General features: G+C 39.3%; 34 protein-coding genes and 2 tRNA genes. 14 read left to right on the top strand and 22 right to left on the bottom strand.

Going from position 1 to position 45432, the window contains the following annotated elements; genetic code table 11:
* The 4 genes from C7972_RS23790 to C7972_RS11255 form a co-directional block, all read left to right on the top strand.
* Positions 1–3145, top strand: a 3145-nt coding sequence (locus C7972_RS23790; protein ID WP_181422859.1) for a T9SS type B sorting domain-containing protein, incomplete at its 5' end; no start/stop codon positions are given.
* 20 nt (positions 3146–3165) lie between these two features.
* A complete protein-coding gene (locus C7972_RS11245; protein ID WP_110356267.1) occupies positions 3166–4116 on the top strand; it encodes a type IX secretion system membrane protein PorP/SprF in 951 nt (316 codons plus the stop codon).
* 98 nt (positions 4117–4214) lie between these two features.
* Positions 4215–4571 (top strand): dihydroneopterin aldolase, encoded by a 357-nt coding sequence (folB, locus tag C7972_RS11250; protein ID WP_110356312.1) that lies wholly within the window; start codon positions 4215–4217, stop codon positions 4569–4571.
* A gap of 51 nt (positions 4572–4622) precedes the next feature.
* Positions 4623–4696 (top strand) — tRNA-Cys (locus tag C7972_RS11255).
* 1345 nt (positions 4697–6041) lie between these two features.
* Here the strand turns inward: C7972_RS11255 and C7972_RS11260 are convergent.
* The 3 genes from C7972_RS11260 to rnr all read right to left on the bottom strand — a co-directional run bounded on the left by C7972_RS11260 (position 6042) and on the right by rnr (position 9736).
* Positions 6042–6704, bottom strand: coding sequence for a LysE family translocator (locus tag C7972_RS11260; RefSeq protein ID WP_110356268.1), 663 nt, complete (start codon positions 6702–6704; stop codon positions 6042–6044).
* A gap of 13 nt (positions 6705–6717) precedes the next feature.
* Entirely contained in the window at positions 6718–7401 is a 684-nt protein-coding gene (locus tag C7972_RS11265) for a head GIN domain-containing protein (RefSeq protein WP_110356313.1), read from the bottom strand.
* A 145-nt stretch (positions 7402–7546) separates the two neighbouring features.
* A complete protein-coding gene (gene rnr, locus C7972_RS11270; protein ID WP_110356269.1) occupies positions 7547–9736 on the bottom strand; it encodes a ribonuclease R in 2190 nt (729 codons plus the stop codon).
* Between the two features lie 655 nt (positions 9737–10391).
* Between rnr and C7972_RS11275 the strand changes: the two genes are divergently transcribed.
* Together C7972_RS11275 and C7972_RS11280 are read left to right on the top strand one after the other, a co-directional pair.
* Positions 10392–10823, top strand: a complete 432-nt coding sequence (locus tag C7972_RS11275; RefSeq protein ID WP_110356270.1) for an RpiB/LacA/LacB family sugar-phosphate isomerase — start codon at positions 10392–10394, stop codon at positions 10821–10823.
* A gap of 153 nt (positions 10824–10976) precedes the next feature.
* Positions 10977–11417, top strand: coding sequence for a GNAT family N-acetyltransferase (locus tag C7972_RS11280; RefSeq protein ID WP_110356271.1), 441 nt, complete (start codon positions 10977–10979; stop codon positions 11415–11417).
* Between the two features lie 99 nt (positions 11418–11516).
* Here the strand turns inward: C7972_RS11280 and C7972_RS11285 are convergent, their stop codons facing one another.
* Positions 11517–11891 (bottom strand): hypothetical protein, encoded by a 375-nt coding sequence (locus C7972_RS11285; protein ID WP_110356272.1) that lies wholly within the window; start codon positions 11889–11891, stop codon positions 11517–11519.
* Between the two features lie 500 nt (positions 11892–12391).
* Between C7972_RS11285 and C7972_RS11290 the strand changes: the two genes are divergently transcribed.
* Positions 12392–13594, top strand: coding sequence for an SH3 domain-containing C40 family peptidase (locus C7972_RS11290; protein ID WP_110356314.1), 1203 nt, complete (start codon positions 12392–12394; stop codon positions 13592–13594).
* A gap of 7 nt (positions 13595–13601) precedes the next feature.
* Here the strand turns inward: C7972_RS11290 and C7972_RS11295 are convergent, their stop codons facing one another.
* The 6 genes from C7972_RS11295 to C7972_RS11320 form a co-directional block, all read right to left on the bottom strand.
* Positions 13602–14633, bottom strand: coding sequence for an SMP-30/gluconolactonase/LRE family protein (locus C7972_RS11295; RefSeq protein WP_110356273.1), 1032 nt, complete (start codon positions 14631–14633; stop codon positions 13602–13604).
* 1 nt (position 14634) lies between these two features.
* The gene (locus C7972_RS11300) at positions 14635–15957 is read right to left on the bottom strand and encodes a GntP family permease (protein WP_110356274.1); all 1323 of its coding nucleotides are present in this window, start codon (positions 15955–15957) and stop codon (positions 14635–14637) included.
* Between the two features lie 40 nt (positions 15958–15997).
* Complete coding sequence (gene dgoD / locus C7972_RS11305; protein ID WP_110356275.1) at positions 15998–17158, bottom strand: galactonate dehydratase; 1161 nt, start codon at positions 17156–17158, stop codon at positions 15998–16000.
* 184 nt (positions 17159–17342) lie between these two features.
* Positions 17343–18404 carry a Gfo/Idh/MocA family protein gene (locus tag C7972_RS11310; RefSeq protein WP_110356276.1) on the bottom strand — a complete coding sequence of 354 codons (1062 nt, stop codon included), beginning with the start codon at positions 18402–18404 and terminating at the stop codon, positions 17343–17345.
* A 29-nt stretch (positions 18405–18433) separates the two neighbouring features.
* Positions 18434–20557: a PQQ-binding-like beta-propeller repeat protein gene (locus tag C7972_RS11315; RefSeq protein WP_110356277.1), complete on the bottom strand. Its 2124-nt coding sequence runs from the start codon at positions 20555–20557 to the stop codon at positions 18434–18436.
* A 365-nt stretch (positions 20558–20922) separates the two neighbouring features.
* Positions 20923–21591, bottom strand: a complete 669-nt coding sequence (locus C7972_RS11320) for an SGNH/GDSL hydrolase family protein (RefSeq protein ID WP_110356278.1) — start codon at positions 21589–21591, stop codon at positions 20923–20925.
* 269 nt (positions 21592–21860) lie between these two features.
* On the opposite strand from C7972_RS11320, the gene C7972_RS11325 reads away from it, so the two are divergent.
* Positions 21861–22967 carry an acyltransferase family protein gene (locus C7972_RS11325; RefSeq protein WP_110356279.1) on the top strand — a complete coding sequence of 369 codons (1107 nt, stop codon included), beginning with the start codon at positions 21861–21863 and terminating at the stop codon, positions 22965–22967.
* Positions 22968–23004: 37 nt separating this feature from the next.
* On the opposite strand, the gene C7972_RS11330 is transcribed toward C7972_RS11325, so the two are convergent.
* The 5 genes from C7972_RS11330 to C7972_RS11350 all read right to left on the bottom strand — a co-directional run bounded on the left by C7972_RS11330 (position 23005) and on the right by C7972_RS11350 (position 30048).
* On the bottom strand, positions 23005–24633 hold the full coding sequence (locus C7972_RS11330) for a S41 family peptidase (protein WP_110356280.1): 1629 nt from the start codon (positions 24631–24633) through the stop codon (positions 23005–23007).
* Between the two features lie 11 nt (positions 24634–24644).
* A complete protein-coding gene (rnpA, locus tag C7972_RS11335) occupies positions 24645–25028 on the bottom strand; it encodes a ribonuclease P protein component (protein WP_110356281.1) in 384 nt (127 codons plus the stop codon).
* Positions 25029–25493: 465 nt separating this feature from the next.
* Positions 25494–27329, bottom strand: coding sequence for a M1 family metallopeptidase (locus tag C7972_RS11340; protein WP_258364829.1), 1836 nt, complete (start codon positions 27327–27329; stop codon positions 25494–25496).
* Positions 27330–27440: 111 nt separating this feature from the next.
* Positions 27441–29072, bottom strand: a complete 1632-nt coding sequence (locus tag C7972_RS11345; RefSeq protein ID WP_110356282.1) for a S8 family peptidase — start codon at positions 29070–29072, stop codon at positions 27441–27443.
* 115 nt (positions 29073–29187) lie between these two features.
* Complete coding sequence (locus tag C7972_RS11350) at positions 29188–30048, bottom strand: MBL fold metallo-hydrolase (protein ID WP_110356283.1); 861 nt, start codon at positions 30046–30048, stop codon at positions 29188–29190.
* Positions 30049–30648: 600 nt separating this feature from the next.
* On the opposite strand from C7972_RS11350, the gene C7972_RS11355 reads away from it, so the two are divergent.
* Both C7972_RS11355 and C7972_RS11360 read left to right on the top strand, forming a co-directional pair.
* A complete protein-coding gene (locus C7972_RS11355) occupies positions 30649–32499 on the top strand; it encodes a sodium:proton antiporter (RefSeq protein ID WP_110356316.1) in 1851 nt (616 codons plus the stop codon).
* 110 nt (positions 32500–32609) lie between these two features.
* Positions 32610–34073 (top strand): sodium:solute symporter, encoded by a 1464-nt coding sequence (locus C7972_RS11360; protein ID WP_110356284.1) that lies wholly within the window; start codon positions 32610–32612, stop codon positions 34071–34073.
* Positions 34074–34353: 280 nt separating this feature from the next.
* Here the strand turns inward: C7972_RS11360 and lepA are convergent, their stop codons facing one another.
* Positions 34354–36150, bottom strand: a complete 1797-nt coding sequence (lepA, locus tag C7972_RS11365) for a translation elongation factor 4 (protein WP_110356285.1) — start codon at positions 36148–36150, stop codon at positions 34354–34356.
* Between the two features lie 387 nt (positions 36151–36537).
* On the opposite strand from lepA, the gene C7972_RS11370 reads away from it, so the two are divergent.
* Positions 36538–38892 (top strand): outer membrane beta-barrel family protein, encoded by a 2355-nt coding sequence (locus tag C7972_RS11370; RefSeq protein WP_258364830.1) that lies wholly within the window; start codon positions 36538–36540, stop codon positions 38890–38892.
* Here the strand turns inward: C7972_RS11370 and C7972_RS11375 are convergent.
* The 3 genes from C7972_RS11375 to C7972_RS11385 all read right to left on the bottom strand — a co-directional run bounded on the left by C7972_RS11375 (position 38889) and on the right by C7972_RS11385 (position 41415).
* Positions 38889–39107 (bottom strand): hypothetical protein, encoded by a 219-nt coding sequence (locus tag C7972_RS11375; protein ID WP_110356287.1) that lies wholly within the window; start codon positions 39105–39107, stop codon positions 38889–38891. The genes C7972_RS11370 and C7972_RS11375 overlap by 4 nt on opposite strands.
* 159 nt (positions 39108–39266) lie before the next feature.
* Positions 39267–40670, bottom strand: a complete 1404-nt coding sequence (locus C7972_RS11380) for a radical SAM protein (RefSeq protein WP_110356288.1) — start codon at positions 40668–40670, stop codon at positions 39267–39269.
* A complete protein-coding gene (locus C7972_RS11385; RefSeq protein WP_110356289.1) occupies positions 40642–41415 on the bottom strand; it encodes a prolipoprotein diacylglyceryl transferase in 774 nt (257 codons plus the stop codon). The genes C7972_RS11380 and C7972_RS11385 overlap by 29 nt, the downstream gene beginning before the upstream one ends.
* A 177-nt stretch (positions 41416–41592) precedes the next feature.
* Here C7972_RS11385 and dusB point away from each other — a divergent pair, with 177 nt between their 5' ends.
* Positions 41593–42588 carry a tRNA dihydrouridine synthase DusB gene (dusB, locus tag C7972_RS11390; RefSeq protein ID WP_110356290.1) on the top strand — a complete coding sequence of 332 codons (996 nt, stop codon included), beginning with the start codon at positions 41593–41595 and terminating at the stop codon, positions 42586–42588.
* Here dusB and C7972_RS11395 read toward each other — a convergent pair.
* Positions 42585–43793: an ABC transporter permease gene (locus tag C7972_RS11395; protein ID WP_110356291.1), complete on the bottom strand. Its 1209-nt coding sequence runs from the start codon at positions 43791–43793 to the stop codon at positions 42585–42587. The genes dusB and C7972_RS11395 overlap by 4 nt on opposite strands.
* A gap of 2 nt (positions 43794–43795) precedes the next feature.
* A complete protein-coding gene (gene rbfA, locus C7972_RS11400) occupies positions 43796–44188 on the bottom strand; it encodes a 30S ribosome-binding factor RbfA (protein WP_110356292.1) in 393 nt (130 codons plus the stop codon).
* A gap of 343 nt (positions 44189–44531) precedes the next feature.
* Between rbfA and mce the strand changes: the two genes are divergently transcribed.
* Together mce and C7972_RS11410 are read left to right on the top strand one after the other, a co-directional pair.
* On the top strand, positions 44532–44945 hold the full coding sequence (gene mce, locus C7972_RS11405) for a methylmalonyl-CoA epimerase (protein ID WP_110356293.1): 414 nt from the start codon (positions 44532–44534) through the stop codon (positions 44943–44945).
* Positions 44946–45123: 178 nt separating this feature from the next.
* Positions 45124–45197 (top strand) — tRNA-Ile (locus C7972_RS11410).
* Positions 45198–45304: 107 nt separating this feature from the next.
* Here C7972_RS11410 and C7972_RS11415 read toward each other — a convergent pair.
* Positions 45305–45432: transposase (locus tag C7972_RS11415; RefSeq protein WP_146216268.1), on the bottom strand; the 128-nt coding region annotated here is incomplete at its 5' end.

Below are 45432 nucleotides of genomic sequence, written 5' to 3' on the forward strand. Positions count from 1 at the left end.
AAGCCTTTTCACTGGCCTGACCGCAGGTACATACGACATTACCGTTACCTCGGATAGGGGTTGCTTTACCTTGCAGACCGTAACCATTGATGAACCTACTCCAGTGGACGTAACCGCTACTGCTACCACTTTTGCCTGTAATGCCAATAATCAGGCATCCCAGGCTGTGATAACCGCTGTAGGAACAGGAGGTACAGCTCCATATACCTATAGTATAAACGGGGTGAACTTCTTTACTTCAAATACATTTAATATAACCGATAACGGGTCTGATAGAACTATTACGGTTACTATTAAGGACGATAACGGATGTACAGATGTAACCACAGTGAACATTAGTGCCTTGAACAAGTTTACGGCTACCCTGACCCAGGATGCTGCAATATCATGCGCAGGACCGGAGGAAGTAACCATAACCGTAAATGACAATGGAAATGGGGCCAATGTTTATAGCTATCAGTTATTACCCGTTGGTAATACCAATGCTACCCAAACAGGAACTCCAACCTATAACAGTGCCACCTTTAATTTGACCGCTGTGGGAAGTTATACCTTTAGGGTTACCGATACCACTACCGGATGTTATGTAGATACCGCCACATACACAATAGCTCCTTACGATCTAATCAAGGTGAGTGCTACAGCAATTACTCCTGTAACCTGTTTTGGAGATAATAATGGTTCCCTGCAGATAAATGTAAGCGGCTATTCAGGTCCTTATGATTATACGGTATATACCAGTACAGGTATTGCTACCGCCATTACGGGATCGGCCAACACCTCGGCGAACCCATTGATAATTAACGGACTAACAGGGGGGAATTATTATGTAAGGGTAACAGAGACCAATGTTCCTATGTGTCATGAAAATTCCAATACTGTAAAAATTATTTCTCCAGATAGGGCACTGACTGCCGTTGTTGATCAAATAGCCAACGTTACCTGTTCCAATGATAAAGGTGAAATAATAGTAGACCCAAGCGGAGGTTATGGTCCGTATGATATTGTACTTACCAATACCACAACCTCACAGGTATACAATGCCACTGCTGTTAATGTGAAGGTATTCAACGACCTTTCTGCCGGGAATTACACCGTACAGATTACCGATGCCAATGGTTGTATCCTAAATGATTTTGAAACCTTGGTACAACCGGCACCTATTACGGCAGATATCACACCACTATCCACAACTTTGGATTGTTACGGAGATAGTGATGGAACATTGACTGCTATAAATATAGCCGGGGGTGAAGGTATATACCAGTACCAATTAAATGTTTATGATGCCACAGGCACTAACATTGAATATACCTCTGGAGGACAATTTAGTCCAATATTCAACAACCTGAAATCCGGTATCTATACCATTACCGTATCCGATAGTTGGGGATGTGATATTGAAACCGTACAGGCCACTATAATAGATCCTACCGAAGTTTATGCCTCTTTAATAAGAACAAGTCCATTAACTTGCTTAAACGACGCAGAATTGTTGTTAACGGCCTATGGAGGAACAGGTCCTTATGAATATAGCTTGGACGGAAATAACTATTTCCCAATGAGCGGCGGAAATACCCATACCTTCACCGTAGCAGCAGGTAGCTACCGTTATTTTGTAAGGGACTCCTTTGGATGTAAATCCATACTTTCAAATGAAATCAAAGAAGATCCTATACTGCCTTTAACCGTTACTATGGATACCTCCGCAGCAGTTATTAACTGTAGCGGTGACAACACCGCTATATTGATTGCAAAGGCAGATGGTGGATTGGGTAATTATCGTTATGAACTGTTCACGGATGCTGCTTTGACCAATAGTATTGCAGGACCACAAACAAGCCGTCAATTTAGTAACCTTACGGTAGGCAGTTATTGGGTTAGGGTTACTAGTGATGACTGTGTTGTGGTATCCAACGAAAATAGAATAACGGAACCGACACCGCTGGTGGTGGACGATTCCTTTATGGATGTCACCTGTAACGGGGCCAATGACGGTAGTATAACCGTTTCCTTAAGTGGTGGTTCTGGTGGATATCAATATGCCATTTCACCCAACTTGGACAAATTTGATACGGTAAATACATTTACCGATCTGGCTCCAGGAAACTATACCGTTATTGCCCAGGATATAAATGGATGTTTTGAGCAATTGAGATATACGATAACAGAACCTGCCATTATAACTGCAGTGCCTACTACCACACCCGAAATATGTATAGGTAGTGAGGATGGAACTATTTCCTTAAGTATTTCCGGAGGAACCGCACCCTATAGTACTAGTATAAACTCTACTACAGATAGCGATTTTGTCATGGACAGAACCATGTTTACCAATTTGGCTGCCGGAACTTATGCCATCTTCGTTAAGGATGCACAGGGATGTATGATCAACATGGCTGTAACCATTGATCCCGGAGTAAACTTAAATGCTACCGCTACACCAATATATGAATGTACGGGTAACACCCCCAACAATTTCATTGATCTGGTACTTGAAGATCCAACGGTTGCCCCGGATGTAATGTATGCATTGGACTCCACCGATCCCAATGACATGGTCTTGGAACCCAATTTTACCAATATTGCACCTGGAAACCATTATATTTCAATAGCACATGCCAATGGTTGTGTACTGACCATAGATTTTGAAATAGAGAACTTTGAACCCTTGGTTCTTACCCTGGAACCCGGGAACATAAACGAAATTACAGCTGTTGCCACTGGTGGACAACAGGAGTACACCTTCTATTTTAATGATAAGGACAATGGTACGGATAATACCCATTACATAACCGAAACAAAAACCCACATCGTAAGGGTAGTGGACCAGAATGGCTGTGAGGCCATCGCAGAAATCTTTATGGAATTCATTGATATTGAAATCCCAAATTTCTTCACCCCTGATGGTGATGGACAAAATGATTTCTGGAGCCCTAAAAATCAAGAAGGCTTCCCAAAAATACTAACCATAATATTTGACCGTTATGGTAGGGAGGTTTACAGAATGGGTCTCAATGACCAAGGATGGGATGGACTATACCATAATACCGAACTTCCAACCGGAGATTACTGGTATGTCATAAAACTCAAAGGAGAAGAGGATGATAGGGAATTTGTTGGACATTTTACATTATATCGATAAAAAACTTAACCATAAATACAATGCGCAGTAAACTATTAACTTTTGTGTTGTTTTTAAGTACCTTGATCACTAGTGCCCAAGAACTTAATTCACCCCAGCTTTCACAATATTTGGCAGACAATCCTTTTGTATTATCCCCAACATATGCGGGTATTGGTGATCATGTAAAAATTAGGTTGAACGGACTTGCCCAATGGGTTGGAATTAAGGATGCACCTAGAACCCAATCCTTGGCTGCCGATATGAGGTTAGGGGAAAAATCGGGAATAGGATTGTTTTTATACAACGATTCCAACGGATACACAAAACAACAAGGTGCACGAATATCCTTTGCCCACCATTTAACTTTAGATCGCTATGAGGACGAATTTTTATCATTTGGTATCTCCTATAATTTCAATCAATTTAGACTGGACGTAGAAGAATTTATAGATGCCGGTTTTGATCCAGGTGTAACCGATGATAGATCAACCTCCAACCATAACTTCGACGTAGGTCTTTTATACAGAAAAAATTCCTTTTATTTCAGTGTAAATGCCTCCAACGTCATCAATAAGGATGTTTATATTTTCGATCCCATCTTTGAACCCAACAAACTTAGAAACTTCTATGCCTATACTGGATACCGATATAAGAAATCCAGAAATAGCAATATGGAAATAGAACCCTCCCTTTTGTACAAAATATTTGAAAGTGACGGTAGATCGGAAGCCGATTTAAATCTAAAATTTAGATGGTATGATTTTGAGGATTACTATTATGCTGGTGTTACCTACCGTTTTTTAAACGATCAAATAGGACGGCCATTATACATTGCTCCTTTGGCCGGTCTTAAAAAAAGTAATTTCTATTTCGGATATTCCTATCAGATCATTCTTAATGAAATATTGGGCTATAGTACCGGTACCCACGTAGTAACCATTGGGGTAGACCTATTTCAGGGTATCAGTAATTGTAGATGTACCTATTAACCAAATGTCTTAGTATAGGCGACTTGAACGCTAAATTATTTGTAAAATCCATTCTTTTAAACTTGGATTGATTTAATTTTGTACAAATTATTGATGTGTTGGGAAAAATAAGGGTACGCAATATTAAAATTTATGCCAATCATGGTTGTCTTAAGGAAGAGACTCTTATTGGAAGCGATTACCTAGTAAATGTGGAAGTGGATGCCGATTTAAAAAAAGCATCACAAACCGATGAATTATCGGAAACGGTTGACTACGTACATATAAATTCTATAGTAAAGGAAGAAATGTCTATTCCTTCCAAACTATTGGAACATGTGGCACAGCGAATTCTAAATAGAATATTTGTAGAAATTTCCATCGCTAAAAAAGTGAAAGTTGCTGTCTCAAAAATAAATCCACCTATTGGTGGTGATGTCCAAGAAGTGACCATAATACTTAAATCCAAAAGATAAAACTTTTAGTTTTTGTAAGATAAAAAAAGTATTACCTTTGCACAGCAAATAGGCATTGTGGCCGAGTGGCTAGGCAGAGCTCTGCAAAAGCTTGTACAGCGGTTCGAATCCGCTCGATGCCTCCAAAACCTTCATCTTAACAGATGAAGGTTTTTTCTTTTACCAATACGCAAATTGATGTTAATAGCTCCCGCTAACTTATAACGTTACAACGAACAGAATTTGGATCATGACCAATTTTTGTGTTTATGAAAAAAAGGGATTAATTTGATCAGTCGTGTTTTTTTTGATAAATAGTTTTTATTAATAGGAGCAATTTAGTAAAACCAATGTTTAAATTATTCTTTCATTTTACTCAAGTGGTTTTTATTGTTTTTTATCGGATTTCGTGAATCTTCGATTTCTTTGCTTGTCCAATGAAACCGACGCAGGAGGTTCATGAATACCTTATTACAAAATAAGCAAGCAATGAATAAAACGAAACCGCAGGTTCACGAATACATAATTAGGAAAATAACCAGCCATGAGCTAAACAAACCTGCCTTCCGGCAGGCAGGAGAAAAGACCTTTCTTCGCTAGGTGGTCTCTAAAATCTCTGGATTTTAAGGACCGATGCCATGGCCTAAATTATTTCCAAGGCTTCAATAATTCTTAACGGCCATGCCATCTCCACGACGGAAGAAGAACGACCAAACCATAGACCTTGAGGGCAATGTCAAAGGTTTTTAATAACGGAAAATGACTTATCCCCACATCAAGGTTGACGCAACGTAAGGACCGGCCTATTTTCAATTTACTTAAGTGGTTATTATTGTTTTTTATAGGTTTTCGTGAATCTTCGATTTCGTATTAAATCAAGTGGTTTCCACATTGGGTTCAGGTAGCCGTCCAAAGAGCATTTCACCATAGTGAAAGCGGCCTGGACGGCGCGGCTGTGGAAATTGCGTAGATTTAAAGAAATTTAAAATTAGCTTGGCCATGGCTACAGCTGGCTCCTCCTAACCAAGGTACACCGTACCTTGGTTATTCGGCCCTGGTCGTTTTTTATTCATCGGCTGGTCTATTGATTTTTAATGGTATTCATGAATGCTACGCATTTGGGCGATGCAAAAAATGAACAGGACACAAACTTGAGATAGTAAACTATATCTTTTTTAATTCACACACAACTTTTAGGATTGATCCTTTTATACCCCAAAACGGGATTATATACCCAAGCTTTCCTTGCAATTTAAGGTAGTATTATCATCTTAAGGATGTCAGTATAAAAATTTGTGGTGAAAGAGACTAAACAGAGTATCAATACTTTGGGTAAGTTAAACCATACCAAGAAATAATAAGCTCACCAATAATTGTCCATATATAATTTTCATAACCATTATTAATGCATTATTTGATCATATACGAATAGGACGGGTTATTGAGAAACATTTATATTACAAGCCCTGGTTCCTCAATACTTTTGTTTAACTACTTTATAAGTTCTATTCCTTTTTCAATATTCAATTGATCTTTAGGGAGAAAACCTTTTATAATCAGAACAATGCCACAAATAACCAGGACAATGCCAATTCCTTTTTTTACTAGAAGAATTCTTCTTTTGGTCAACTTTCTGCGCAATTGTTTGGCCAATAAAATTTTAAAGATATCCGTAACAAAATAGGCCCCTATCATAGCGGAAAAGAAAATTATTATTCTATTGGGATCATTATCCAAGCTAGGCCCAACTACAATTATAATACCCAACCAAAATACCAAAACACCAATATTTATAAAATTTAGCAAGAATCCCTTGATGCACAAACTAAAATAATCTCCCTTGGTAATCCTTATTTCATTTTCCTGTTTAACAGACTCTTTCTTAAATACATTGCTAAGCCCATAAACCAATAGAATGGTCCCTCCAAAAACATAAAGTCCAGGATGATTACTAAGATTTTCCAACAATTGAAAACTACTAAAATAGGCTAAGGAAATAAAAACAACATCGGCAACAATTACACCCACATCAAAACAAAGTGCAGCTCTAAACCCTTTAAGGGCACTAGTTTCAAGAAGTACGAAAAAAACAGGCCCTATCATAAAGCTCAATAATAAGCCCAATGGAATCGCTGCCTGAATATCTTCGATCATAAAACTTTATAACTTACATTCTGGTAATCTTTCCTCCAAAAACCGTTTTCTCTTCCATTTTTGCTGGATTTCCATACACCATAACTTCACCACCGGCCTTTACGGCAGCCTTTACATAATCACTTGCAAATACTTCCGCCCTTGAACCGGCATTTACATTAATAGTACTAAATTTAGTTTTGAAATCCTTACCCTTATAAACACCTCCTGTATTTATTTGAACATCTTGAATGTTGGAAGATCCCGAAGCAGAAATAATACCTCCAGTTACACTTTTTATAAGCATTTGATCTACTTGGGCACTGATAATCAACTCTCCACCTTCCTGAGCCTTCAATTCCAATATGTCTTGCTTAATGGGCTCCTTGGACGAAATCCTGGCGTCTTCGTTCGTATCAATAACAACAAGTTTTTCAGTATAATGGATATCTACAAAGGTTCTATAGCCACTAAATAGTTTAGTTACTTCCATTCTAATCTTAAGAACACCGTCATTGTTTACAATAGCAACATTGTTAGTATTGGCACCAGTTATTACGGCCTTGTTAACATCGGATTTTATAAGGTTCACGGACAATCCATCAAAAGCCTTGACTTCTTTGAACGGCTGTAAATTTTGAGTTACCTTTTCGTTTTGCGACCTTAGTGATTGGGTAGCAACCAATAACAAAAGTACTACTATTAATTTCTGATCCATTATCTTAGAGCTATAGTTTTTTGACCAATTATTATTAACCAAAAAACATTTTTCCGGACTAATTCCGTATAACATATTTATGAAATGGCAACGTTTTATTAACTAATCCAGTTCAGTTAAACAAATTCCGTTCCAAAACAAAAATTTAGACATTTTTTCCAATCAAGGAAAAATCCAAATGGCGCTTTATTAAATCTGTACTTTTAACCATTACAATAACTTCATCTCCCAATTGATAGGTTTTCTTGGTTTTTTCACCAACTATGGCATACTCCTTTTCATCAAAGGTATAATAATCATCCTTTATATCACTAATCCTTACCATTCCTTCGCACTTATTCTCAATGATCTCAACATAAAGTCCCCATTCCGTAACCCCTGAAATTACACCTGCAAATTCTTGATCCTGATGATCTTCCATAAATTTTATCTGCATATATTTTATGGAATCGCGTTCAGCATTTGACGCCAAACTTTCCATATCGGAAGAATGCTTACATTTTATTTCATAGGGTTCCGCCTTCGGGGTCTCCCCCCCATCCAAATAATGCTGTAATAACCGGTGTACCATTACATCCGGATATCTTCTAATAGGCGAGGTAAAATGCGTATAGTAATCAAAGGCTAAACCATAATGGCCAATATTCTCTACCGTATAAATTGCCTTGCTCATACTTCGTATGGCCAAAGTATCCACTAAGTTTTGTTCCTTCTTCCCTTTTACATCTTCCAATAGTTGGTTCAAGGAATTACTAATGGACTTCTTATCCTTAAAATCAAGCTTATGCCCAAAACGCGATATTATACCATTTAAAGCCATTAATTTATCCTCGTTGGGTTCATCATGTACCCTATAAACAAAGGTTTTAACCGGCTTTTGCTTTCCAATAAACTGTGCTACCCTTCTATTGGCCAATAACATAAACTCTTCTATAAGTTTATTGGCATCCTTAGACTCCTTAAAATAAACCCCTTGAGGCTCCATTTTTTCATTGAGATTAAAACGTACTTCAATTTTATCGAAAGAAATTGCGCCTTGTTCCATACGTTTATCCCTCATTATCTTGGCCAGTCGATCCATGGTCAAGGTGGCTTCCACCACCTCATCACTAACGTTATAAGCATCTTCCCTTATGGATATTTCCGAAGGAATTGATCCCTGCCCACTCTCTATAATATGTTGTGCCTCTTCATATGCAAATCGTTCATCGGAATTAATTACGGTTCTACCGAACCATTCATTCTTTATAACGGTGTTTTCATCCAATTCAAAAATGGCCGAAAACGTATATTTTTCTTCATTTGGACGGAGGGAACAGGCATTATTGGATAATACTTCTGGTAACATAGGTACAACCCTGTCTACCAAATACACTGAAGTTGCCCTGTTATAGGCTTCTTCATCCAAGATAGTATCAGGTTGTAAATAATGGGAAACATCTGCAATATGGATTCCAATTTCAAAATTGCCATTTTCCAATTTCTTAAAGGAAAGGGCATCATCAAAATCTTTGGCATCCTTGGGATCAATAGTAAAAGTTAAAGTTTCCCTAAGGTCCCTTCTTTTAGCTATTTCTTCCTCTTTTATACTGGTATCCAATGTATTGGCAAACATATCTACCTCCACAGGAAACTCATAAGGTAAACCATATTGTGCTAAAATGGAATGTATTTCAGTATTGTGTTCCCCTGGTTTACCCAATACTTGGGTAATGGTTCCAAAAGGAGAATCAGCATTATCCGGCCATTCATTTATTTCAACAATTACCTTATCGCCATCCACTGCCGTGGAAAATTTGTTCTTTGGAACAAAAATATCGGTATACATTCTATAATCCGTTGGCCGCACAAAGGCAAAATCCTTTTGCATATCAACAATCCCTACAAAGGAAGTCTTATCCCTGGAAACAATTTTTGTAATTTCCCCCTCTAATTTTTTTCCCTTTCTTCTAGGAAAAATATAGACCTCCACTACATCCCTATGAAAAGCCTTTTTTAATTTATTGAAAGGAACAAAAACATCATCATCCAGACCTTCAACCACAATATATGCATTGCCCCTTCCCGTTATATCAACGGTTCCGGTATGATAGGTCTTTGTGGAAGCCACAGCTTTGTATAAACCTCTGCCCTCCTCCAATATTCTTTTCTTTTCCTTTAATTCTACCAATCTTTTAATAAGGGTGTTCCTATCATTGGCTTCTACAACTCCTATTTTGGCTGCAATTTGTTTATAGTTAAACGATTTTTCCGGCTCTTTTTCAAGAACAGTAAAAATACCTCTTGTTATTTCGTTTTTTCTTTGATTTTTGTTTCTCTTGTTATTCTTTGACATTAACACTTTTATTTTTGGAAAATTACGAATTATAATCCATTGTCCTTAGATTACAATTTTAAGTTACTCTCTTCTTTTATAATTTTTGTTATCAACATTTATATTATATATATATTTTCTTTTTTCTAAAATTTAAAATAAAATGGTGATTATAATGGCTTGTTTATAGTGGATATAAAATTTTACCTTTAAACTTGCTTTAAACCATTAAATAAGTTTATTGACAATTTATAAAGTTAATAAAGGTTACAAATCAAGCGTTTAAATGGGTTATTAATATTTGTTGACAACCCATATGAACATAAAATTATTGAAAAGTTAATGTTACCTGAGTGTTAATTACTTCTTTTAAATATTTAATATCTTTCTATAAGAATCTAAGAAGTAAATTATTCATTTACGATAACATTTTGTAAAGCAAAATTAAGGTGGATAATAAAAATTTAATATTTACTTTTTATAAGTAGTTTGTTAACAATGACTCATTGTTAGTAAACGACTAAATAACAAGGTTTTTCAGTTTTATTAAAATTTATGTTGTTAATAACCTGGTTTCTGTGGTGAAACCATTGGTATTTGTACATTTGTGTGAATATAAGTACTTATTATCCGCAATTTTTATTTTACTTTATTCATTAATAACCATCCTTATACAATGAAAATAGCTATAGGTAATGATCATGCAGGTACAGAATATAAACTTGCCATTATTGGATTATTGAAATCAATGGGTATAGAAGTAATAAACCATGGTACCGATGGATCCGGTAGTGTTGATTATGCAGATTTTGTGCATCCGGTAGCCAATGAAGTGGAGGCGGGTAATGCAGATTTGGGAATTATTATTTGTGGGAGTGGTAATGGGGCCTCTATGACGGCTAATAAACATCAAAAAATTAGGGCAGCCTTATGTTGGACAAATGAAATAGTACAATTGGCCAAGGAACACAATGATGCCAATATATTAAGTCTACCTGCCAGATTTATTTCTTTGCCACAGGCCTTGGAAATGGTGAAAACATTTCTAAATACATCCTTTGAAGGAGGTCGGCACGAAAGAAGGATAGAGAAAATACCCTGTAAGTAAAATATTTATTCATAATCAGTATTTATCCGGAGCAATATATAATTTACTTTTTTCGCTTGGTTTTATTTTATTTTTTAATCCTGATATATCCGTGGTAAATAACTATCCCTTTTAAAATAAAATACTACTAATATAATAGGCCGTATATAGAGTATGAAAATTGAAATAAAAAGATTCCAAGATCTTGATGTATCGGACTTATATAGTGTGTTGCAATTGCGTAGCGAAGTGTTTGTAGTGGAACAAGATTGTGTATACCAGGACATGGATGGTAGAGATCAGCTTGCCCTTCATATAATAGGAAATGTAGACGGAAAAATTGTGGCCTATACCAGAGTATTTAAACCCGGGGATTATTTCAAGGAAGCAAGTATCGGTAGGGTAGTGGTACGGAAATCAGAACGTCAGTATGGATATGGCTTTGAAATAATGCAGGCTTCCATAGAAGCAATTCATAAAAATTTTGGTGTTGGCACCATACACATTTCTGCCCAGAAATATTTAAAAAAGTTCTATACTAGCCTTGGTTTTAATATGGTTGGGGAGGAGTATTTAGAGGATGGTATACCCCACATAGGCATGGTCAAGGATTAAATTTATTGAAGGTCTACCCAATATTATTTTTATCAATTTGATACAAAAAAAAGAGCTGTAAAATACAGCTCCCGATCTATTCGATTTTACTGTTCCAATTTATATTTTAATAGGTGTTTTATCACTTAGATTGATATCCTCCAACATATTATCGGTAAATTTATAATGTCCTTTAGTAGTGATAATTTTAAAACGATTGGAATTCATTCGGCTTAGGGTATCCAAAAACAACCATTTGGATTTTAATAACAATGGCCTGTCGGATTTTAAACTAATCTCGAAATAGTATTTTTTACCATTTTTTAAAGCCACAATATCAGGGGTAATTTTGGTGTCGCTACCTTTTTTTAAATAGGACTTAGGACAGTCATAACCTTCAATATCCGCCTTGATTTTTTCAAAACCGTGCGCTTCCAAGTGGGAAATGGACTTCTTTATGAACTCCTCATTTGCTGATTTTTCAGTTTTTATCATAATCGTAATTTACGAAAAAAAATCGATTAAAAGCAAATAAATACGCTGATTAACAGATATTTAAATAGATTTTAACAAATTAATGTGCTTTGTGGAAATGATATAAAATGGAATGGAGAATTGTAATTGGTCGTGGTGGATTAAGTTGGATGGGAAAATTTAAAGTAGTTTTCGTTTTAGAAGGTGCTGGTGTGGAAAGCCTTTTATTAGTGAAACTCAATTTTGGGAAGTCAGTAAGACGTACTTAAAATTGCAAGTTGAACTAATCCCGCCTTTTTCGGCAGATAGGCCTGCCCTGAGGTGTAATACCTTTTATTAAATCATAAGGCCAAGTATATGTCCGGGACCCTCTTACAGAGTATTTCTTTGGGGGAGTGCAATACAAAAAAAGGAAATTATAAAATTAAATTTGGCAACTGCGCTACTGATGTATTCCTTAAATTTTTATAATTTTCCAAGTTTCAAATAAAATTTTGTATTAACAATCATAGATGTTTTATATGAATTGCCATCGAAAAGGAATAGTTTTTATATTTATTGCAACTGTCTTTCTATTCATTTCCTGCGAACAAAGGGTGGATAAGGATAAGCTTACCATCACTGCTGTGATGGACGATATAAAACAGGAATTTGCCCCGGACAAAAGGGTCGCCCTGTTTAACATAGAATACAGTAGGGAAGGAAATGAAACCATTCTTAAGGGAGAGTCCAACCTACCTGAGGCGGTTGCCAGCTTTAAGCAAAAACTGGCAGGGAAAAATATATATTATTTAGATAGCATTCAATTATTGCCATCCTCCAATTTAAATGGTTTTACCCAAGGTCTTATTACTATATCCGTGGCTAATTTACGTGGAAGGCCCGCCCATTCGGCGGAATTGGTTACACAGGCTACTTTGGGAACCCCTGTCAAGATTTTAAAGGTAGAAGATAGTTGGTATTTGATTCAGACTCCTGATAAGTATTTGTCCTGGGTAGATAGTGGGGGAATAATGCCATTATCAACGGAAAAATATACGGATTGGAAATCAACGCCAAAAGTTATATATACGAATACTATTGGCCATTCCTATACAGCGCCTAGTAAGGATACCCAAGTCATATCCGATATGGTTGCCGGAGGTGTATTGGAGCGTATAGGAGAGGAAAAGGATTTTTATTATGTGCTTTATCCGGATGGAAGAAAGGCTTATGTTCCCAAAACCGAGGCCATGGATTATGACCGTTGGCTGGCAGCATTGGATCCCAATCAGGAATCCTTGGTGAGTACTTCCAAAACCTTAATGGGCGTCCCTTATTTGTGGGGGGGCACCTCTACCAAAGGAGTGGATTGTAGTGGATTTACCAAAACCATTTATTTTTTAAACGGAATTGTTCTACCAAGGGATGCTTCCCAGCAAATACATACAGGAAAGGAGATAGATGCGGTTAGGGATTTTGGGAAGTTGGAGCCAGGAGATTTATTGTTTTTTGGAAAACCGGCAACAGATACCACCAAGGAACGTGTAATCCATGTTGGGATGTGGATAGGTAACAATGAATTTATCCATTCTGCAGGAAGGGTGCATATAAGTAGTATGGACAAAGAAGCTCCAAATTTTGATGCGTATAACTTCAATAGATATTTACGATCCAATCGCTATCTTAAGGAATCTAAGGACGGATTGATAGAACTGGCAAAAACCCCTGTTTTTAAGGACTAATGTGGACTTATTTTAGGTCCACGGCCATTAAAAAGTCATCTGCGGTCATATAGAGTCTTTTCTGATCTGTATCAAAAGCACAGTTGGCCGTAGCCTGTCCAGTATGTATTCTTGCCAAAACTTTCCCATTAGCATTAAAGATCCAAACACCACCGGGTCCAGTGGCAAATAAGATTCCACTATTGTTTATTTTTAATCCGTCGGGCAGCCCTTGTTGACCTTCTTTTCCAATTAGATGAGTTACCTCATAAAAAAGCTTTTTACCGCTTACTTTTCCAGGTTTTGGAAGGTTATATTGGTACCACGCGGCATGTTCCGGATCCGAATTGGCAACGTAAAGGACATTTCCATCCGGTGATATTCCAATTCCGTTGGGACGGGATATAGAGTCGAGCAATATTAATTCCCCGCTAGCCATAAGGCAATAAATCCCTTGAAAATCCAATTCTTTGGCTTCATCATCCATTCTTTTCGGAAGTCCATAGGCAGGATCGGTAAAATAGAGGTTGCCATTTTTGTCGAATATGCCATCATTAGGGCTGTTCAATTTCTTTCCCATATAGGAATCAACAAGGGTAGTAAAGTCAGATAAAGGAGAACTTAGCGGTCCATTCATTTTGGCTATTTGGCGATTCCCGTGTTGTAAAAGAACCAATTCACCCTCTTTACTAAGCAATAGACCATTGGAACCCGGTTCTTCACCAGTAAAATCGGTTCCTGAAAATCCTGAGGGATGCAAGTAGGTGATTGTATCGTTGTTTTTTGGATCCAACTTATAGATTTTGTTATTTGGGATATCTGAGAATAATAAATAATTGCCTTCTTTTATCCACAAAGGTCCCTCGGTCCAGGCAAAGCCACTGGCGAGAATTTCAATTTTAGATTTCGGATCAATAATTTGAAGAGCTTCATCATCCAGTATTTCAATGGAAAATTCAGAAGCATTAGTTGCTATGGGTATTGTATTTTTACCGGTCTCTTTACAGGAGGTCCCAAAAAGTAGAATGGCAGCTGTAATTGTATATATCAAGTTTTTCATTTTAGTGCATTATTTTAACAATTATAGTAATGACGGTCATAGCTGTGCCCCCAAGTACGAATGTGCCGGCCGATTGAATTTGATAACCTTGCTTAACGTTCATTCCTGTGAGCTGGGTAAGAACCCAAAAAAAACTGTCGTTTACATGTGAAACTACTGAGGCTCCTGCACCTATAGATAAAACGGTCATAGTAGCCATGAAGGGGTCGTTAAGGCCCAAAGCTGGCATTAACGGGGCTATGATGGATGCGGTGGTTACCAAGGCCACAGTTGAGGATCCCTGGGTGGTCTTAAGACAGGCTGCCAATAGAAAAGGCAGGAACAAACCTAATTCCATTCCCGTAAATTCTGAGGTGATGGTATCGGCAATGCCCGAGTTTTGCAACATTTTTCCAAAAATACCGCCAGCCCCGGTAATGAAAATAATAGGGGCGGCCTCCCTTAAGGATTCTCCAAACCAACCCGTGGAGGAGAAAATCTTTTCGTCTAACTTTTTCGGTAAAACAAGGGACAATAAGACCCCTACCAAAAGGGCAATTACAGGAGTTCCCAAAAATGATATAATTGTTTTAAATATAGATGGTTGAAAAGTGAATTCTGGATAATCCATGACCGACTTAAGGATAATGAGTACAATAGGGATTACAATGGCCAATAAAGACTTCCATAGGGCCGGTTGTTCCTGCTTGGTAGTCACAGGCTCGAGGACTATAGGAACATGGATTCGGGATGCGAATTTGGTTGCAAAGAAATAACAGGCTATTAATGAAATACTACTGATAATCAAGCCCCAAATCATAACACTTCCCAAATCTGCCCCCAAAATACCGGCAGCGGCAATAGGTCCAGGGGTAGGTGGCACCATGGTATGTGAAGCTGTTAATCCCAATGCCAGGGCTGCAGTGGTTCCAGCAAAGGAAACACCTGCCTTGGAGGAAAGCACCTTGTTTAATGGATTCATTATTAAAAGTGCACTATCGGCAAATACTGGAATTGAAAGTATATACCCTGTAAGGAGCATGGCCAGGTGGATGGATTTTGCACCTATTAGTTGTAAAATTTTGGTGGCGATGACAAAAGCGCCACCAGATTTTTCCAAAACCTTGCCTATGGTAACCCCAAATAAGATTATGAGCCCTATTTTACCCATAATATCCCCAAAACCATTATTTATGGAACTGATGATGGCCTCTATTTCCATACCCGTCATAAAGCCGTAGGCAATGGCAGAGAAAAGGAGCACAAAAAAGGGATGCACTTTAAATTTGATGATGCCTATGATCAATAAGGCAAGGGACAGTACTAAGGCGATAAGGTAAGTCATGGTTGTTTGGTTGGTTATTGGTGTTATTAAATAGTTTTACTTACCATTCGGTAAAGTTTCCATCGGGTCCGCGCCATATAGGGTTGGACCAATTGTGGCCAATTTTTTGAGCTTCCCTTAATTTTTCTTCGTTCATTTCAACTCCCAATCCAGGCTTTTCAAATAGATCAATATATCCATCTTTGATATCAAAAATTTCTGGATTCAGAACATAGTCCAATAAATCAAATCCTTGGTTATAATGGATTCCTATGCTGTTTTCCTGTATAAAGGCATTGGCGGAGACAAAGTCGACATGTAAGGCAGAAGCCAGGGAAATGGGTCCCAACGGACAGTGGGGGGCCAATGCTACATCATAGGCTTCGGCCAAAGTTGCTATTCTCCTAACCTCGGAAATACCCCCGGCGTGACTAAGGTCTGGTTGTATAATATCTACCACGCCTTCTTCCAGAATTTTTTTAAAATCCCAGCGCGAAAACATCCGCTCCCCAGTAGCAATAGGGATGCTGGTATAAGTATAGATATGTCTTAAGGCATCATTGTTTTCACTAAGTACCGGTTCTTCAATAAACATGGGTTCATAAGGGGCAAGCTCATCTATGAGCCTTTTTACCATGCCTTTATGTACCCGGCCATGAAAATCCAGACCTATGTCCAAATCGTTTCCAAATTCCTCTCTTAATAATCGTATGTTATTGGATACCTGTTTTACATCCTTTAAGGTTGAAATCCAGTCCATGCCGCCAGTAGCGTTCATTTTAACCGCTTGGAAACCTTCCTTTACCTTTTCGTGCGCCTGTTCCAATAATACCTCTGGATGGTCTCCACCGATCCAGCAGTACATTTTCATTTTATGGCGTACGGCCCCTCCCAATAAATCGTAGACAGGAACACCAAGAGATTTTCCCTTTATATCCCAAAGTGCCTGATCTATACCTGAAATGGCACTCATAAGTATGGGACCACCACGGTAAAACCCTCCACGATAGAGTATTTGCCATATGTCTTCAATATTTGAGGCCGACTTCCCAATGAGGTATTGCTGGAGTTCCATTACGCAGGCGGCAACCGTATCTGCTTTCCCTTCCACAACGGGTTCGCCCCATCCAATAACTCCTTCTTTGGTGGTCACTTTAACAAAAAGCCATCTTGGCGGGACTTTAAAAAGTTCAATCTTTTCAATAATAAGCTGTTCCTTCATAATGTATTTATAAATCCTACGGGCTCTTGTTGGGTATATTGGAAATCGTTTGTATTATTTATTGGTTGGTCTTTATGTAGATCAAAGCCTTTTCCCTGGCCTTGTATTCTATAATCCAATTCGGAATTAAATATAACTAATTGTTATGAATTTTTAGAATTTCTCATTTTTTTAAGATATTTAATTAAAGTATAACAGTTTTTCCAGTTCTTACCGATTCGTCGGCTGCCAATACGATTTTTAGGCTATTGATAGCATCCAATAAATGGGATGAAAGATCGTGGTCGTTAACAATGGCATTCAATAAATACTTCTGTTCCAATAAACAAAGTCCGTCATGATCCGGCTCTCCTTCGGTTTTTATAAAGATGTCTTTCTTTGCAAAATCACCATCTTTGTTTAATTCGCTGTAATGAAGCTGTAGACTTCCTGTTTTAGTATGCCCCTCTATATCCTGTGAACTATCTTTGGGTTTGTCCGAAATGGAAACAGCTCCTTTTGGGCCAATCACATCCTTGATAAAAACAGCCGTTTCGCTCATCATAGGCCCCCATCCGGCCTCGTACCATCCTACCGAACCATCTTTAAAACGCACCTGCAATTGACCATAGTTGTACATTTTAGCATCAATTTCATTGCTCAAATTAACGCCAATGGCACTAACACTAATGGGTTTGGATTGGGTCATTAAACACATAATATCTACATAGTGAACACCACAATCCACTATGGGCGACATGGAATTCATCAACTGTTTATGGGTATACCACATATTCCCAGAACTTTGTTGGTTTAAGTTCATTCGCATTACCAAGGGTTTCCCAAGGGTACGGGCAACCTCAACAAACTTGGTCCATGACGGATGTACCCTAAGTATATAGCCCACTACCATTTTCCTGTTTTTTGCGTTTGCCAAAGCCACTAATTCTTCTGCCTCCTCTACCGTGAGGGCCAGTGGTTTTTCAACAAAAACATGGGCACCTGCATTTAGACTTTTCCTAACATAGTCGGCATGGGTATCCGGATAGGTATTAATAGACACCACATCTGGTTTGGAGTCGGTCAAGGCTGTATCAAAACTGGCATAGGTTGGCAAGCCTCCCAATTCCTGGGATAACTTTTCCCTACTTTGAGGTTTGCGGCTTACCAGTCCCACAATTTCAAATTCAGGAAGATGGTGATAGGCCCTAGCATGGGAAATTCCCATATTTCCACACCCTACAACAAGGGTTTTTAATTTGTTCATATTTTTTGTTTATACAATTTAGTAATCGTTTATTCCAAAGCAAAAGCCATAATTTGGTTTCCTTTTTCGGTTCCTAATTTATCTCCACCACAGGCTATGGCAATATATTGCTTGCCATTTACTTCATACATGGCAGGGGTTGCAAATGCTGGTGCGGGGAGTTTGTATTCCCACAGTAACTTACCGTTCTTTTTATTGAAAGCTCTAAAATACCCATCTTTTGTGGCCCCTATAAACAATAATCCGTTTTTGGTGACAACGGGGCCTCCGTAATTCTCGCAGCCTGTCTGTGGAAAGCCCTTCTCTTTGAGAGTCATGGTTTCCCCAAATGGAACAGACCAAAGGTAATCACCACTATTTAGGTTAATGGCATGCAATGTGCCCCATGGCGGGGAAATGGCCGGTAGTCCATTGCTGTCCAAGAATTTTTTGTAGCCGGTATGCTTATAGGTGGTTTCTATAGGTTTAGTTTCGTTCTCGGCAATAGTTTGTTTAATCTCTTCTCCATACAGGAATTGAAGCAAAGCGTCCATTTCCGCTTTTTCAAGTTGGGGAAAACCTGTCATCATGCCCTTTCCTTTTTTTATGGTCCGGGCAACAGTTTCTTTGCCATGGGTCGATTTTAGGTTTACAAGGGATGGATAGCCACTTGCCACGAGACCTTTTCGGTCTTTTTGATGGCATACAACGCAATATTTGTTATAGGTACGTTTTCCCAATGGCAGGCTTGTATCCAAGCTGTCTTTTTTCATTTGAAGAAACCAGGCCATTTCATTGGAGTTTATGTAAATAATACCTTCATCTGGATCGGCTGCTGCACCACCCCATTCCGCAGCGCCGTCATATCCTGGTAAAAGGAGAACCGGATCCAAACTTGGAGGCGCATAAATTCTTTTATCCGCATCATTGAACTGGGCCAATAATTCCTCCCTGTTTTCGGCATAGGGACTAAGGTCTTTATCGGTTAAAAGATTGGATTGCCTGGCAAAAGGCCTTGGTTTTATTGGAAATGGTTGGGTTGCCCATGTTTTTTCACCCCTTAAATTGGATTTAGGTACTGGTAATTCCTCTATATCAAATAAAGGTTCTCCCGTGGCCCTGTTAAAAAGAAAGACATATCCCTGTTTGGTTACTTGTGCCACGGCAGGAATTTTCTCTCCTGCCCTTGTAATAGTTAAAAGGTTAGGGGGTGCTGGTGGATCCCTATCCCATAAGTCGTGATGCGTAAATTGATAATGCCAAAGGAGTTTTCCCGTTTGTGCATCCAAAGCCAATAAAGTATTGGCATATAGGTTACTACCCCTTCTTTGGCCACCATAAAAATCGGGAGCTGCAGACCCTGTTGGCACGTATAGGATTCCAGTTTCTTCATCCAAAGACATACCGGCCCAGTTGTTGGCAGCACCAACAGTTTCGCTTTTATAACTATCCGGATCTTCCCATGTTTCATTACCGGGCTCTCCTGGATAGGGTATGGTATGGAATGCCCATTCCAGCTTCCCCGTAATTACATTAAAAGCCATGATATCGCCTGGTGCCGCACCCTTACCTTCGGAAAGACGAATAGGCATTACAATTAAATCCGTGTAAATGGTTCCTGGAGTGTTGGAGACGACAAATTTATTTTTGGCGCTTGTTGGCAATCCAGAGTGGAGATCAATTTTTCCATTTTCACCGAAGGAGGAAATAGGTTTTCCTGTACTGGCATCTAAGGCAAAAAGATGGGCACCTTGGGTAAACAGAATACGTTTATCCTTGTCCCTTGACCAATATGCTACACCTCTACTGGTAGAATTCTCCAGATTTAGTGAATCGCCAAATCGCCAAATTTCCCTTCCTGTACGGGCGTCGAGTGCCACGGCCCTTAAGGCCGCCGTAACTCCGTATAAGATTGTGTCCACCACAATGGGGTTCATTTGCATTTGGCCGCTGTCAGGGGCAGAGTAGGACCAGGCTACCTTAAGCTGTGTTACATTGTCCAAGGTAATTTGTGATAGAGTGGAGTAATGGTTGCGATCGGGTCCGCCCAAATAAGAGTTCCAAGTGGTGTATTTATAGAAGTCTGTTTTGGGGGAATTATCACGGTTACAACCATATAAACAAATGGCCGCAATGGTTATTATTGATAAATGCTTTCTGGTTTTAAGCGACATTGGTGGTAGTTTTATCGCTTAAATTAATTAATTTTTAAAGAACTTTGGTGTTATTTTGCTGAGTACTAAAATCTTGTATTCCCGGACATGGATATGATCCTTCTATTCCTCAACAATTCAAGTTCAACAAAAGTTAAGTGGTTTGCTAAAATAATATTTATTTATACGATAACTTTTTCAAGGATTTATTAGTGAAACTCAATTTTGAGAAGTCAGAAAGACGCACTTAAAATTGCAAGTTGAACTAATCCCGCCTTTTTCGGCGGGATCTAGGTTCAATACCTCTACCCTAGGGTCGATACCTATTATTGGGTTCAGGGCCTGCCTTTGTCGGCAGACAGGCTAGCCCTGAGGTTTAATACCTTTTATTTATACGATAATTTTTTCAAGGATTTATTGAGCACAGGAACAATGAGTTCTCCCAATTCCTTATATCCTTCCTTGTTATAATGTACGTCATTATCCCCCAAACCATTTTTGTGGTGGATGGCAATGGATTTTTTGTAGATATCATTGATAATAACCCCGTTTTTTTTCATTACCGATTTTGCAACTGCGTTGTATTTGGCTACATCTTCAGAAAATCTTCCTGCCTCGTTAACAGGAACATAGGTGGTAGTTACAAAGATTAACTTTGCTGAGGTATGTGCCTTAAGGAAATTAACCAACTCTTCCAGATTGTGTTTATAGGTTTGAAGGTCATGGGTTATGGTTCCTTTAATTTTATCCCTATTTCCATATACCTTGGAATCTGGATGCCTGTAACAAAGGTCCCATAGGCCCCAATTAAATTGGATAATATCCCAATCTTCCTGACCTACCCATTCCCCAATTTTCTCCAATCCCGTTCCGGTATGTTGTGCATTTCCTGGATTGTGCACTACTATTGCCTTAGAGGCCAGGGCTTCTTTTACCTTTGAAAAATATCCTATGGAAATTGAGTCGCCTATTATCAAAATTTTGGGCTCTTTAGGTTTGTATCCCAGGCAGAGAAAAACACATATGGTTAATAAGTAGTAAAATTTGTTTTTCATGGGTTTGAGGGTTTCAAAAGCGAAAAGTAATAAAATTAATTAGAAAGGTAATGGAATTATAGTGTCGAAATCTTTGTTTAGATAAATATCCCATGACAGGCCCGTTTACTTACAAAGACATACGTTGGGGCATCCAAATTTCTCTTAGTGGGCAAAAAATGGAATGGCCTTAAATAGAGTTTGTACAATGCGCCATCGTTCATAATATTTTATGAATGTATATAGAAAATCACTACATTGTTATTCCAAAATAATCAACCACTTACAAAATGACAATCGAATCTACCAACCTTTCCAAGAGGTTGTTTTCCTTGGATGTATTTCGGGGATTGACCATGTTTTTATTAATTGCGGAAGCTGCCGGGTTTCATGGTAGTTTCGGAGACTATACAGAAAACAACACCTTTTTTCATCCTTTGGCGGAACAATTGCACCATCACCCTTGGAACGGGTTGCGGTTTTGGGATCTTATCCAGCCTTTTTTTATGTTTATTGTGGGGGTGGCAATGCCATTTTCATTGAGAAAACGTTTGGCTACCGGAGACAAAAAGGCCGCTACCAGGCATATTTTAAGAAGGTGTTTTTTACTCTTTAGTTTTGGGGTATTGCTGCACTGTGTATATAGCCATGCACTGGTTTGGGAACTCTGGAACGTTTTGGTTCAATTGGCCTTTACAATACTTATTGCTTACGCCTTAATGAACCTTCCCCATCGTACCCAAATTATAATTTGTCTTGGAATATTAATACTGACCGAAATCCTTTACCGGGTTTATAATCCACAGGATCCTTATAATCAAGGACAAAGTTTTGGATCTTGGATAGATATGTTGGTAATGGGTAAAATTAATGGTGGGGGATGGGTTTTCATCAACTTTTTACCTACTGCCGTACACACGGTAATGGGTGTAATATGTGGTCAAATATTACTTTCCAACAAATCCGCTAAGGAGAAGTTAAACCCCTTATTAATGTGGGGAGCGGCCCTACTTTTGTTGGGCTACGGGATGGATCTGCTGGGTATAACACCTATAATTAAAAGAATAGCGACAACCTCTTTTGTTTTGGCTTCAGGGGGGTGGGCCTTGTTGGTCTTGGCTTTGTTTTATTGGTGGATAGACATTAAGGACCACAAGAACACATGGTTGAAGGTCTTTTCTGTCGTGGGGACCAATTCCATTTTTATTTATTTGTTTGCGGAAACAGTAGGATCCCAATGGTTCAGAGGTTTTGGTCTTATTTTTACCGAAGGAATCTTGGCTCCCTTAGGCGTACAGGAAGGATTAATATTGGTAATAAACTCCTTGTTTGTGCTCTTTATGTTTTGGTATATTACCTACTTTTTGGATCAGAAGAAGGTTTACTTTAAGATTTAGAGTTTCAATACCGAGGCCCTATTTGGCCGGAATCCCGTTATTTTAGAATATTGGCGTATTTGCCATGGTCATTTAACAGAACGGTAGCAGTTTTAATGGCTTCGTCATTTTGTAAATGGTAATCATAAAGGCCTTCCCTGTAGAAATAGCGTTTAAGAATTTCATCTTCCAAATTCTTTTGGATTTCCGCTTTGTATTTATCCAATGCCATAAGTTTGTTTTTATCCATCTCCAACAGCAGCGCTTTATATTGTTCCGTGACCTCATTGCCAAATATGGTACTGTCTTCTCCGGACATGGCCTCTTTTAGGGCTTTTTCCGCCTTGGTCTCAAAAGCAAAATCACTTTTGGAGATATAAGTTTTGAAAGAGTCAAAATCACTATCCTTGAAATGGAAGTCCAATACATTCTCTATCTTGTTATTATAATAGAAATCGGTGGCGAAGTCGAAAATAATATTGTCCGATAATAAAGCCTGGGTAAGTGTATTTGTTTTGGCAGCAGCAATTTCTATGTCTGGTAAAACACCACCACCATCTTGGACTTTTCGCCCATTTTTGGTTTTAAAATCCCTGAATTGGGTGTTTTTAACGGCATTTCCATTTTCATCCCTATTCCAATAATCCAAAGATTGTATACATCTTCCGGATGCTGTATAATATCTGGAGATAGTGACCTTTAATTGGGTACCATAAGTAAGTTTTAAAGGGCGTTGTACCAGTCCTTTTCCAAAACTTCTTGCACCCACAATAACGGCCCGGTCCAAATCCTGTAGACTTCCAGAAACAATTTCACTGGCCGAAGCACTTCTGCCATTAACCAATACTACCAAGGGTATTTCTGTATCTACGGGTTGTTTGGTAGTTTTATATTCCCTGTTGAACTTTTTGACCTTGGACTTGGTGGTTACCACAAGTTCTCCTTTTGGAATAAAAAGATTGGTTACATTAATGGCTTCGGTCAAAAGACCACCAGGATTATCCCTTAGGTCCAAAATAATTTTTTCGGCGCCATCGCTTTTCAAATTAAGGAGTGCCTCCTTGGTTTGTTCAGAAGCTTTTTTATTAAATTTGGACAAGACAATATAACCGGTGTTCCCTTTGATCATTTTGTAATAGGGAACGGCATCCACTTCTATAGATTCCCTGTTCACCGTTGTAGATTTGGTTTCTCCCTGTCTAAGGTAGGTAATGTCCACACTGGTGTTATTGGCCCCTTTTAAAAGTTCATCGGCGTCATCCGTAATGTCCGCAATGTTAATGTCACCGATCTTAATAATTTCATCCCCGGCCTTAAGGCCAGCCTTATCTGCTGGATAACCTTTGTAAGGTTCAACAATAACTATTTTATCCTTGTAGCTCCGTACCACCGCCCCAATACCTGAATATTCGCCCGCATTATTTATTTTAAAGGATTCAACGTCTTGCTCATTAAGGAATTTGGTATAGGGATCCAGCTCTTCCAACATATTCTTAATTGCCGTATCCATTAATTCCGCAGGATTGGTTTCATCCACATAGTTCATGTTCAGCTCTTTGAACAGGGTTGTAAAAATTTCGATCTGTTTGGCAATTTCAAAAAAATCGCCCTTAAAACCACTTCCTGCAATAAGTAGGGCAATGGCGATAATGGGAATAAGCACCCTTTTTTTTACTATCTCTTTCATCTGTTCACAAATTATTTGCCTGTTTTGGCAATTTCAACGACAAATTTCTGCATTAAAGGAATCATGGCAGCTGTTATTTTGGATTGCTTGGGCATCTCCTTACCAAGGTATAAAAACATAAACGCAAAGTTACCCTCTATGTTGTTAAAAATTAGGTGTTTGTTCAACCTATAGCTCTCCCGCATCAATCTCTTGATTCTATTTCTTTTTACGGCACTTTTAAAATTTCTTTTGGATGCTGTTACCCCCACTTTGCATTTGGAATTATCTTCAAAGCTGGTTTTTAGATAAACAAGTTTTATGGGATAATTGGTAATACCAATCCCTTCCGCAAACAACTGTTCAATTAGTTTTTTGCTCTTTAGTTTTTCTTTTTTTGGGAAGCTAAATGACATTTTGCTGTAAATGTAAAATAAAAACCACAGTTATTGGATATGACAATCACCATAGTTCAAAATCCATTTGGCCATTACCTACGGTTATGTTTTTTACAAAACTTTAAATTAGGGGTTTATGGGAGTATTACATGCTATAAAATTAGGGAAGTATCCCCCTTATTTTCGAGGTACATGTTCCACCTTGGTCATATAGCCATAAAAAATCCGTTTAAAACAGCAATGGTATGCCATCTAAAACGGATTTAAACGTCTAATATTTTTTATTAGTGAAACTCAATTTTGGGAAGTCAGTAAGACGCACTAAAAATTGCAAGTTGAACTAATCCCGCCTTTTTCGGCGGAATCTCGGTTCAATACCTGGACCCTAGGGTCGATTCCTATTATTGGGTTCAGGGCCTGCCTTTGTCGGCAGGCAGGCCTGTCTGCCGACAAAGGCAGGCCTGCCCTGAAGTTTAATACCTTTTATTCCTGGGCTTGCCAAACATTGTTTTCCTCATTTATATCTGCCATTAGTTGGGATGGGTCCAATACAATGGCCTTAATGTTATTCAGCTCCTTATCCAAGATAAAATCGTAGTTGGAATGTGCCCAGGGCCAATCGGGCAATACGGTTCTTTTTAAATGGGGATATGGGTTTTCTTTTTCACCATACATCATACGCAAGGGCGCGTAAAATGTTTCTTGGGTACCATCATTGTAAAGCACCAAAATGTCTATGGGCATTGGCATAAGGCCAATACGCTCCATGCTTACCTTGGTTTTTTGTCCATCGGCCTCAACCGCCTTAATTCCATAATCTATGGTATTTGTCGTTTGGGTCCAATCTGTAAGGTACCAGTCCAATTCCATCCCGGAAACCTTTTCGGCGGTTCTTTTGATATCGTTAGGGGTAGGGTGTTTAAATTTAAAATCCTGATAATATTTTCTCAGGGTTTCCATTAGCTTATCCTGCCCTATGATATAGCCCAATTGTGATAGAAAGATAGCTCCTTTGCTATAGGCTGCAATCCCATAGGCAAAATTGAGTTCATATCTATCGGAATGGGTGGTTTGTGGCTGTTCCTTACCGGAAGCCACCAAATTGTAATAACCTTGATAGGAACTTGCAAAGGGATTTTCTTTTTTTTGATCCATGATCTGGTCCATACATAGACTGGAGATAAAGGAGGTAAAGCCTTCATCCATCCATTCGTGTTTGGATTCGTTGCTGGCCAGTACATGTTGAAACCAGGAATGCGCCATTTCATGTACCATAACACCTACTAGGCTTCCAAAGTTTCTACCACCGGTGATCAGTGTGCTCATGGCGTACTCCATACCACCATCGCCTCCTTGGATAACAGAGTATTGTTTGTAGGGATAATCGCCTATATTGCTATTGAAGAATTGCATGGCTTCGGCCGTTTTAGGCTGAAGCTTTTTCCAATTTTCTATAATTTCCTTGTCGTTTTTGTAGAAAAAATGGAGCATAGGCCCATTTTCTACTTGGAGGGTATCGTGCAGGTAGTCCGGATCTGCAGCCCACATAAAATCGTGGACCATTGGAGCTTTAAAATGCCATGTAAGGGTTTTGCCCTTGGTCTTTTTTACTTTGGATCCCGGGGTTTCATAACCATGGCCTATTTCTTCGGGGTTCTGTAAATATCCTGTACCCCCAACCACATATTTTTTATCCAGGGTGAGCTTCACATCAAAATTGCCCCATACTCCATGAAATTCGCGGGCAATGTAAGGATCGGCATGCCAGCCTTCAAAATCGTATTCCGCCAATTTTGGGTACCACTGACTCATGGAGAGCGCTACTCCCTCACTGCTGTTTCTACCGCTTCGCCTTATTTGTAAAGGTATTTGCCCGTTGAAGGTCATTTCAAAGGTGGTTTTCCCACCAGCGGGAATAGGTTTATTTAAGTCGACCACCAAAATGGTACCTTCTTCCAAATAGGTAACGGCTTGGTTGTCCTGAGTTAGGGAAGTAACCCTAAGATATCCTATTTCTTCAGGGCTAAGACTTGCAATCCTGCTTTTCCCGTCTGCCATCATTCTACCGTCCGGGTCGGCAATACTTTGTAAACGCATGTCCATTTCACTGCCAGGTTGAAAGGCATTGAAAAAAAGATGATAGTACACTCTACTTAATTCATCGGGGGAGTTATTGGTATACACCAATTTTTGGGTTCCGTTGTATTGATATTTTTCAACGTCCACGTTTACGTCCATGGAATAATCCACATGCTGTTGCCAATAGGAAGTATTGTTTTGTGCTTCCATCTGTGCTGTTAAGCTTAGAACGGCAATCATTAAACCAAAAAAAAGTCCTTTGTTATGTTCCATACCTTTAATTTGTAGCATCTATTTATTACAGGTCAAGGGCAGCCAATGTTTAGAGGCTAACCCATGAGAAGTATTCCATTATAGTTTTATTTTCCCTCTGGATACGGCATCGGCCATAATTAAGGCATTATAGGCGTTGACCATTTTACCTGATTTAGAGATTTTTTGAAAATCCAGTGCCATAGAAGAATCCCCGGAAACCACTACTTTGGATTTGGTGGTAAGCCCGGAATTCAACAAAATTGCCTTTACCTGGGAAGCTGATAATTTTGGATAAAAAGATCTAACAAGGGCAGCAACTCCTGCAACAGCCGGTGCGGCCATGGAAGTTCCTCCCTGAAAATCGTATTCGTTGTTGGGCATTGTGGAATAGATATCATCGCCAGGGGCAAAAATATCTACGTTTATAAGGCCATAATTAGAAAATGAGGCTACCATTTCGGAACCGTATTTACTTGTTAAAGCTCCTACAGTAATCACATTATCAGCCATTTCAGGACCGTTATTGATTTGATCGTTGGGGAAATTGGGGTTATTGGGGTCATCAAGATCTTCGCCCGAATTTCCTGCTGCATGCACAAAAAGAACATCATGGTCTGCTGCGTATTTAATGGCGTCATAAACCCATTCCGCGTTTGGCGAGTAGGCTTTTCCAAAACTTCCGTTAATAATTTTGGCCCCGTTGTCTACGGCATAACGTATGCCCAAAGCAATATCCTTATCGTATTCATCTCCATTGGGCACTGCCCTGATACTCATAATTTCTACATTGTCCGCAACCCCATTAGCTCCAAGTCCGTTGTTTCTTTTTGCTGCTATAATGCCCGCCACATGCGTTCCATGACTTTCATCATCAACCCTGTTTTTAGGATTACCGTTTCCGTAGCCCCTATCGTCAAAATTATAAGGATCATCCCCAACTATTTTTCTACCGTCAAAATCCACATTTAGATTATAGTTCAGTTGATCGGTAAAATGTTTTATACCATCCTTTAGTTCTGAAATTACTGCTGGAATAGTATCCTTTATGCTCAACATTTGCATTAGAATACTAACATTTCTCTGCATGGTCTCGTTATCCGATTTAATTTCGGTCAAGTCTTTTTGGGTATAGTTATCCTTTCCTAGGAGTTCCTTGACCTCTGCATCCGCATTTTGGACTGCTTGCAATATTTGTTCGTACTGCCCTTTGTTTTGAAGTGCTTTTTGGTAGTCTTTGTCCAGGTCGCTTTTGGCCTTGGCCTGAAGGGAGGCATCCCCTAATTTTTTGCCTACAATTCTTGCCATTTCCAATTGCTCGTTATAGGACTCCCCTAAAAAGTTATAACCATGTATGTCATCTATATAGCCATTGTTATCATCGTCTTTATTGTTTCCTGGAATTTCTCCCTTATTCACCCAAAGGACGTCTACCAAGTCCTCATGGGTAAGATCCATTCCTGAATCCAATACCGCCACGACTACCTTTTCCCCTTTTTTATTCCCGATTATTTCGGTATAGGCCTTGTCTACACTCATTCCTGGAATGGTATCGGTAATTAAATCGGCATGTCCCCAATTCTTTTTTTCAGCATCGGTTAATTCCGATATTTTTAGGGGTAGGGTATCAATATTCTCAATTGGGGTGGAAACTAGGGCAGTACTACCACAGCCATAAAGTAAAATAGAGGCCGAGATGGCTAAAATAGATCTGTTCAATGTTAGTGTCATTATATTTACAGTGTTAGATTAAAATGTCTTATTAATTGGATTTCCAGGTAATTTTGCATGAAAGCTTGCTGTGCAGTCTTGACCTGCTATGTATGGGAGTCTACTATTGATCATATTATTCAAAAAGCTGGGCAAAGTTATGTATTTCTTTTAAACGTATTCCCTTTTCCGTAGTTTGAAGGGTACAGATTTGATTGTGGGCATCATGTTCCAAAAACAGATGGTAATTGTCTGTTACGGCTTTTTCCAAAAACTGGGCTTTTTCAGAAAGCGTTAATAACGGCCTTGTATCATAACCCATAACATAGGGCAGAGGAATATGACCTGCGGTGGGCAGTAGGTCTGCCGCAAATACCAGGGTCTTGCCCTTATATGCAATATGGGGTATCATTTGTTTTTCCGTATGACCGTCCACAAATAAAATTCCAAAGTCCAATTCCGATTTTTCCATGAAAGTCTCTTTCGTTCTTTCAATAAATTTTAATTGACCACTTTCTTGCATGGGCATTAAGTTTTCCGACAGAAAGGATGCCTTTTCCCGTGGATTGGGCTTTGTGGCCCATTGCCAATGGTCCTCATTGGTCCAAAAGACGGCATTTTTAAAAGCAGGTTCATATCCGGTTCTATCCTTGTTCCATTGTATACTTCCCCCACAATGGTCAAAGTGTAAATGGGTCAGGAAAACATCTGTTATATCATCTCTGTGAAAGCCGTATTTTTTAAGGGATTTATCCAAAGAATGGTCCCCCCACCTATAATAATAACCAAAGAACTTATCGGATTGTTTATTGCCCATTCCAGTATCTATCAAGGTAAGCCGATCGCCATTCTCGATCAATAGACACCTTGCGGCCATATCTATCATATTATTGGAATCTGCAGGATTGGTCCTGTTCCAGATAGATTTCGGTACCACACCGAACATGGCTCCTCCATCCAATTTAAAATTTCCAGATTCAATAGGGTATAATTTCATAGATAACCTAGCGTAAAGAAGGTGCAAATTAACAAAAGGACTAGGGATATTTCTTTAAACTTGATTTTATTAGAGGTTTTTTAACACTTTATCACCAATTTTTCTTTGCGTTTATCTGTTGGGGCTAATCTATTCTTTCCATGGGTTTTATAATGTCCATGTAATTTTCCGTTCCAATACAGACCTTATTGTATCCCCACTTCCAGCAAAAGGGTTAGGTGCTCTTAAATTGCCGGTAGGGCAATAAGGCGAGACCCCGTAGGGTCCCTATCAATAGTTGGCTTTAAATGCAGGGGAACCCGCGCGTTCTGCTAGAGTCCCTTAATCCTAGCGATCGCCAATGGTCGCAGTAGGTTATTCCTCCATAGAATTATTAAATTTTGTGAAAATCCGATGATCAATAACTAAAAGATGGTTGATCCCAAAGCAATGGGAGATTTTGAATTATTATGCCTTCCAGACGGTTTTTTTGTTGTAATCTTTAAAATGAATAGCTTCTTCTGTAACGGTAAAATGGGTATTTTTTAATAAGGAGCCAAGGTTTTTTTGCCTTAGATGGATTTTTTCTATATTAAAACTTATATTGCTTTAAATTTTTTTATGGTAGAACTAGCGGGAATAATTGTTCTTGGTATCATTGCACAGTGGGTGGCTTGGCGCTTTAAATTACCGGCCATTTTGCCTCTTATTATCATAGGTTTATTGGTAGGGCCTATTTCTACGTTGTTTACAGAGGACGGCACCAAACTAATAAGGCCTATATGGAACAAGACAGAGGGCTTGTTTCTAGGGGAGAGCCTTTATCATTTTGTTTCCTTGGCTATAGGTGTTATACTATTTGAGGGCGGACTTACCTTGAAACGTTCTGAGGTAACTAGAGTGGGTCCGGTTATTACCAAGCTGATAACCTTGGGTAGTGCAGTTACCTTTTTTTTAGCGGGGACAGCTGCGCATTTTATATTTAATTTGCCTTGGCAAATCTCTTTTTTGTTCTCGGCGCTCATAATTGTTACAGGTCCAACCGTGATTACCCCGATCCTTAGAAATATACCTTTGAAAAAAGATCTTTCGGCAGTATTGAAATGGGAGGGTATTTTGATTGATCCCATTGGTGCCCTTGTAGCTGTATTGGTCTTTGAGTTTATCAGTATTGGGGAAGGTCAAGGATATACCCAAACCGGACTTTTGGAGTTTGTAAAAGTATTGTTATTGGGCTTCACCTTTGGATTCTCTTTTGCCCATGCTTTAACCTTGGCGATCAAAAAGAATTACGTACCTCATTACTTGTTAAATGTGGTATCCTTGTCAGTGGTACTTTCGGTTTTTGTTATCTCCGAACTTTTTGCACATGAATCCGGGCTGCTCGCAGTGGTGGTTATGGGAATGGTCATGGGAAATACACAGTTGCCCAATATTAAGGAGCTGCTCTATTTTAAGGAGTCGCTCAGTATACTTTTAATATCTATGCTTTTCATTTTGCTGTCGGCAAGTATGAATTTACCCGAGCTGGAATTATTATACAGCCCTAATACCTTGATACTTTTTGCCATTGTTGTTTTTGTGGTTAGGCCTTTGGGGGTATTTTTGAGTACCATGGGTTCCAATCTTAATTTTAGGGAAAAATTATTTATTAGCTGGGTTGGCCCCAGGGGAATCGTTGCGGCAGGGATTGCCTCATTATTTGGTTCCAAATTAATTCTGCGGGGGGAACCTGGAGCGGAATATATTACACCCTTGGTCTTTATGATTGTATTGGGAACCGTACTTCTCAATGCATCCACAGCAAGGTTCATGGCCAAATTGCTCGGGGTGTTCTTGGAAAAGTCAGAAGGGATCCTCATCATAGGCGCCTCCAAGGTACCTAGACTGATAGCCAGTTATCTTAAGAAAAATAATAGGCATGTTGTTTTGATAGATAATAACCAAAACAATATCGAAAAGGCAAAAAACCTTGGTTTAGAGGCTTTTGTAGCGAACATTTATTCCGATACCCTGACGGACAACATAGAATTGAACGATGTGGGATACTTAATGGCATTGACGGGTAACTCGGACATCAACGAATACGCCATAGATACTTTCAAGAAGGAATTTGGGGAGCATGGTTCCTTTAGATTGGTGAATTCGGATGAAATGAACGATCCTGAAAACAATCCAATAGAAGGTCTTTTTTCTCATACGGATGACTTTATTACCTTGACCGAAGCTGCTAGAAGTAATCCAGTAATCCATGAAATGGAATTAAAGGGGAAGGAACATTATGAGGGCCTCATAGAAATTACCAAGGCAGATAAGGATATTGTTCCAATTTTTATCAAGACCTTGGATGGAGACCTAAAAATTATTTCTTCGTTTAGCAAAAATTTTGAAGATATTGAAGAAGGCTGTAAGTTGGTGTACCTTGGAAAGTTGTTGGAGGCAGATAAGTCCGATAAGAAACAGAAAAATTAAGTGGCTGGGGATAATCCTATGGAGTATTGCCAAAATGGCCTATCCTTGAATATTAGTCAATTAGTATCAATAGAAAGAATACTTATACGTTATAATTTAATCCATCTGAATTGAATCCACTTGTAGTTTTAGCCATTATTTCCATTTATTTTATTTTGTTAATGACCATTTCTTACTTCACCTCAAGAAATAGAAGTGATGAGTCTTATTTTACGGGCGACCGACAATCGCCTTGGTTTTTGGTGGCCTTTGGAATGGTGGGTGCCGGACTTTCGGGAGTTACCTTTGTATCCCTTCCGGGTATGGTAGGCAATAACAATTTCTATTTCTACCAATTTATCCTAGGCAACGTTGTGGGTTATCTTTTCATTACTTTTGTCCTGATTCCATTGTACTACAGATTAAAGTTGGTATCCATTTATGGCTACCTGGATCAGAGATATGGTGTAAAAACGTATAAGACAGGGTCGTTGTTCTTTTTGGTCTCCCAATCCTTTGGAGCGGCCCTTAGGTTGTTATTGGCCTCCAAAATTCTACAATTTGCATTATTTGATAAACTGAATATCCCCTTCCCCATAACGGTAATCATCATCTTATTTTTGGTTTGGTTGTATACCAATAAGTCGGGAATAAAGACCATTGTTTGGACCGATACCTTGCAGACGACCTTTCTGGTTATGGGAGCCGTTATTACGATCTATACCATAACCAATTCTTTAAACCTGTCGTTTTCAGGGGCTGTTCAGCAGGTTACGGAACACCGGTATTTTGAAGTATTTAATTGGGAAAATAAATCGAGCAATAATTTTTTCAAACAGTTTATTGCCGGTATACTTGTGGCCATCGCCATGATAGGATTGGATCAGAATATGATGCAAAAAACGTTGACCTGTAAGAATCAGTGGGACGCACAGAAGAACACTTTGACCTATAGTTTAATTTTGGCCATAACCCAATTCTTGTTTTTGGGATTGGGCGTCCTATTATATATTTATGCAGAGAATAATGGTATTAGTTTGGCCACGGGCGAGAACGGTGCACTTTTGGATACCGACAATCTGTTTCCCGATCTGGCCCTGAACCATCTCGGTGTATTTGCGGGGGTTAGTTTTTTGTTGGGAATCATTGCGGCATCATTTTCCAGTGTGGATTCGTCCCTGACGGCCCTTACCACTTCATTTACCTATGATTTTCTAGATATCTCACATAAATCCAGTGCTGATAAAAAAAGACTTAAGAATTGGGTCCTATTGGGTTTTTCAGTGGTTCTGTTTTTAATAATTATGCTTTTTGCAAACAGTAGGGGAGATGTGGTATCACTTATATTCAAAGTGGCCGGGTATACCTATGGCCCGTTGCTGGGCCTGTATATGTTGGGAATGTTTACCAAGGTTTCCGTTAAGGATAAATGGGTACCCCTTATCTGTGTGTTGGCTCCGGTGCTTACTTATGTATTGAGTGTCTTCTTTGCCAAGACCTTTAATTTCGACTTTGGATTTATCAATATAGCTGTCAATGCCGGACTAACCGTTTTAGGTTTATTATTGGTAAAACGCAAGGGGGAAATCGTTTGATCTAAATAGGCAAGAAGCAGGAATATTTAAGAGAATCACAATCTGGGTCGATGTCCCAAAGAAGCCATACCCTTATATTCCAATCGGGGATAGTTAACTAACTAAGTGGGATTGGAATGCAGCAACACTTGCCTGCCTATCGGTAGACAAGCCTGCCTATCGGTAGACAGGCCTTCCTATCACTTTCGTTCAGGCCTGCGTTCCATATTATAAGTAGTTTCATTGCGATGCTTTATGGACCTGTCTTTGTCACGGACCAGCTTGCCCTGAGCTTCACTTTTTAATCGTTCAGCTTGAGTACGGCCATAAATGCCTGCTGGGGTATTTCCACGTTTCCAACCTGACGCATACGTTTTTTACCCTTCTTTTGTTTTTCCAATAATTTTCTCTTTCGGGAGATATCACCTCCATAACACTTGGCGGTTACATCCTTTCTCAAAGCCTTAATGGTTTCCCTAGAAATTATTTTGGCTCCGATGGCGGCTTGGATAGGAATATCAAATTGTTGTCTTGGAATCAATTCCCGCAATTTTTCGCACATTTTTTTACCAATATTGGCGGCGTTGTCGGCATGTATTAAAGCCGACAAGGCATCCACAGGTTGGGCGTTGAGCAGGATATCTACCCTTACCAACTTGGAGGTTCTCATTCCAATTGGAGTATAGTCAAAGGAGGCATATCCTTTGGAAACTGTTTTTAGCCTATCGTAAAAGTCGAACACAATCTCGGCCAGGGGCATATCAAAATTTAATTCTACCCTTTCTGTGGTCAAATAGGTTTGGTTCGTGATCTGCCCTCTTTTATCTATACATAGGGACATAACATTCCCTACAAAATCGGCTTTGGTAATAATCGTCGCCTTAATGTATGGTTCCTCTACATGATCTAAAGTTGATGGATCAGGTAGATCCGAAGGATTATTGACTATAATGGGAACTTCGGGATTTTTTCTGGTAAACGCATGGTAGCTAACGTTGGGCACGGTGGTGATTACCGTCATGTCAAACTCCCGCTCCAAACGTTCTTGGATGATTTCCATGTGCAACATTCCCAAGAAGCCGCAACGAAATCCAAACCCAAGGGCCGCACTGCTTTCTGGGGTAAATACCAAAGAAGCATCATTTAATTGCAATTTTTCCATGGAGGAACGGAGTTCCTCATAGTCTTCCGTATCAACCGGATAAATACCGGCAAAGACCATGGGCTTTACATCTTCAAACCCCCCTATAGGGTTCTTTGTAGGGCTCGCGGCGTCTGTAATGGTATCCCCTACTTTTACTTCCCTTGCATCTTTGATGCCTGTAATAAGATAACCAACATCCCCTGCTTTTATGCTTTGTTTGGGGTGTTGTACCAATTTTAAGGTACCCACTTCATCGGCAAAATAATTTTTATCTGTAGCTACAAACTTTATTTTTTGCCCTTTTTTTATTTCCCCGTTAATCACCCTGAAATAGGTTTCCACTCCCCTGAAAGGATTGTATACGGAATCGAATACCAAGGCCTGAAGGGATTCATCCGGATTGCCTTTGGGAGGAGGAATACGTTCTATAATCGCGGTCAAAATTTCTTGGATACCCAAACCTGATTTAGCACTGGCAGGGATAACATCTTCAGGTTTACAACCCAATAAATCCACTATATCGTCTGTAACTTCTTCCGGGTTGGCACTGGGCAGGTCTACTTTATTCAATACGGGAATAATCTCCAGATCGTTTTCCAAGGCCAAATAAAGATTGGAAATGGTCTGTGCTTGGATGCTCTGCGCTGCATCTACTACCAATAAGGCACCCTCACAAGCCGCTATGGAACGCGATACTTCATAGGAAAAATCCACGTGTCCCGGAGTATCTATAAGGTTGAGGATATATTTTTCGCCTTCATGCTCATAATCCATTTGAATGGCATGACTCTTAATGGTGATCCCACGCTCCCTTTCAAGATCCATACTGTCCAATAGCTGGTCTTGCTTTTCCCGTTCCGTTACCGAACCAGTAAAGTCCAACAATCTATCGGCCAAAGTACTCTTGCCGTGATCAATATGTGCAATAATGCAGAAATTCCGTATGTTTTTCATTTATGCTGAATTTACTCGGTCTTAAATTACCTGGTCAAAAATAATAATTGCATTAGGCAATTCAAGCTCCATTTCCTTTGATCGATACTCCAATAAAGCAACGTACAAACCAAAGCAACTGCAAAGATAGGCTTTATCCATGATTTTTAATGTAAAAATCTCCAATGCGGATTTTGTGCTTCAATGGGGTTTTAATCTGGTAGTTGATAAAAGGGAATTTCCAATGCCAAATTTTGAATTGGTAGATTTTTACTACAAATTTTGGAGAAACTATTGTGGGTGGTTAATAAAAAGTTAACTTTAAAAATTTTTATAACGTATATGCCACTGTTGGTGACAATGTTGAAGTTTTCAACCCTCTTCTTTCTCTTATTTTGCGTCCCTGTGATGGGTCAAGAATACAAGGTTTCAGGCCATGTTGAGCAAACAGATGGTGCCGAGGTCGCTTTTGCAAACATACTGCTTTATAAAGTATCCGATACCAGTTTTTACAAAGGTGCCGCATCTGATGAAAAAGGTTTTTTTTCGTTGGATAATATAATCCACGGCCAATATTTGATTCGTGCCAGTTATATAGGGAGCCATTCCAATTATAAATTGATAGAGGTAAATTCCGATTTGGATATAGGTCCACTTTATATAGATGAAAAAGGTCAGGAATTGGATGAAGTGGTCCTAATCTCCCAAAAACCATCCTTGGAACAAAAGGTAGATCGTTTGATCTTTAATATTGAGAACACTGCGCTTTCAGATTCGGACTTATGGGATGTTCTAAAGAGTACACCTACCGTATTTGTTATGAACAATGAGATTAAGGTGAAAGGGGAAAGCGGGGTTCAAATAATGATCAACGATAAGAAAGTGAACCTTCCACCGGAGGATATCCTTAACCTGTTAAGTGGTACCTCGGCAAAAGGGGTCCAGTCCATAGAGGTGATAACCACGCCACCGGCAAAATATGATGCGGAAGGTGGTACCTTGATCAATATTAAAATGAAAAGGAATTTAATTGCTGGCTACAACGGAGCCGTATATAATAAATATAGTCAAGGGGTATTTCCAAGGCAAATGCTCGGAACCAGCCATTTTTTTAAGAGTAAGCAATTGGAAGCCTCCTTTAACTATAGTTATACACAAAATAAGATTTTGACAAATTTTACGGATATCACCAACTTTATGGAGGATGGGCAAATTAGGGATACTTGGACTTCAGATTTGGAGGTTATTTATAGAAGTAAGAAACACAATACCAGTGCTTTTTTGGATTATCTCATTAACGACAATAATACCGTCAGTTTTTCTACCGTTGCCACCTTTACCCCCTCCTATTTGACTAGGGATTTATCCGACACCAAAATACGGGACGCCAATGATGGCAGTTCTTCAGGTTTTTACACTGTTAATAATGGCAAATATGAATCGATCAACGCGGCATTCTATTTGGATTATAAACACAATTTGAACGACCAAGGCTCCAACCTGGCGGTGAATTTACATTACACCCATTATGATTATGATAAAAACCAGGAATTGGAAAGCGATTTTTACGATGGTAATATGGCAATAGTGGGGGAGAACGATTTTAACACCTTTAACCATCAGCATACCGATCTATACAGTGCACAGGCAGATTTTAATGCTCCTATTGGGGAGACTGCCAATTTTGAATCGGGCATAAAGTATGCCCTAATAGATTCTGAAAGTTATATTGCCCAAGAGGGTTTTGACCGGGACCAGGAAGGTATAGAGTCCACTGAGGAGGGTACATTTTTTTACGATGAGGAAATTCTTGCCGGCTACGCCAGTTTTGATGCAAAATGGAATAATTGGACTTTCAAATCTGGATTGAGAGCTGAATACACGGATACTAAAGGCGATTTCAGCCTGAGTACCGATAAGATTAAAAATCATTATTTGGAATTGTTCCCTACCGTATTTTTACAATTTAATCCTCATGTAAAACACAGGTTCGGGGGTAGTTACAAAAGAAGCATCATTAGGCCCAGCTACAATAAGATTAATCCTTTTCAAGTATTTCAAAGTAATAATTCCGTGGTGGAGGGCAATGTAAACCTACAGCCGTCCTTCAAGAATTCGGTGATACTCTCCTATACGTATGACAGGGATTACACCCTGGAGCTTTTTTATAGATATCACAGGAATATTATGCGTTTATTGACCTTTCAGGACAATGAAAGCAATCTCTTAAGATTTATTACGGATAATGTAGATAGGGAGTTGGCCTATGGGGTGGATTTTATTTATAGGAACGAGATATCAAATTCCTGGGACACCTATTTTCTTTCTTCTTACTACTATGGGGCAGAGCGATTTACCGATATTCAAACTCAACAAAGCTTGGACCAGGGACAATGGACGCTTTTAATACAATTAAATAACAACTTTACCCTGTTGGAAGATAGGTCTTTAACGGCTAGCCTCAATTACAGCTATGTTTCCCCTATCGTTATTGGGAATTCCAGACAGGAATACTACAATGAATGGGGCATATCCTTGAAAAAGAATATTTGGGAAAAAAAAGGAACCATAACAATGGGCCTTACCGATGTACTTAAACAGTTTAAACTAAAAAATACCCGGAAGTACGGTAACCAGGACAATACATCCATTTATAAACCGGACGGGAGGGTGTTTTCACTGGGATTTAGATATAATTTTGGTAATGTGAAGATCAGGGACAACCATAAATCCAAAGACACGGATGAAAGGAACAGGCTTTAAAAACCACCTACTAAGGCTCCACAAATCCCTAAACTGACCAACAAATACACTCCGGCCAATATAAATAATATCTTACTGGTTTTCTTCTTCTTCTTGGACCATAATATAAGGCCTATTACCAATAATAGAACGGCAGGACCGAACATAATCAAAAAAAGGATTGCCACTAGCCCGCCTAGGTTACCTACTTCAAAAAGAAGGGATAATATAATCATAACTGTAATTGAAGATTAAAGATAGCATAAAATTGTATTGGACCCTGAAGAAAAAAGGGGTGGGATTATTTTTTCAAGATCAATATGTATGGCACAATTGATTTTATCCTAGCTTACGACCATAGGATTTTTTTAATGGTCGAATATTTTGAAATTGGCTTATGGCCTGTGCTCCACTTCTTCTTTAAGTTCGTTGAGACGTTTTATTTTATCGTCCCGGTAGAAAAGGTTCATAGTTTCGAAGGGGATAATTTTATAATCTTTGTTAACGATATGCACACAAGACTTCTTAATGGCCCTAACGTCAAAATTATAGGCATCTATAAATTGCATGATGATAATTCTGAATAAATTGTCGTACCCCATATTGGGGGCATCTATTTCAGGTAGGCAGCACATGATGGACTTTAAATTTTCCGAAGCTTTTTCAACCGAGTTCCCGGTACTGAAAAGTTGAATCATTTTTTCATGTAATTGTTCGTCCTGTTCATAGATAATAGTATTCTTCCCACTATTTAGCAGGTCGTCCGGATTTATATACCTCGTTAAGGGAGTAACCTCTTCCCCAATCTTTAGGGCATACCCCATGACCAGGGCATCGGGGTTACAGGGAACGGGAATTAGGTCGTCCGGTTCAAAAATTGGGGATTGCTCCAAAATTTTGCGTCTAACCTCGGTCAGGGTAATCCTATTTTCATCAACTTGAAAATTCTCCAGCCTTCCCGCAATTTGGGTAGGCTGAAAGGTTACTCCCCGAACGCATTTTTGCTTAAGCGCAAAATCTATGGTTGCTCCCATTTCGTGGTCGTTTAAACCTTTCTGCAGGGTAACCACCAAGGTAGTGGAAAGGTTCAGGGCATTTAGATGTTGCAAGGCCTTTAAGCGGGTTTGTTTTAAATCGGCACCACGCAACGTCCTTAAAACCTGCACATCCAGGGAATCGAACTGTAGATAAATTTCAAAATCGGGGGCGTAGGTGGCCAACCTTTCCGCAAAGGCAAAATCCTTGGCGATTTCAATGCCGTTGGTATTTACCATTAAATGTCTAATAGGTAAGGACTTGGCATAATCCAATATTTCAAAAAACTGTGGGTGTATGCTAGGTTCCCCGCCACTGATCTGTACTACATCGGGCTCGCCTTCGTTTTTTACGATAACATCCAACATTTTTTTTATTTCCTCCAGTGTCCTATGCCTTCCATAGTGTGGCGAAGAGGAAGCGTAGCAGGTAGGGCAGCTGAGGTTGCAGCGGTCCGTAACTTCAACGACCGTAAGACAGGAGTGTTGCTCATGATCTGGACATAGTCCGCAATCATAAGGGCAACCATAATGGGTTTTGGTATTGAAAGTCTTTGGGTATTCCGAAGCCTTGTTATAGTTGCGTATATTTTTGTAATAGTCAATATCATCGGCAATGATCACTTTTGATTTTCCATGCTCCCTACAATTTTTGAGCATATATACCTTTTCATCCTCAAAAATGATCTTGGCATCTACCCGCCTTAAACATTCGGGGCAAAGGCTTAGGGTAAAATCATAGTAGGTATAGTTTCTTGCGGGCATAGTTAATGGCTTCTCCAATGGATTTATAATAATACAACAAACAAAATAAGCATAAATATTGAATGCTGCTCAAGCCAAATAGGAAATAGCTATTGGGCTTTAAAAACTCCAACATAAACCTAAAAGAAAAATAGGCGATCATGAAAATTTTGAAATAGCTTCCATGTTTCATGGGTTGTGGGGATTGCTGCAGTTGCCTGATCAGAAAGAACAAACCAAGTAAAAAAACTATCTCATATAACGCAATGGGATGTCTGTAAAGTCCGTCCCCCAAGTCCATACCAAAATAAAAACCAGTTTCTTTCCCAAAGGTAAATTCTTTGGTTCCTGCCAAAAGGCAACCCAACCGACCAATAGCGATCCCCAGGATTATGGGCAAAGTGAACAGGTCCCCGGAAGACTGTTTTTCTCCAATTAATTTTTTTACGAACTCCACACCCAACAACCCACCAAAGAGTCCGCCCATGATAGTTTTGTTGTTAAGGAGGGAAATTATGCCCTGGGAGTAGTGAAGGGGCGGATTTTCCAAAAAGGCCATAAGCCTTGAAAAAAAAAGGGCCCCGAATACGGCGCCGATGATAATGGACAACCGGTTATTGTTGGAGATGGTATCCGTTGTTCGCTTTCTTATATATAGATAATATCGGAAGCCAACAAAAAAAGCCAAATACTCCAACACTAGGTGTATATTGATCTTTATGCCAAACAAAATTGGCTCGAATGGCAAGGAAACAATTGGTAACATGAGGGCTAATTTACTTCATAATTAAATTTTCCTTCGATAATAACGATCAAAATGTATTAAAAGTTAAACCGTATTTTGTGGTGCTGTTCAGCATTTAATTTATTCTTATCCCTTGAAATTTAGGATTATAGAATTTTTCAGTAATTTTGCAGTCCCAAAATTTAAAGGATAAATACTGTGCCTAAAATAGGAGACATTCAATTACCGGATTTCCCATTGTTGCTTGCACCAATGGAAGATGTTAGTGACCCCCCTTTTCGTGCTTTGTGCAAGGAGCAAGGAGCCGATGTGGTGTACACAGAATTTATTTCCTCTGAAGGCCTTATCCGGGATGCTGCCAAAAGCGTCATGAAGTTGGATATATATGAAAAGGAACGTCCGGTGGGGATCCAGATTTTCGGAGCCAACTTGGACTCCATGTTACAATCTGTGGAGATAGTGGAAAAATCCGGGCCGGATATTATCGACATCAATTTTGGGTGTCCTGTAAAAAAGGTGGTTAGTAAAGGTGCCGGGGCCGGTATCCTGAAAGATATAGATTTAATGGTATCCCTGACCAAGGCTATGGTAGCGCATACCAAGTTGCCCATTACCGTAAAAACGCGTTTGGGATGGGATTCCGATTCCATTAAAATAGTTGAGGTTGCGGAGCGATTACAGGATGTAGGTTGCAAGGCCATATCCATTCACGGTAGAACAAGGGTACAAATGTACAAAGGGGAAGCCGATTGGAGACCTATTGCGGAGGTAAAGAACAACCAGCGCATGCATATTCCGGTTTTTGGAAATGGTGACGTGGATACTCCGGAAATGGCTATGAAAATGCGGGATGAATACGGATTGGACGGGGCCATGATAGGTAGGGCCAGTATAGGGTATCCCTGGTTCTTTAAGGAAGTAAAGCACTATTTTAAAACAGGGACCCATGCCGCACCACCTACCATGGAGGAGCGGGTTAATGCTGCCCGGCGTCATTTACAAATGGCCATAGATTGGAAAGGGGAGCAGCTGGGCGTTTTTGAAACCCGGAGGCACTATACCAATTATTTCAAGGGGATACCCAATTTTAAGGAGTACCGAATGAAGATGGTCACCAGTGATCATTCTGTAGATGTGTTTGAAGCTTTTGATGAGGTGATGGAAAAATTCGGCGACTTCGAATTTGTAGGTTAATGCGCAATTAATTTTTTGTTGATCCTACTGCTGGCAATCAGGGAGGCAATTATGCCCAGTACAAGAATGGTTGCCATTACAATAAATACATTGATCAAGCTATATTCCACTGGATAGGACAGGCTAGGGGTAATCTTTAACCATCCGAAGGCCAATTGGGACCATATTAACAAGGAACCCAAAAAAACACCTATAAGGCCTCCCAATCCTGTTACCAAGATACCCTGTACAAAGTATATTTTTCGAAGTGCCTTTATGGTAGTACCCATATTATATAAGGTCTTGGAGTTCTGCTGCTTGTCCAGAATCATCATGATGATGGCACCCACTACATTAAAAAGGGCAATTATAAGTACAAGGGTAAAAATGAGGTAAGTGGCCAGATTTTCTGTATTTAACATTCTGTACAGGGTGCTGTTCAATTCCCTACGGTTCTTTAGAACTACTTGACCTGGAAAAATAGCTTCAATTTGTCTTCTAAGTTCCGGGGTATTCGCATTTTCCTTTAACTTAAAGTTGATACCCGATATTTGGGTGCTATCTTTTTCCAGTAGGGCCTGTACCAATGGCAGATCTGCAAAAACATATTTACGATCCAATTCCTCTTCAATTTGGTAGATTCCACTGATGACCAAGTTGGTCTCATTATAGCTGTCCTTTAACAATCGTTGTCCTAATAAACCCTTTCCAGGTTTCGGAACTCGAATAACCAAGGGACTCCTAAAGTTGTTGATGCTCAATCCCAAAAGATTAACGACTCCCTGTCCTACAACCCCTTGCAATCTGTTGATGGCCCAATCTCCGTAAAAGTACAGGCTACTATCTATGGGGGTAGTTTTTAAATAGGTAGAATCTATTCCCTTTATATAGGCAATATGGGCCTTTTGGTCGTGGGTGAGGTATACCTTTTCCTCAATTTCCTTGGAATAGGCTATTACGTCTTGCAGTTGTTGAAGTGCTTGGTCCTGGGATTCGGAAACGCCAAAGAATTTGCCTGTTATAGGTAGGGCCTTTAGATCCGGGTCTACCATGTTGGTATAGGAAAGGCTAAAGGTTTTTAATCCCGCAAAACCGGAAAGCACAATAAATAATGCGGCCGATCCGATAACGATGACCAGAAACGTAATAAAATTGATAATGTTTACGGCATTTTGGCTACTCTTGGAACGTAAGTACCGCTTTGCTATGTATAAAGGGAAGTTCAACCTTATGATTTTTTCCTTTTCTCCAACAGATCGGGATTTTTAACAGGATTTTCTTCGCCCTTAAGCGATTTTTCAATGCCATCTATATATTCCAGGGAATCATCCAAAAAGAATAACAGTTCGGGCACCCTTCTTAACTGATGCCTGGTACGTTGAGCCAGTTCGTGTTTAATCATTGGCTGATTGGATTTTATTCCTTCCAATAATTCCTTGCCCTTGGTGGCCGGAAAAATGCTCACATATATTTTGGCGATGGAAAGGTCTGAGGTGACCGACACTTTGGAGACCGAAATAAGTGTGCCTTTTAGTCCACCATCGGTTGCCGCACGTTGTAAAATATCCGCGATATCTTTTTGTATTACCCCGCCTATTTTCTTCTGTCGTTGTGTTTCCATAGGGCAAAAATACGATATATTTATATAGATTCTATGATTGTGAAGGGATTAGCTTTAGATTAAGGGGAATGTAGTATTTTTGGGAAAAAGGGAAGCGCTTTATTAGTGAAACTCAATTTTGGGAAGTCGGTAGGACGCTCTTAAAATTGTAAGTTGAATTAATCCCGCCATTTTCGGCGGGATCTAGGTTCAATACCTCGATCCTAGGGTCGATTCCTATTATTGGGTTCAGGGAGGGCCTGCCCTGAGGTTTAATACCTTTTATTGAATTTTATCAATGAATGGACGGGCAATATAAATAAATGGGAGCCCAGTATATTGGTATGGGCTAAATATGGTAAAAATGAACAAAATTGAACATTTGGGAATTGCGGTACATGATTTGGAAGCGTCCAATACCTTATTTGAGAAAATATTGGGGGTGCCACACTATAAAATTGAAGAGGTAGCTTCTGAGGGAGTAAAGACGTCCTTTTTTAAAGCAGGTCCCAATAAGATAGAACTGTTACAAGCAATAGATGACAATAGCCCTATTGCCAAGTTTTTGGAGAAGCGTGGGGAGGGGGTACACCACATTGCCTTTGCGGTGGAGGATATAGAAGCGGAAATTGAGCGTTTGATCTTAGAGGGATTTACGGTTTTAAATACAGTTCCCAAAAAGGGGGCGGACAATAAATTGGTGGTTTTTTTACATCCCAAGAGTACCAATGGGGTCCTGATAGAGCTATGTCAGGAAGATCCTTCATCAAAGAGGTGAGTAATGATACTTACGGAGCTAGTGTATAGTAAAGCCCAATTAAGCTTGTAATTTTGTTTGCAGCGTTGAAAAATAAGTAGTAATATTGCACCCGCCTGCGGTTGGCAGGTCCGCAATTTGCGGTTCCCGATTGCTTTTTCAAATAAGCGTATTTGAAGCTGGAAGCAAAAAAGGAAATGGTCCTATAGCTCAGTTGGTTAGAGCACCTGACTCATAATCAGGTGGTCCCTGGTTCGAGCCCAGGTGGGACCACATCAAGCAGAAAACCCACGCCCATAGCGTGGGTTTTTCATTTCTTGGAAGAAAGCTGGGCCTGTCTGAGGTTTCGGATCAAGTCCAAAACTTGGGTTTTTACCATTTTAAGAATATAATTTAATCAAGCGATATAAGAAGTATTCCGTATTCCTGACTCCCCTAAATTGTGATCTAAAAGCCTTTACTTTGGCATTAAAGGATTCTGCTGAAGCATTTGTACTTCTGTTTAAAA

Origin of the sequence: Arenibacter sp. ARW7G5Y1 (assembly GCF_003201775.1) — a bacterium.
In the GTDB taxonomy this organism is placed as follows: Bacteria; Bacteroidota; Bacteroidia; order Flavobacteriales; family Flavobacteriaceae; genus Arenibacter.

Excerpts from the sequence above, each read along its gene's own strand:
- C7972_RS11245 (WP_110356267.1), top strand. The coding sequence starts at position 3,166 with ATGCGCAGTAAACTATTAACTTTTGTGTTGTTTTTAAGTACCTTGATC.
- C7972_RS11260 (WP_110356268.1), bottom strand. The coding sequence starts at position 6,704 with ATGATCGAAGATATTCAGGCAGCGATTCCATTGGGCTTATTATTGAGC.
- C7972_RS11265 (WP_110356313.1), bottom strand. The coding sequence starts at position 7,401 with ATGGATCAGAAATTAATAGTAGTACTTTTGTTATTGGTTGCTACCCAA.
- rnr (WP_110356269.1), bottom strand. The coding sequence starts at position 9,736 with ATGTCAAAGAATAACAAGAGAAACAAAAATCAAAGAAAAAACGAAATA.
- C7972_RS11275 (WP_110356270.1), top strand. The coding sequence starts at position 10,392 with ATGAAAATAGCTATAGGTAATGATCATGCAGGTACAGAATATAAACTT.
- C7972_RS11280 (WP_110356271.1), top strand. The coding sequence starts at position 10,977 with ATGAAAATTGAAATAAAAAGATTCCAAGATCTTGATGTATCGGACTTA.
- C7972_RS11285 (WP_110356272.1), bottom strand. The coding sequence starts at position 11,891 with ATGATAAAAACTGAAAAATCAGCAAATGAGGAGTTCATAAAGAAGTCC.
- C7972_RS11290 (WP_110356314.1), top strand. The coding sequence starts at position 12,392 with ATGAATTGCCATCGAAAAGGAATAGTTTTTATATTTATTGCAACTGTC.
- C7972_RS11295 (WP_110356273.1), bottom strand. The coding sequence starts at position 14,633 with ATGAAAAACTTGATATATACAATTACAGCTGCCATTCTACTTTTTGGG.
- C7972_RS11300 (WP_110356274.1), bottom strand. The coding sequence starts at position 15,957 with ATGACTTACCTTATCGCCTTAGTACTGTCCCTTGCCTTATTGATCATA.
- dgoD (WP_110356275.1), bottom strand. The coding sequence starts at position 17,158 with ATGAAGGAACAGCTTATTATTGAAAAGATTGAACTTTTTAAAGTCCCG.
- C7972_RS11310 (WP_110356276.1), bottom strand. The coding sequence starts at position 18,404 with ATGAACAAATTAAAAACCCTTGTTGTAGGGTGTGGAAATATGGGAATT.
- C7972_RS11315 (WP_110356277.1), bottom strand. The coding sequence starts at position 20,557 with ATGTCGCTTAAAACCAGAAAGCATTTATCAATAATAACCATTGCGGCC.
- C7972_RS11320 (WP_110356278.1), bottom strand. The coding sequence starts at position 21,591 with ATGAAAAACAAATTTTACTACTTATTAACCATATGTGTTTTTCTCTGC.
- C7972_RS11325 (WP_110356279.1), top strand. The coding sequence starts at position 21,861 with ATGACAATCGAATCTACCAACCTTTCCAAGAGGTTGTTTTCCTTGGAT.
- C7972_RS11330 (WP_110356280.1), bottom strand. The coding sequence starts at position 24,633 with ATGAAAGAGATAGTAAAAAAAAGGGTGCTTATTCCCATTATCGCCATT.
- rnpA (WP_110356281.1), bottom strand. The coding sequence starts at position 25,028 with ATGTCATTTAGCTTCCCAAAAAAAGAAAAACTAAAGAGCAAAAAACTA.
- C7972_RS11340 (WP_258364829.1), bottom strand. The coding sequence starts at position 27,329 with ATGATTGCCGTTCTAAGCTTAACAGCACAGATGGAAGCACAAAACAAT.
- C7972_RS11345 (WP_110356282.1), bottom strand. The coding sequence starts at position 29,072 with ATGACACTAACATTGAACAGATCTATTTTAGCCATCTCGGCCTCTATT.
- C7972_RS11350 (WP_110356283.1), bottom strand. The coding sequence starts at position 30,048 with ATGAAATTATACCCTATTGAATCTGGAAATTTTAAATTGGATGGAGGA.
- C7972_RS11355 (WP_110356316.1), top strand. The coding sequence starts at position 30,649 with ATGGTAGAACTAGCGGGAATAATTGTTCTTGGTATCATTGCACAGTGG.
- lepA (WP_110356285.1), bottom strand. The coding sequence starts at position 36,150 with ATGAAAAACATACGGAATTTCTGCATTATTGCACATATTGATCACGGC.
- C7972_RS11370 (WP_258364830.1), top strand. The coding sequence starts at position 36,538 with ATGGGTCAAGAATACAAGGTTTCAGGCCATGTTGAGCAAACAGATGGT.
- C7972_RS11375 (WP_110356287.1), bottom strand. The coding sequence starts at position 39,107 with ATGATTATATTATCCCTTCTTTTTGAAGTAGGTAACCTAGGCGGGCTA.
- C7972_RS11380 (WP_110356288.1), bottom strand. The coding sequence starts at position 40,670 with ATGCCCGCAAGAAACTATACCTACTATGATTTTACCCTAAGCCTTTGC.
- C7972_RS11385 (WP_110356289.1), bottom strand. The coding sequence starts at position 41,415 with ATGTTACCAATTGTTTCCTTGCCATTCGAGCCAATTTTGTTTGGCATA.
- rbfA (WP_110356292.1), bottom strand. The coding sequence starts at position 44,188 with ATGGAAACACAACGACAGAAGAAAATAGGCGGGGTAATACAAAAAGAT.
- mce (WP_110356293.1), top strand. The coding sequence starts at position 44,532 with ATGAACAAAATTGAACATTTGGGAATTGCGGTACATGATTTGGAAGCG.